Source organism: Microcoleus sp. Pol11C2 (genome assembly GCF_036701505.1).
Lineage (GTDB): Bacteria > Cyanobacteriota > Cyanobacteriia > Cyanobacteriales > Microcoleaceae > Microcoleus.
Window position 1 is genome coordinate 57,473 of record NZ_JAUBQX010000009.1, and the last position, 57,671, is coordinate 115,143.

A 57,671-nucleotide genomic window follows, 5' to 3' on the forward strand; every position below is an offset into this window, starting at 1 on the left:
TCAGATAGCGATCGCCTGCGGTTCTTGCACAATCAAAGTACCAATAACTTCAATATACTCAAACCCGGTCAGGGTTGCGACACCGTTTTCGTGACTTCCACCGCCCGGACGATCGACCTCGCCACCGCTTACGCTACAGAAGATGCCGTACTGCTTCTAGTTTCAGCCAACCGCCGCCGCCAACTGCTGGAATTGCTCGATCGCTATATTTTCCCAATGGATCGCGTCGAGTTAACAGATTTAACCGATACAACTGTTGCTTTCAGTTTGCTCGGCCCGGAAAGCACTCAACTATTAAAAAAAATCGGAGTTACCGAACTTGAAAATCAACCTTACGCTACTCACAAATTGATAAACTTTGCAGGTATGGACATCCGAGTGGCGGTTGGTAGCGGTTTAGCAACTCCCGGATACACGTTAATTGCCCAAGCTGGCGATGCAGCCAACTTGTGGAAGGAATTAGTCAAAGCTGGGGCCGTACCGATGGGCGATCGAGTTTGGGAACAACTGCGAATCGAACAAGGACGCCCCGCACCCGATTTTGAACTCACAGATGATTATAACCCCTTAGAAGCACGTCTTTTACACACGATTACCTATGACAAAGGCTGCTACATCGGTCAAGAAACAATTGCCCGGTTGAACACCTACAAAGGAGTCAAACAGCAACTTTGGGGCGTGCAGTTGAGCGGTGCGGTTGAACCCGGAACAGCAGTCACCATCGGAGAGGAAAAAGTCGGCAAACTCACCAGTTTTACCGAAACTGAATCCGGCTTTTTTGGTCTTGCTTACATCCGCACAAAAGCGGGCGGCCAAGGACTGAAAGTGCAAGTCGGATCGGCGTCAGGGGAAGTAGTAAATGTACCTTTTTTGAGTTCGTAGTTGCGATCGATTGCCTCTTGGCGTCGTAGCGCCCAAAACTTTTTTGTTGAGGTTGATTCAGGTGAACGTTAACGCAATAAATTGACACGAAGTCCTATCTTTAGATAGATTTGCAAACAAACAACAGCAATTATTCTGTATTACAGTCTTCACAGAAAAAACTGAGTTTTTCAATGAAAAATTTTACATCGCGCTTCGTTAAAACTTGCCTGCGAGTAGGAATAATCTTTGCTGTAGGAATAGCGCTAATTTTTAGCTCCGAGCTTGAGTTGTCGGGCAACAAAATGCAAGCGATCGCTACACCTTTAACTCCTGAAGCTAAGTCTTACGACGTGGCCCGTCCCGATCGGCCGGTAACAACAGATATCGAGAAGGGGGGAAATGATGCCGTTGACAATATCCGAGAAAAGCTGAATCTCGACCAACCCATTGCCCCCAGTACCAAAAGATTTATAGAATCAGTAAAAAGTAACGTGGGCGAAGCAGTTACGCCTGCACGGGAAGCAGTAGAAAAAGCTACAGATCCAGGTAGTAGCGATCGAGCCAACTAATTCAATCGCATCCAATTTTCAAATATCATATTCTTAGTCCGCCTGCGCGGACTTTGTTTGTTTAGTAGCGATTTCCCGATCCGAATCATGGAAGGGATGATGAACAAGGGCAACCTATTCCCATTGATGACCCATTAGCAGAGCTCCTCACTCAACGCGCCAGTTTGAGTGAATTAGATCCCAGACCATTACTCAGCCTATCTGAAATTTTTGGAGATTTAGTACAGTCGCCACGTTTCGTTGAGGCTATTGCTGACCAGTTGCGTAGTCTGCATGAGTTTGGTGCTAAAGGAACGCTAGCCCGATTGTCGTAGGCACCATCCGCATCCTTGAGGAAACTTATTTGACACTGCTACGGCTGCACTACGTTAAAGCCCTGGGATTATCCCGTCTAGCCCAACTCTATGTCTACGAGTGCAAAGGGAAATTCAGCAGCCTGTACAGCGCAATATTATTTATTGAGGTCATTCTTTCCTATCTTCCCTCTGACGAAAGCATCTATCTTAAGGCAGATTCTCCTCAGTGAGTAACTCAGGTTCAATGGAGAAGACCGTGTATGCCTACGGATGGATATTCATGAAACGCGACGCCACAGGCAAGTTTGTTAGCAATTGGAACTCGGAGACGAAACAACGAGTTAGCGTATCTCTTACCAATACAGCATGGCGATCGCTCGATAAAGAGGCATATAGGCGAGGAATTTCTCGCTCTGAAGTCATTGAACGCTTTGCCCGCACTCTTGAAGGCGAACAGTTGTTCTGTACCCAAGAAACTGAGGGCAAGGTAGCAACGATTCTTGAAAGCATTACGGATGCTTTTGTCGCCTTCGATCGCGACTGGCGCTACACCTACGTGAATCGGGCGGCCGCTAAAATCCTGCACAAAACGCCAGAAGAGTTACTGGGCAAGCACGTTTGGAATGAGGTTTTTCCTGAGTTGGTCGGTGGAATTGCCTATCGGGAACTACATCGGGCAGTGGCACAACAGGTTCCTGTTTCCTGGGAAGAATTTGGGGAACCTATCGAGTGTTGGTTAGAGGCGAATGCCTATCCGTCTCCAACAGGGGTAGCCGTTTATTTTCGAGATGTGACCGATCGCAAGCAAGCGGAGGCAGAACGAGAACGGTTGTTGCATCAGCTTGAAATTGAACGCGCCCGATTAGAAGCCGTTTTGCGACAAATGCCTGCTGGAGTAATGATTGCCGATGCGGCATCTGGTAAATTAGTTCTGGCGAACGAACAAACCAAGCAAATTATTGGGTATGGCTACGAACAGTTGCTTGAGCTTGAGGAATATCCACCCATTATTCCATCTGAAATATTTCGCTTAGATGGTCAGCTCTATGCCCCTCATGAGTATCCATTGGTGCGATCGCTAAAAACAGGTGAGGTTGTTACCAACGAAGAGATAGAAATCCATCGAAATGATGGTAGCCGCATTTTTATTAACGTCAACTCAGCACCAATTTTAGATAACCAGGGGCAGATTGTTGCAGCCGTTGCTATCTTCCAAGACGTGAGCGAACGCAAACGTGTAGAGCAAGCCTTACGCGAGAGTGAATCGCAGCTACGAGGTTTATTTGATGCAAATCTCATTGGCATTATTATTGGCGATTTTCAAGGCAATATTCTGGAAGTCAACGAGGCTTGGCTTGCCACTTTAGGCTACACGCGAGAAGAAGTTTTATCGGGAGAGGTAAACTTCCTTGAGATTACTCCACCGGAGTTTCGGCATTTAGACGAGCAAGCAATGGCACAGATGAAACAAGTTGGTCGCCATGCGCCGTTTGAGAAAGAATACATTCGTAAAGACGGTACTCGCGTTCCCGTCTTGGTGGGAACTGCCTATCTAGGAGAACCCGATGATTTGGGACTAGGATTTGTAATCGACTTAACAGAGCGCAAACGCTTGGAATTAGAACTGTGGCAGCGAGAACAACAGTTCAAAATGCTGGCTGAAAATGCCCCGGATATTATTACCCGAATTGATGCAGAGTTTCGCCATCTTTATGTCAGCCCTTCTGTAGAACGGGCCACAGGTATTCCATCAGAGCAATTTGTTGGCAAGACTAATGCCGAGCTAGGAATCGCAGAAGACATCTATCGTGTTTGGCATGACAGTTGGCGGCAAGTCTTTGCAACAGGCTCCGAACAGACGATTGAATTTAAGTTTCCGACTTCTTATGGTATTCGATGGTATCAGTCGCGTATTGTCCCTGAATTTGCTCCTGATGGCTCCGTAGAAACGGTACTGGGGATTACTCGTGATGTGACCGATTACAAACAAGTTGAACAGGCTTTACGAGACAGCGAAGAACGCCTGCGGTTAGCAGTTGCAGCAGCGCAGATGTTTGTCTGGGATATGGATTTGCAGACCAATCAGATCGTGTGTTCTACCAATGCTCTAGACGTTTGGGGTGTTTACAAAGGCACAGGAGAAGAGTTTTTTGCGCTCATTCATCCAGATGATCGACAACGGATGATGCAAGCGGCCCAAGGGGCAATTCCTGGAGAACAGTCCTACGTGCAGGAGTATCGGGTCATTAGTCCAGACGGCGTTGTGCGCTGGCTCAACAGTCAGGGGCGAGTCTATCTGGATGACACGGGGCGAGGAGTTCGTATGATTGGCGTTTCGGTTGACATCACCCCACGCAAACAAATAGAAGCAGAGCGCGATCGCCTTTTAAAACGAGAACAAACTGCCCGACGGTCAGCAGAAACCGAACGCAAGCGGTTGCATGACATCCTGATGCAATTGCCTGCCATGATTGGCATTGTTAAAGGTGCCGATCTTATATATGAATTTGCCAATCCAACTTATCTGCAAGTAGCTGGGCGCACTTCAGACATTATCGGTAAATCAATGCGGGAGCTTTTCCCGGAGCTAGAGGGACAAATTTACTTTGAAGCCCTCGATCGCGTTTACCGGACGGGAGAACCGTTCATTGGGAATGAGTCGCCTGCTTACTGGGATCGGAACGGCGATGGTGTGTTGGAAGACGGATTTTTCAACTACATCTTTGCGCCTTGGCGGGATGCTGAGGGAACCATTCAGGGCGTGTTGATTTATAACATGGAAGTAACAGCCCAGGTACAGGCAAGGCAACAAATTGAATCACTGCTGGCAGAGCTACAGGAAAAAGAACGACAGCAGCAGTTTTTGATTGAACTGAATGATGCGATTCGTGCCATTCAAGACTCGAAAGAAATTATGTGGCGAGTGGTTAGCTCCGCAGGAGAGCACTTCAATGTCACCCGCTGTACCTACGGTGAAATTGATTCTACTCAGGAATATGTCATCGTCGATCGCGATTATTGCAATGGTGTAATCAGCATAGTGGGTAGACATCAAATGGATTCGTTTGGCCCTGAACTCATTGCTGAATTAAAGCAGGGCAAAACTATTGTCGTAGATGATGTCGATCGCGATCCTCGGACTGCCGGATCGGGGACTGCTACCTTTGACGCAATTCAAACCAAATCTCTCCTATGTGTTCCATTGGTGAAAGAAGGGCGATTTGTTGCATTATTGGTGTTGCACCATGTCTCTGTTCGCCACTGGACGGAGGAAGATGTGGTGCTGATGGAGCGAATTGCTCAAAAAACCTGGCTCGCCGTGGAGCGATCGCGAGCAGAAGAGAAATTGCGCGAAAGTGAAGCCCATCTGCAACTAGCAGTAAAAATTGGACGCATGGGAACGTGGGACTGGGATATGCAGACCGGTGCATTGCTTTGGTCAGAAGGACACTTCACCATCCTGGGTCTACAACCGAATGAGTGCGAACCGGGCTATGAAGTTTGGGCAAGTCGGGTTCATCCGAATGATTTAGCAGAAGTTGAGGCGAAACTTCAGCGAGCCATAGCTCAGAAAAAAGAGTATCACCATGAATATCGCCTGTATAGGTCAGATGGCTCGATTCACTGGGTCGAAGCGAGAGGACAGTTTACTTATGATTCTCAGGGAAATGCCAAGCACTCGATCGGCGTCGTCATCGATATCACACAACGCAAGCAAGCAGAAGAGGCGTTGCGTCAAGCTCTACAAAAGCTCAACTTCCATGTTGAAAACTCTCCAATGGCAGTCGTTGAATGGGATCGAGAATTTCAAATCATTCGGTGGTCTGCTGGTGCAGAGCGCATTTTGGGCTGGAAAGCCGAAGAAATCATGGGCAAATCTTTAACACAGATACCTTTTGTCTTTGAGGAAGACTTGGAAACGGTGGCTGAAGTCTGCCAACGGCTGGTCTATGGTGAAGAACCCCATATTTTTTCATACAACCGCAATTACACCAAAGATCGCAACCTTGTGCATTGCGAGTGGTATAACTCCAGTCTCAGGGACGAATCGGGACGGATGGTTTCGGTGTTATCGCTGGTGCTGGATGTGACGGAGCGCAAGTATGCAGAACAAGAACGAGAACAACTGTTAGAGCGCGAACGCATTTCCCGTTCTCAGGCAGAAGCCGCACAGCGCCAACTGGCAACTATTTTTGACACGTCTCCGGTTGGACTTGCCCTGTTAGATGCCGAGCAGAGATTTATTGCCATTAACGAAGCATTAGCAGAAATTAATGGATTAACCCGCGAGCAACACTTAGGCTATTCAATTCCAGATCTTTTTGGTCAGTCCGATCCAAAATTAGTTGAACTCTTCCATCAGATTTACACCACAGGAAATCCTTTCATTTCACCCAACTTTGCAGTGAATGTTCCCGGACGCAGCGATCGCCGTCCCGGTTACTACAACGTTTACTATCTTCCGAACCTTAACTCCAATAACCAGGTTGAAGGCGTTTTAGTTTATGTAGTAGATGTGACTGAGCGCGTCATATTAGAGCTTGCTCAACATTTTCTCTCTGAGGCAAGTGCAGTGCTGGCTTCCTCACTCGATTATCAAACCACTCTAGAGCGAGTCGCGCAGCTTACAGTGCCGGAATTAGCGGACTGGTGTACGGTTCACATGATAGAAGAGGATGGTTCTATCGAGCAGATTGCAGTTGCTCACATTGACCCTGCCAAACTGCAATGGGCATATGAGATTAGAGACAAGTATCCACTAAACCCGGATGACCCTCGCGGTGCTGCCTTTACACTGCGAACCGGGCAACCTGATTTGCTGGCGGATATTCCCGATGAACTGTTGGTACAGGCAGCGCGTGATTCAGAGCATTTAGAGATGCTGCGGCAGGTTGGATTCAGCTCTGTAATGACGGTGCCACTACGAACTCAGGCACGAATTCTAGGGGCCATTTCCTTTATCTCAGCCGAATCTGGACGACGGTATACCTCAGCAGATTTGCAACTGGCAGAGGAACTGGCTCGTCGTGCTTCTTTGGCGATCGACAATGCTCAGTTATATCGGTTAGCTCAACGCGATCGCGAAAAAGCAGAAGCTGCTAACCGGATTAAAGACGAATTTTTAGCCGTATTATCCCACGAGTTGCGATCGCCCCTCAATCCGATTCTGGGCTGGACAAAATTGCTACGAACTGGGCGATTAGATGGCACAAAAACGCAGCAAGCCCTGGAAACGATCGAACGCAACGCCAAGCTGCAAGCCCAATTAATTGAGGACTTGTTGGATGTCTCGCGCATTCTGCAAGGAAAAATGACGTTAAACGTCGCTCCTGTGCATCTAGCGGCAATGATTGAGGCTGCACGGGAAACGGTACGACTGGCAGCCGAAGCCAAACACATTCAAATCCAGACCACATTTAATCCTATTTCAGGAACGGTTTCAGGCGATACCAATCGCCTCCAACAAGTAGTCTGGAACCTCCTCTCCAATGCTGTGAAGTTCACCCCAACCGGAGGACGAGTCGAGGTGCAACTAGAGCAGGTTGGTATGTATGCTCAGATTCAAGTCAAAGATACTGGAAAAGGCATCAAACGAGACTTCTTACCCCATGTGTTTGACTACTTCCGTCAAGAAGATGGTACAATAACCCGACAATTCGGCGGATTGGGATTAGGGCTGGCGATCGTCCGTCATTTTACCGAACTGCATGGAGGAACCGTTCAAGCAGACAGCTTAGGACAGAACTTAGGGGCTACATTTACCATCCGGCTACCGTTAAACATCGTAGAGCCGGAACCCTCTTCTGATGACAGGCACCCAGAAAGTGCGACAGACTTAGCAGGTGTTCGGGTCTTGGTTGTGGACGACGATGCAGATATGCGGGAGTTGGCAGCATTCACCCTGATGCAATCTGGCGCACAAGTTGCCACAGCCGCTTCGGGGGTACAGGCGTTGGCCCTCCTGAATAAATCTGTCCCCGATCTGCTGTTATGCGACATTGGGATGCCAGATATGGATGGCTATGCCCTGATTCGGCAAATTAGAAAGTGGTCACCTGAACAGGGAGGTACGATTCCTGCGATCGCACTTACTGCCTATGCTGGAGAGATCAATCAGCAGCAAGCCTTAGCTGCCGGATTTCAGATACATATCTCCAAGCCTGTTGAACCTGAAGAATTGGTAAAAGCGATCGCCCGTTTGCTGAGACACTGAATGATTTGAGGATTAGCTATCATGCTGCTTGGTATAGATTTAGGAACAGGCTCTGCTAAGGCATTGCTCCTAGCGACAGACGGAACCACTATAGGTGAAGCATCAAGCTCTTATCCCGTTCATTCACCCCACCCTGGATGGGCTGAGTCGGAACCAGAAGATTGGTGGTTAGCTGTTGCCTCGGCTGTTAGGAAGGCAGTGGGAGATCGCGCTGATGGGGTACAGGCGATCGCACTTTCAGGACAAATGCACGGCGTTGTCCTAGCTTCGGAGTCGGGTCAGCCCCTGCGCCCTGCTATCCTCTGGGCAGATACTCGCTCTAGTGCCACGCTTAACACTTATCATTCGCTCGATGCCGCTATTCTAGAGCGCTTAGGCAACCCGATTACGGCTGGAATGGCGGGTCCAACTTTGTTGTGGCTACGAGAACACGAGGCTACTGTCTACACCGAAGCGCGTTGGGCACTCCAGCCAAAAGATTGGCTGCGGTTACGGATGACTGGAGAAGTTGCCACCGAACCATCTGATGCTAGCGGTACTTTGCTTTACGATGTTGTGTCGGACAACTGGGCTGGGGATGCAATCGGGGCGCTGAATCTACGTGGTGATTGGTTACCAAAAATTATCCCCTCTAGTGCGATCGCAGGCTACCTAACAACTATTGGTTCAGAGCATCTTGGCTTACCTGTTGGCTTACCCGTTATCGCTGGTGCTGCGGATACCGCAGCGGCAGCGCTTGGTAACGGACTACTAGAGCCTGGATTGGTTCAACTAACGATCGGTACAGGCGCTCAAATCATTACACCTCGATCGCAACCAATTATCGATCGTCATGGTCGTACACATCTCTATCGAACCGCCCTACCTAACCAGTGGTACACCCTTGCAGCAATGCAAAATGCCGGGTTAGCGCTGGAGTGGGTGCGAGGTATCCTCGGCTTGAGCTGGCAGGAAGTCTATACTAAAGCGTTTTCTGTTCCCCCAGGATGTGAAGGGTTGACATTTTTGCCATACCTCACGGGTGAGCGCACTCCACACCTTGACCCTCATGTACGTGGGGCATGGGTGGGGCTTGGACTTCATCACACACAAGCGCACCTGATGCGGGCGGCTTTAGAGGGAGTTGCTTTTGCCTTGCGACAAGGTTTTGAGGCTCTTGAGGCAACAGGTTTTAAAGCGACAGAACTGCGTTTAGCAGGCGGTGGAACTGCAGAAATGCCTTGGAAACAATTACTGACTGATGTATTGAGAATACCCCTCTATGCAACTACATTTGCTGCTGCTTCCGCGCGTGGTGCTGCTCTACTGGCGGGTATAGGAATTGGCATCTACGCAGATGCTAATGACACGAGCAAACTGGCAGCCACACCAACGCTTGCTGCAAGTCCGCAATCAGTTGATCCCACCCTAGAAGAGGCTTGGATGCGATATCAAGCGCTTTATCCACGACTTAAAAACATCTGATCAGCATTTTATAAAAGTAATACTTGAGTCTTTATCAAGATTTAATTCTCATCCTTTATAAAGGGTCACAAAAATTATTGAATACTATATAAAAGACCTGAATTTTATTAAAAATCCTCAACTCTAAGTCTGGAAGTTAAACATTTTAAAGCTTAGTAAAAACTATAATAACCAAATGATATATAAGACTGATTAGCTGGTATTAACCTTTTGACGAAGTGGTTTAAAGTTGCTGCTGAAAGTAGTGTTGAATAGTCATCCGTAAGTAGAGAATGGAAAAGTGCTTCAAAGGATAGGACATCTACTATATTTTGACAGCAATACCTTGCAATAAAGAACTACCATTGAAAGCCTCCACTGGTTGATGGTTGACAGCTTCGACCGCCAGCAACTCAACGATTCACAACAAAAGCGCCTTGGGATTAATTGTGGTAGTTGACACTCCCCCGTCACAGCGTAGCTTGACGGGGAATGCTTCCTTCACAGCTTGATGCCAAGTAAAAGCAGTGCCTTTACTTGGTCTTACTCTAGCTCCAGAAGCTAGGGAGGTATGCCCTACGTCTCAAATCCGTAAACCTTGATCTCTAATGTTTTTAGCTGCATTGATGTTTCTATCATGGTGAGACCCGCATTAAGGCATTCCCACTTTCTGATATCCAATGAAAGCCAATTTACAGCAGATTGCAAGCTTATAGATGACAACAGCAGCATTTAGAAAACCAGTTTTTTAGGTGTTGAGGATTAATTAAATCAAGTACGAAGTGCGACCCGGATTTAGTATCAGATGGAAGCAACTTGAGTTAAATGATGACATAATCTTCGCCCACAACAGCTTCAGTGACCTGCGGTTCCGGCTCTATTGGGTCGCTGTAATGAGTGTCAATGTATTTCATGTAACTTTCCCGATAAGCTTTGAGATGCGAATTAAGTGCTTCGAGATCCTGCTCTCCTGTCGCGAAACCTTTCTCTCTTCTGAAGTGACCGGATTCCTTCACAAAAGCCATGTCAACTTGCCACAAAGCCTTATCAATCGGGCGATATGACAAATCAACAATATCGTAAGCTGCGAATCCTTGGGACTTCATAAAACTCATTACATCATACATCTGACCGAACAAAGTAACTTCTACAATTACATATTCAGTCTGCTGCAAAATCTCAGTTGCGCCTGCTAAAACATCTAATTCCTGTCCGTCTACATCAACTTTAATTAAATACGGGCCTGGCAAATTTCTTTCCCCGCATATTCCATCCAGGGTAATTGCTGGTATGTTTCTCAAATAAGGATTGCTGCTATCAGTAACGCGATTTTCAGAAAGTGAAGAATGCACCATACCGGGACTGACGTTGAGGGTGAAAACTCCCGCTTCTTTGCTCGCCGCAGCGATAATGTATTCTGCACTTTTGAGCTTGCGGCAAATTTTGGCCAGATAAGGTTCATTTTCGGCGATTGGCTCAATTAGCAAATGTCGCGAATTGGGGAAAGTTTCGTAAAGGTTAAAAGTTCCCAATGCCGCGCCGACATCAATCACAGTTTTGGGTTCAAAACCTAACTGTTTAGCCAGCAGCAAGCTGCCTGACATCGAGTTTCTGAGAATTCCTGTTTGTTGTTGGTTCACAATTTTTTCCAGATTTCAATGTGGACAAACTTAATATTATGTCTTGCAGCAGAGTTATTGTATGTGCGAATAAAGAAACGAAGCAATGGCAAAACTCGGCGATTGCTTCGTTTCGGCTCGCAATGACAGAAATAGGTTTAAACTCAGATGTGGCACCATTGTCAATAAGCTTTTTATGAACAGGCAAGATGCCTGTTGCGCAATATACATTAAATTTTCTTGTGGAACAGGCATCTTGCCTGTTCTTGAGAATGGTGCAAGATGTGAGTTTAAACCCAACCTGCTACTATTTCGCGGATTTCTGCGCCTTGTTTTCGGGTTCTACAGATTGCAAAGCTTCGTCGAGAATTGCCCGTGCTTCTTCGGCTTTACTTCTAGCTTCTCGATAGCGGACATTAGCTTGAGCGAAGTTTTTGAGAACCTTGAAACCATCTTTCAAACGACCAATTTCCTCGGCAGTCACAGCCTCATCTGTAAACAAAATGTCGATCGCCGCCCGGATTTTGAGTGCTTCTTCGCGGGATTCCATGACTTTCAATTTGAGACTTGCCAAATTGCTCAAAATCTGGACGGCTTCAGTAATCGCGTCCTCGCCTTCAGACGCAGCATCTTCGATATCCTTAACTTCAACAAACTGCTTGGGCCCAAATCCCTCCACGAGTTCCGTAGGCAGCTTGCCCTCATCCATGAGATCCATCAGCCGATCCATCGCTTCTTCCCGGGCTTTGGCTGAATCTTTCCCCTTGACAGTTAAAATAATTTCGGGGCTTTGAGGAAGTGTATAGCGAACCATATTTTGACAGCCTGTGCGCGAAAACAATTGAATGATATTTTATCTTTATTCGATCGCCAGTTGCAGCTATCAATCTGCTCCATTACCAACCGCTTGCCAAAACTGGACACATATACACTCAAAAGGAACCCTCGACAATGAAAGATAAATTTCTTAACTTGCTTAACTTGATTTTAGTAGCTGATGTGTTTTTCGTCTTTGCCATTTTTGGGTGGTTTGTGATCGCAGTAGCAGGTCGATCGACTGGGGTGAATCTCGGTTTTGATTTGTGGTACAGTCTCTGGCAGCCCGTATTTAATCCCGCCCTAGGAATTCTTATGGGCGGTGCTATTCTCAGCGGTATAATTAACCAAGTTTCTAAACGTCTCAATCCGAAGTAAAATTGATGTTTTGTTGGAGACGGTGATTGGCGATGCTACTTAGTTGGCGATCGAACTTGTGGGATGCGTCAGAGATGAGGCACTCCATTAGGTCGATGAAGCTTGAAAATACATAAGTAGTCAAAAGTGAGTGAAAAGCTCCCTGAATGAGCGATATCTTATGAAAGCAATCACAAAAGTTATGATAGCTTTACATTCTGTTACAGAGTAAAGTTTATTTTCGCCTACCTATTTACGTCGAAAATCAGGATTGGGCGATCGGGATCTAAAAATATCAACTCATATTCGGAGTAACAAAAGTCGGGCATTAATTATGGGAGAACAAAAATGTATCGGTATCCTCACCAGCGGGGGTGACTGTGCAGGCTTAAACGCAGTTATCCGAGCCGTTGTCCACCGCGCAACGGGAACTTACAATTGGAAAGTGATGGGCATTCGTCAAGCCACCAAGGGATTGATGAGTCGTCCGCCTCAAGCAATTCCCTTGGATATTGAGAAAGTAGACTCGTGGCTCACCATTGGCGGTACGATGCTAGGCACGACAAATGAGGGCAACCCTTTTGCCTTCCCGATGTCTGATGGGAGTCTACGCGATCGTTCTGAGGACATTATCGAAGGCTATCATCAACTAGGTTTGGATGCCTTAATCGGCATTGGTGGCGATGGCAGTCTCGCCATTCTCAGGAAGATTGCTCTACAAGGCAATTTGAATTTAGTTGCTATTCCTAAAACTATTGATAATGATGTCGGAATTACTGAGCGTTCTATCGGTTTTGATACGGCTGTCAATATTGCTACAGAAGCACTAGATCGCTTGCATTTTACTGCGGCTAGTCACAGTCGCGTTATGATTGTTGAAGTCATGGGACGCGACGCTGGACATATTGCGATCAGTGCCGGAATTTCTGGGGGAGCTGATATAATTCTGATTCCCGAAATCCCTTACAAAATTTCCCAAATCTGTGCCCAAATTCAAGAACGCCAAGACCGGGGAAAAAACTACTGTTTAATTATAGTAGCGGAGGCAGTTCGTACAGAAGCAGGCGAGTTAGTAATGCACACAAATCGCTTAGGTCAAAGTCGATTAGGGGGAATTGGTCAGTATTTAGCTGATACAATTTCTGACTGTAGCGGTGCAGAAACTCGCGTCACCGTTTTGGGACATACTCAACGCGGGGGAACTCCTTCACCGCTAGAAAGATTAATTGCTTCGGCTTTTGGCGTGGCAGCAGTTGATTTAGTTGCCGAAGAGAAATACGACTGCATGGTATCTTGGCAAAAACGGGAAGTGGTGAGCGTTCCTCTGGAAGATGCGATCGCCAAATACAGACCTGTAGAGTTCAATGGTACTCTGGTTAAAACGGCCCGCGGTTTAGGGATTTGTCTGGGAGACTAAACAATTACCCGTCCGATTTCTCAAAGATTTAGTCCGGGACGCACTCAGAACCAAGAAACCGGGTTTTTCAACCAAGACTTAGGGTTTTAAGCCAGTGTATTGTCATAAAAAAACCCAGGTGATGACCGTCTGTGCTTCCAGGACTAAGATTAACCTGGAAGCAGTGACGTTTCAACTATTGAGTGTAACTTGCAATCAGTTCCGAGCGAGTATCGACCCAGAGTGCGATCGCACTCGGAACTACAAAATACCGCAACAAGTGGAAAGGTGAGAAATTGACACCATTTACTACAGAAATTAGAGTGCGACATTATGAAATGGACGCCCTCGGTCACGTAAATAATGCTGTTTACCAGCATTATTTAGAACACGCTGCGATCGAACATTTAGAACACTTGGGATTTACACTCGATCGCTACCGGGAACTGGGCGGCGTCTTTGTAATGCGGCGGATAGAGATTGACTATTTGCGATCGGCAGCCTCGGGCGATCGATTGGAGATATCTACTTGGATCGAACAAATGCGCGGCCCGCGCGCTGTCCGCCGCTACGAAATTCGCTTAGCTGGAAGTGACGAAATCTTGTTAAAAGCAGAGGCGCTTTGGGTTTGGGTAGAAGTTACCACCATGCGACCGCGAGCAATTCCCAAACAAATAATTGATATTTTTGAAGCGCAGTTTCAAGCATTATCAAAATAAAGCAAAAATTAACTATTCTGTTGGCAACATCCTGTAAAAATCTATGGGTTTCTAATGAGGGCTTCAGCCCTTCATTCCCTCTTTGTAGAAGTACAAAAAGTTGATTGTCGCCCGGGCCGCAAATCCTGATCGCAAAAAGTCGGATCGCCCGCCTGCCAGTTTGGATGCCACAGAGGTACGATGGAATAGAGGGAGGGAGGCCAAGCCCGGTAAGGTTAAGCTTGGCGACAATACCCACAGGAAGGGAAAAATGACACTTAACTTGCGGCGACCGATTTTGATAGGCGGAATAGGACTTTCAGCAGCACTGTGGCTGCTGGAAACTCTACAGCATTCGGGTTCAGAAATGGGCGAAACGGCACTCATCGGCTTGGCGGCTGCCGGTGCGGGGTATTGGTGGTGGAAGCAACAATCCCCCAAACTAGAACTCGCACTCCCGCAACCCTTGGCCAACAGGGAAGCAGCCGAAAAAGGGATCGCGGCTTCAGAAACCGCAATTAAATTGCTGGCTTCAGAAGCTCCAAACTCTGCCGATCCTGCTAATCTAACAGCAAAGCTCGATCGGCTCAGAGCCGAATTAGACAGAGAAGATTTACGGATTACCGTAACTGGCGGCAAAGCTGTCGGCAAAACAGCCTTAATTCAAGTTTTAAATTCTAATTGGGCATCTCAACACCCGCAAAAGCTTAGTTTACAAGAAACCGCAGCGCTGTTTGCTAATACAAATGCCGATGCCAAAATCGGCGGTGATTTAGTGCTGTTTGTGACAGCCGGCGACATCACAGATTCCGAATTTAAAACATTATCTCAGCTAGCGTCCGCCGGTCAGCGCGTGCTGCTAGTCTGGAACAAACAAGACCAATATTTACCAGAACAGCAGTCGCAGGTTTTGCACTCTTTGCAGCAGAAAATGCAAGGAATATTGGGGACAGAAGAGATAATTGCGATCGCAGCTTCTCCCAATTCTATTAAAGTGCGCCGCCACCAAGCGGACGGCACAGTTCAAGAACGGATCGAAAATCAAGTTTCTCAACTCGACGGGCTGACGGAAAGATTGACTAAAATCTTAACTGAAGAACGGCAACAGTTGGTCTGGGCGAGTGCAGTGCGCGAGGCTGCAAGTATCAAGCTAGAGGCAAAAGCCTTATTAAATGCAGTCAGGCGCGATCGGGCAATTCCCATTATTGAACAATATCAGTACATCGCCGCCGCCACCGTGTTTGCTAATCCGGTTCCCGCTTTAGACTTGCTAGCAACAACCGCCATCAGCACCCAACTCGTAATCGATCTCGGCGCTATTTATCAGCAACAGTTTTCCTTAGACCAAGCTAAGACAGTAGCGGGTACTTTAGCTAATCAAATGTTTAAATTGGGATTAGTAGAACTGTCTACCCAAACTATTACTGGACTGCTGAAAAGCAATGCCGTCACCTATGTAGCAGGAGGCGCGGTGCAGGGAATTAGTGCTGCCTATTTTACCAGAATAGCAGGACTGAGTTTAATTGAATATTTCCAAAGTCAAGAACTGGAAAATGCTCCCAAAGGCATTTTCAATCTCGAACAGTTGACTAAAACTTTGCAAGCAGTCTTTACGCAAAATCAGCAAGTTTCCTTCTTGCAATCTTTCGTCAACCAAGTGGCGAGTCGCCTTTCATCTCAGGTATCTGGGCCCGAAACCGTTAAGTCGGCGGTCAATTAGAAGTAGTCCAGCATCTGATGTTGTTACATTCGGTCGATCGCCCATGATATCCGTAGGGACACGGCAGTGCCGTGTCCTAGCTGCAGCCCATTAAGAAACGGTTAATTTAGCGGTCAATTACAATTAGTCCAGCATCTGATATTAAATCCGGTCAATCGCCCAGGATATCTGATATTAAATCCGGTCGATTGCCCACGATATGCGTAGGGACACGGCACTGCCGTGTCCCTACCTAATTTCCCAATAAAAAATTATAAATTTATGAAAAATTGTATTAAAATAAGAAATAGGATTTATAATTCGACGATCAATTATACCTGCTTAAAAAAGCCGATCGCCAATGGCTGACAATTCCCTTCAAGAAAATCGCTTATCTCTTGCCCGTGCCAGTTTGCGCGAAGCCCTGGCGCGCTATTCCCACCTGCGCCAAGGGAAAAAAAACTCGAATAATACAGAATTAGAAGCGGCGCTGCAATATCAGTTAGATATCTTAACTTCCACCTCAGAAAAACTAGACCACAACATAATCCGCATTGCTACTTTCGGCTTAGTCAGCCGTGGCAAGTCAGCCGTATTAAACGCGCTTTTAGGTCACAAAATTCTGCAAACAGGCCCTCTCAACGGCGTGACTCAGTGGCCGCGTTCCGTGCGCTGGAGTGTGCCTTTATCCTTCCTGGACAGCGAGGAATCCCCCCAACCCCCCCTTGGGAAAGGAGGGGTGCAAGTAGAATTAATCGATACTCCCGGACTTGATGAAGTTGGCGGCGAAGTGCGGGGCGAAATGGCGAAACAAGTAACTCGCCAAGCTGACTTAATTCTGTTTGTCGTTGCAGGCGATATCACCCGGACTGAATATCAAGCACTGTGCGAATTGCAAACAGCTCAAAAACCGGTAATTTTAGTTTTTAATAAAATAGACCTTTATCCAGAATTAGACAGAAAAGCTATTTTCCAAAGTTTGCAAGCGCTGGCAAATTCTGAAGAGTTAGCAGCCGCTGCGGTAAAAGAGGAAACAGATAGCGAAAATTTGTCCGAACCCCCAAACAACTCCTCAGATAAATCTACTGCAAAATCACCCGCTAAAACTTCCAAATCTTTAGAAATAGTTATGGTAGCTGCCGAACCAGCGCCGGTGCAAGTGCGGGTGGAATGGTCCGACGGAAGAGTCACTTACGAATGGGAGTCGCCGCCCGCGCAGATAGACGAACTAAAAAATAAAATTCTCACCATTCTTAACAGAGAAGGTCGATCGCTCCTCGCTCTAAATGCTTTAGTTGAAGCTAGAGATGCCGAAGCAAACATTGCCCGTCACGTTCTCAAATTGCGACAAACAGAAGCCGAAGATTTAATCTGGCAATTTGCAAAATATAAAGCTTTGGCTGTCGGTTTAAATCCAGTGGCATTCTTGGATGTAATGGGAGCAAGTGTCGCAGATTTAGCCTTAATTCGCTCTTTATCCAGACTTTACGGCTTACCCATGACTGGTTACGAAGCCGGGAAACTTTGGCAGACTATTTTCTCCAGTGCTGGCGGCGTACTTTTGGGAGAATTGGGTAGCAGTTTTCTGTTGGGATTTGGCAAAAGTGCAGCGGCTGCGGCCCCGCACATCGGCTTTTCTACTTTTGCCGGAGTTGCTGTCACTCAAGCTAGTTTAGCAGCTTATGGAACCTACGCTGTCGGTCGCGCCGCCCAAGTTTACTTAGAAAAAGGCTGCACCTGGGGCCCCCTGGGACAAGATACGGTAATTCAAGAAATTCTCGCCACTATCGAGCGTAATACAATTATCGATCGCTTGCAGCAAGAGTTTAAAATTGGCAATTAAAAATTGCCCTAATAGTTGAGTAGGGTACGTCAGCAGATGGTTATTTGTGAATAATCCAAAAGCTAGGATCTGACGCACTCTACTGCTTTTATTCTTATACAATTTTCAAGAACAATGCAACTTTAGGTAAGCTTCCAACCACGATCTTCATCAGTGATTCCCAATTATTTAATCGAAAATCGAAAATCGTATTACCGTCTCGCGATTCTAACACCTTCCCTAAAATGGGCGATCGTCGCAATTACCGCTATAGAAAAGTAAAATATTCTAATCAGCCAAAAACAAACCCGCATTGACCAAGAAACAATAGTCGGAGCAATACCTGTGAACTGTACAAATCTGGAATTAACTTTTTTTTCAAAGCTGTCGAGGTCTTTCATCTCCGATTGTTTCGTCGGAATAACGGGAAACTGACCCGTATATACGTAATAACCGATAAAACCAGGCAATCCTACTTTTCTATTCAAAAATGAGTTAGTTAAGGTTGCAGTTTGCGGAGGCGATAATTTATCCGATTCTTCCACTTTGTCCAGCCAAGAATTATATCGAATGGCTGGCGTAATCATGAAAACTAAGGGAACTATAACTATCAACAAAGCAGCACTAATTTTGCGACCGTATTGAGGGTGTAGAAGCCTTGTCGCCACACCCACTCCCATACCGATAAAAGCAAATACCAATATATTTAATAGTTCAATAATTTCGATACCCCTCAACAAATCGCCGATAATCAGAATTGTATATAATAATTTGTCTGCCAGTAGCAAAGCGGCCCACTTGATGAGAATTGAAACGCCTACAATAGTAGCTACAATCGCCACATACCCGATGCCACCTAGAACGTAAAGTAAAATTGAACCGGCTTGTTTGAATGATTGCATGGAATTATTCACTAAGTGAAAGTTTAGGAGTCTGATTGACAAAAATTATTTAAAATTTAGAGCAATCTGGAGTTCCAAATTTGATTTTTAAAATAGATTAGCTTGACATCTTGAAATCAATCTAAAATCTACAATCTACACTCGATCGACAAGTTCCCGCGCGGCTGCTTTGGTGACTTGTGCGATCCGTTCCTTCACAACATCCTCTTCGATCGCCCTCGGCTCTGGCTCCTGTTCGCGATCGATCCCCAACCATAAAAGATACTCGATATTACCTGCCGGGCCAAGTAAAGGCGACCACGTTAAGCCACGTTCCTGCCATCCTAAAGCTGTGGCTGCCTTCCACACTTGAAAAATCGCATCAGCTTGAGTTGCTGAGTCTCGCACTACGCCTTTTTTCCCGACTCTCTCGCGCCCTACCTCAAACTGCGGTTTTACCAGCAACACCGCTTCTCGCGGTGGTACCAACAATTCCCACAGCGCGGGTAAAATCTTATCCAGGGAAATAAACGACACATCTACTACCGCCAAATCTGCTGGCGCAGAGTCGGCGTAAAGCTCAGTAGCAGTCATGTACCGCAAATTGGTGCGTTCTTTCAAAATTACCCTCGGATCGTTACGCAAGCCCCAATCTGCTTGACCGTAGCCAACATCTACGCCATACACTAGCGCGGCCCCGGCTTGCAGCAGACAGTCGGTAAAACCGCCTGTGGAGATCCCGCCGTCGAGACAAATTCTGCCTGCAACGGGAATCGCAAAAACTTCTAAAGCTTTGGCTAATTTGTCGCCGCCTCTGGAAACATAGCGCGATCGCTCTTTAATCTGAATTTTTGCTGCAGTATCGACCTCAGTGCCCGGTTTGTCAACTACCTGTTGGTTGATGGAGACTTTCCCAGTGCGAATCAAGGCCTGAGCTTGCTGTCTCGAACTGCACAAATCTAGGCTGACCAATAAAGTGTCTAGTCGCTGTTTAGCCAAGGTTTTTAATCTGTACGGATAGGGTTAAGAACAGTACCAGATTAGCACTTACGCACAAGCCCGACTGCTAATTTTTGCCGATTATTTTGGTTTTGAGATCATCACGGGGCGATCGCCTCACCTCACATTATGTGACTGAGATCGCTCTGAGTGTGTAGTTTTATCACAGATCTACAGTCATAGAATCACACAAAAATTTTGGCTGCTAGCAGATGATTTATCTGGAGCTAAAAGCGCTACAAATACCATCAGGGCGATCGACCATGAAAACAATTAACTTTCCTATCAGAAATCCGGGCAATTGTCAAGAAAATCCCCTCGCCTTCCTGAGCGGTGACATCATCCACATTCTTTACCCCAATGGCGAAGTAGAAGCAACAACCACCGCACAAATCGCTCTGCGCCAAACCAAAAATCCCCTTGACAAATGCCTCGTCTGGGGATGTGTTGACGATTTTTAGCACCAGTTTCAAACAAGAATGCAATTATAGGGAAGATCCAAACCCTTAATTCATAAGTCATTCCCAATTATTCAAATTTTAATCTATAATTTTTAATCGGAAATCTTTAATCTAAAATTGTATAACCCATAAAAAAAGATCGCTTGGAGGCTGTGAGGCCAAAAAAAGCGATCAATCTAACTGCTGCTAACTGCCAGCCATAAGTGCAATTTGCTGCTAAAAGAACTAGCAAATTGACTTAAATATCTTGTTCGCTCAATTCGCGAATCATGTAATCAAAAGGCTGATCCAAAAAAGGCCCCACAGACAAGCCAGCAGCTTCCACCTGAGCCTTAACCATCTCCTTCATAATGCTAATCCCCATCACCGTCGGGCCAATGGGAACGCTTAGAGAATTGTAAGTTTCTCGCAAACCTTGCAGCACGCGCTCGTCGAGCACGTCGGTACTTCCAGCCACTAGGGCGTAAGTAGCATAGCGCAAGTAGTAGTCCATATCCCGCAGACAAGCCGCGTAGCGACGAGTCGTGTAGGCATTTCCCCCGGGACGGATCAGTTCCGGCTGTTCAGCAAATAGCTGGATACCAGCTTGCTTGACAATTGCCGCAGCATTGCTGTTAATCGCAGCCGCCGCCTGTACCCGTGCCGTGCCCGTTGCAAAATAAGATTTCAACCGATCGATACCATCTCGGTCTAAATACCTACCAGCAACATCATAGTTTTCAATCAGGCTCGTCACTGCATCGCGCATAAGTTTCTCTCCCAAAAATCTTTATCAATACTTTGCTATCTGAGACAGACCGCCTATTGTAGACTACTACAAATCGGCGTTTGATTAAGATTTGAGATAGGATTTTCACGAAGGGTAGTCTATCCGTGGCAAACTGTCGTAAAATTTAGCCGTTTGCCTGGTATCTTCAGCCGAAAAATAACCCACAGGGCAAGAATCTCAAACTGCCCGGCCGCAGTGGGCCCCTATTTCAAAATTTTGTAGCCATAGATACAAAATAGTGGATACTGAAGGCCTACGATCGCCCAAACAGTCTGAAATCGGCCGATCGCCAAGACACAACCAATATCAGGAGTAAGTCATGTTCCAGACACCCCAAGAAGCCTTAAACTACATAAAAGAAAATCAAATCCAGATCGTTGACCTAAAGTTCATCGATATGCCGGGGATCTGGCAACACCTTTCCCTGTACCACGACCAAATCGACGAAACCGCATTCACAGACGGCGTACCCTTCGACGGTTCCAGCATTCGGGGCTGGAAAGCCATCAACGAATCAGACATGACGATGGTCATCGATCCGACCACCGCTTGGATGGACCCGTTCATGGCAGAACCGACCATCAGCTTCATTTGCAGCATCAAAGAACCCCGCACGGGCGAACCGTACAGTCGCTGTCCCCGCACCATTGCCCAAAAAGCCATAGACTACTTGCTTTCCACGGGTCTCGGCGATACAGCATTCTTTGGCCCGGAAGCAGAATTCTTTATTTTTGACGACGTTCGCTTCGACCAAACCCAAAATTCCGGCTACTATTACGTAGATTCGATCGAAGGTCGCTGGAATTCCGGCAAAGAAGAAGCAGGCGGCAACCTCGGCTACAAACCGCGTTACAAAGAAGGTTATTTCCCAGTAGCACCAACCGATACCTCTCAAGACATGAGAACGGAAATGCTGCTGACAATGGCAAAATGCGGCGTACCCATCGAAAAACACCACCACGAAGTCGCCACCGGCGGTCAATGCGAACTAGGTTTCCGCTTTGCCACTTTAGTACAAGCCGCCGACTACTTGCTGACTTACAAATACGTAATCAAAAACGTCGGAAAAAAATACGGCAAAACCATCACCTTCATGCCCAAACCGCTGTTTAACGACAACGGTTCCGGGATGCACGTTCACCAGTCGATTTGGAAAGACGGCCAACCTCTATTTGCAGGCGATCAATATGCTGGTTTCAGTCAAATGGGACTGCATTACATCGGCGGCATTCTCAAGCACGCACCGGCACTTTTGGCAATCACCAACCCCACGACAAATTCCTACAAGCGTTTAGTTCCGGGCTTTGAAGCGCCTGTAAACTTAGCTTACTCTCAAGGGAATCGATCGGCATCAGTGCGGATTCCGTTGTCGGGAACCAACCCCAAAGCCAAGCGGTTAGAATTCCGCTGTCCCGATGCCACATCCAACCCCTATTTAGCATTTGCAGCCATGCTGTGCGCCGGCATAGACGGCATCAAGAATCAAATCGATCCGGGCGAACCTTTGGACGTAGATATCTACGACCTTTCCCCTGAAGAATTGAGCAAGATTCCTTCGACTCCCGGTTCTTTGGAAGGCGCTTTAGAAGCTTTAGAAAAAGACCACAGTTTCTTAACTGAAAGTGGCGTATTTACCGAAGACTTCATCCAAACCTGGATTTCCTACAAACTCGACAATGAAGTCAACCCCATGCGGCTGCGTCCTCACCCCTACGAGTTTGCTCTATACTACGACTGTTAGAAAATTAAGAATTAAAAATTAAAAGTTAAAACTGGTAATTTTATCATTTTTAACCGGTGATTTTTAATTAATAAGAACGTCGCCCTTAAAAGCGGCGTTTTTTTTAAATTTAGAACTTCTGGATCAGCGCCCTAACTCTCCCGTTACCCGACACTATCTGAGCAACGCTGTGAGTAGTAGCACCCCTTGTAGCCTCAGAGACATCCTCTACAGCCCATTTAGTTGCTTTCTCATCAACAATAAATAAATCGTCAGCGGCAGTGCCTTCCTGAACCCGATATATCTTATTTAGAATGAAACGTGTCCTCGCCTCAGCTTTTGGTAGGCCCGTAACTTCATCAGGATCGATAGAGATGGCACTGCCTTCTTTTAATGTACCTTTTGAGTTGCTTAAATTGCGATCGTCCCTTTGACCAACCCGCACGCCGTGAAGCTGTAAATAAGGCTCTGTCTCAGAGATATCCCAGACAGCAGCAAGCGCCCCACTTTTTTCCAAACCGAGAACCGCTGCAAAAGCAGTCCAAATTAGCAAAAATTTGAAAGAATTCACCGTATTTATGCTCTTTTGTTTGTGAGATTCTGCACTCATTCTAAATTAGCCATTAGCAATTAACAATGACCAAACGATGTCCGATATTTTTGTGATGATCCGCAATCAAAGTAACGTCGCCATGACTTCAGTTGACGGCATTGCGTTTGTCACTTTACTGACTCAAGAAGGACGAGTGCTGGCTGAGGAGAGAGTTGACCTGTTTGAGGCAGATGTAAATTTTGATAACCTGAAGCAGGGAAAATATAATGTAGTTGTCAGGCACGAAGGCGTTGAACCTCGATCGGCAACCTGTAGTGTTACAATCACCGATGAAGATAAAGTAATCATGCTGACCTTTGTTTACTTGGAGCTAGAACGGGTGCTGCTCCGCATTCAAACTTCAACAGAAGAAAGACTATGACCGTGAAAGTTACTCCGCCAAATTCAATTAAAATGTTTCGCTATCGAGTACATTTCTTGGCAAAAGACCTCTGGAGGGAAAAAAACCCGGTTTGTCGGATGAATCTGGCTTTACAGTTAGCCGATGTGGCGACAACTCTGGCTAGGTTGGAAGTAGAAGAGGCGCGAAAATTTCAACAAGAGTCTGCTATTGTTGAGGCAAAAGACTCGACGGAACCTGAAGAGTTTTGAGTGCGTGAGATTGCTTTCTGCGATACTCGCAACGCTTGCGTGATATGAGTTTACAAAAAAATAATGTAATTGTCAGCCCGTGTTCCCAACCCTGATAGCCATCAGTCATTTTTAATCTAAAATCTAAAATCTAAAATCTGAAATTGTATGACTCGCAACTCAAAACTATTGTCATTGGTTGAGCTAGTAAAAAAATTGTCTGTATAAAATTGACTCTCCGTGCTAAACAATAACTTTCTGCCTTGCGAGGTAATTTGTTGTCGAAAAAACTGCGTTACACTTATATAAGTATCTTTACAAAACAACATAAAAGCATGACTGTTGCCTATCCCCGCAAGCTTCGCAACGCTATGGGAGCGCGCGAAATTTTAGCTAATGTAGTGCGCGATCGCGAAATTCACCTGATCACCCTCAACCGCTACCGCTTTAGCGAACAGCGCAGTTGCAAAGACCTCACCGACGTGATCGAACAGCTAAACGGGGAACCAGCCGAACTCGTGCGCGACCTTTCTCGGCACATTTCCGACGAAGCGCGGCACGCCATGTGGCTCACCGACTTGCTGGTAGACCTCGGCCAAAATGTGGGAACGCCGCCAGGAGTCTCCTACATTGACGAATTTGAAAGGTTGTATGACAGCGAACAACAAGACCCTACCAAAAACCGCGAAGACTTTGTAATTTCTTCCCTCGCCGCGATTAACGTCACCGAGAAGCGAGGATGCGAGTATTTCGGCGCGCACATCCACGCCCTCAAACAGGCTCCCCAAACCGCAGAAAACATCAAAATCCGCGAAACAATCGAAAAGATTTTTCCAGAAGAAGCTGGTCACGTCCGCTGGGGCAACCGCTGGCTGGCCCAAATCGCCGACAAAAGCCCGGAACACCGCCAAAAGGTTGAACAGGCAAAGCGCAAGTATGTGGCGATCGAACAAGCAGCTTTTGAATCGGGAATGGATATCATGCTGGGGGCAGAACTGCGCCGCGTCACCCGCCTGGTAGACATTGCCAACACCATGCCGATGTGGGAACGCCCGCAATACCTGATGGAACGCTTGCCCAGAACCCTGCTGGCCCCGGATCTGCAAATGACCAGAGTTGATGTAGCTCAGCGGGCCTGGAACCGCGACCCGCAGGCATTTATGGAGAAATTGGTGCCCATGTTCCTCAACGGCTTGAATACCATTGAGAAGAAGCCGGCGGCGACTAAGCCCAAGGCTTAAAAACGATCGCGAACCCGGTTGAAACCCTTCTGCAAGTCAAACTTGCGTCTGCCTCCGCAAACAAGCGAGATATACTGGTTCCCAGGCATAGCCTCGGAACCAGTTATTTAAAGTCATAATTTTAAGCTTTAGCAAGTAAACTGATTATTGGAATAGTTTTCCATCTAAATATAATCATGACTACCAGCGAGCCGAACATACAAACAGCTTCCGCAGAAAGCCTCTCAAGTGAAAGTGCGATCGCCTCCGAGCAGGTCGAAAAAGCCACAGCCGTCACCTATGCAGAAGAAATTGAAACTGTCATCGCCAGCATGGCTGTAGACCAAAAAGTGATGGTCGGTCAAAGTGAAGCTGGCGGACATCTTTGGAAGTTCAAGTACGGCAGTGTCGAAGTGTTCGTGCAACTTACGGGCGAAACCGAAGAGGATACTTTGACAGTTTGGGCTTTTGTACTGCAGTTGCCAGCCAAGAATGAAGCTCAATTAATGCGGAAAATTCTAGAAATGAATTGGCTGTCTACTTTAGAATCTCATTTTGCCATTGTTGATAATCAAGTTGCCGTAGTATCGACTCGGACGATGGCGGAAATCTCGGCCGGGGAAATTTCTCGGGTTATTACTATTGTCGCCACGATCGCCGATGACAATGACGATATTTTGCAAGCAGAATTCGGTCAGTAGTGATTAGTTAACAGTTAACAGTCAACAACTAACAGTTAACAGTTAACAGTTAACTAATATGCAGGCCCTGCGATCCAAGCAATAGTGATTCCCAGCCCCAAACCTACAAGCACTTGAAAAGGAGTGTGTCCCAGCAACTCTTTCAGGCGAGCCTCATTAAGGTTGTGATCTTCCTCAAAAAACTCGTCAATAATTTGGTTGAGGATGCGAGCTTGTTTGCCTGCTGCTTGGCGGACGCCTGCTGCGTCATACATCACGATAATTGCAAAGATCGCAGCGATCGCAAAATCCGGGCTTTCCCATCCCATCGTTTGTCCGACTCCAGCAGCCAAAGCGCCCACAAAAGACGAGTGAGCGCTGGGCATTCCCCCCGTTGTTACCAAATACTGAAGATTAAACTTGCGATTTTTGACCAACTCGATCGGCAGCTTCATGATCTGAGCCGCCAGACAAGCGAGCAAAGCAACCACCAGTACATGATTGTTGAATATGCTGCTGCAAATTTCCTGCATAGTGTTTGGTATTTCTAGTTACTGCGGCTGGTAATAAAATCGGCGATTGCCAGCAGCGGTAGAGCTTTGCTCCCAAACACTGCCAATTGAGCCTTAGCATCAGCAACAAGCTGCGAAGCCTGGCGCCGAGACTCGTCAATTCCCCACAAACTGGGAAAAGTGACTTTTCCTGCTTGAACATCTTTGCCAGCAGTTTTGCCCAGTTCTTCTTGAGTAGCAGTAATATCCAGAATGTCGTCAATTATCTGGAAAGCTAGCCCAATATTTTGAGCGAAACGAGACAGCCGCTGCAAATCCGCAGCCGAGGCCCCGGCCAAAATTGCCCCACAGACTACGCAGGCCTCTAACAGCGCCCCTGTTTTGTGAGCGTGAATGTAATTCAAAGTTTCCACAGAAACATCTGTCTTTCCTTCCGATTCCAAATCAACCACCTGACCGCCTACGAGTCCAGCAGCACCCGATGCCCGCGCTAAATGGGCGATCGTCTGCAACACCTGCTGGGGGGGTACGTTCTCAGTTTTAGTGGCGATAAATTCAAAAGCATAGGTCAGCAAACCATCGCCAGCCAAAATGGCGATATCCTCGCCGTAGACTTTGTGGTTCGTCAGTTTGCCGCGCCGGTAGTCGTCATTGTCCATTGCCGGCAAATCGTCGTGAATCAGCGACATCGTGTGGATCATTTCCAAAGCGCAAGCTGTCGGAATTGCCATAGATGTAGTGCCACCGGCCAATTCGCAGCTAGCCAGACACAGGATCGGACGCAGGCGCTTGCCCCCCGCTAGCAGCGAGTAGCGCATTGCTTCGTAAATTTTCTCTGGGTAGATGACCGGGAGTGCACTGTCGAGAGCTACCTCGATCGCCTCTTTTCGATTGACTAGATAAGTAGATAGGTCGAAAGAGGATTCCGGTTGGGACGAACCCATTTCTGTTGCCAATACCATCCCTTGCTCTCTTGTACTGAATAGTTATGTGGGATATTGTGAGCCGTTCAGGTCGCATCGTGCCGACTTTTACGGCAGTAGTTGCTCGAACTCCGAGCATCAATTAATCATTCTACGGGTGTTGTTGCACAGAAAATCTTTGAGTTTTGATAACTTTGTCAAATTGCCAGTCAATCTAAAATTTACAATCTCAAATCTCAAATCCGCTGATGTGTCTGGCAACTTCCAAAAACCGCTGCACCGCCGCTGTTGGATCGCTGCGCCAAATCAGAGCGATCGCGACAATGCAGGTTGATTCTGGCAGCGCTTTGTAAACAACCCCGCTGCGCTGGAAATTTTGCATCGACTCAGGGACGATCGCCACTCCCATCTCGGCGGCTACCAGACTCACAATCGTTTGCATTTGAATTGCTTCTTGAGCGGCGATCGGGCTAAAACCTGCTTGTTGACAAAGACTGACGATCGCATCGTACAATCCCGGAGCCTGGGAACGCGGAAATAAAATGAACGGTTCGGTGGAAAGTTCGCGTAATTCAAGATGCGTGCGATCGGCCGCCGGATGCGTTTGTGGAAGTGCCACGATCAGCGGTTCTCGAAAAACGATTTCAGAATTTATCCCATCTTCCTCAACCGGAGGGCGCACGAAGCCGATATCAATTTGCCCGAACCGCAGCCGCTGCAACTGTTCGTTTGTCGTCAGTTCGTGCAGTTCCAGCGTGACGGCGGGACACCGAGTGCGAAAGGTCTGCAAAATCGCTGGAACCACGTTGTGTGCTGCAGAACTCACAAAGCCGATCGTCAGTTGGCCGAGTTCGCCCCGACTGGTTTGTCGGCCGAGTTGAATTGCTCGATCGACTTGCTGCAGAATTTTCCCGGCCTCCTCGAAAAAAACCTGTCCCGCTGCCGTTAAATGCACCGTCCGCTTGGTGCGGCGAAACAGTTGAAACCCCAACTCTGCCTCCAAATGCTGGATTTGTTGGCTCAGCGGAGGTTGGGCAATGTGCAGTTTTTCCGCTGCGCGAGTGAAATTCAATTCCTCTGCAACTGCAATGAAATAACGCAAATGCCGAAGTTCCATAGCTCCCCAATCATTGATATTTTAAAAGTATAAGTGGTTAGTTAAACATATATTGGACATTTATGAAGACATTTCATACAGTGATTAATAGGCGAAGTTGAGAATAAAACAATGGCTAATTTGGATATCAAAATTAGAGAAGCAGAGCTGGCAGATTTGGAATTAATCGTAGATTTTATTTCGCAAAAAAGCGAGTTTGATGGATGTAAAAATTTGTTAGCAGCAACAGCAGATAAATTGCAGCAAACGTTGTTTTGCCAGCCTCCGCTAGTGCGGGTTTTGTTGGCTGAAGTTGCCGGAAAAGCGGTAGGATTTGCTCTTTTCTATTCCTCCTATTCAAGTTTATTGACCCAGCCGTGCCTTTGGCTTGATGATTTATTTGTGCAAACTCCTATGCGCGGTATGGGAATCGGTACAGCGCTGTTAAAGTATTTGGCACAAATTGCTGAGTCCACAAATTGCGGGCGTATGGAATGGACTGTTAATACTGGGAATGCGCCGGGAATTGCTTTTTATGAAAAGCAGGGAGCGCGCATTTTGGAAAATATTAGGGTTTGCCATATTGATGGGGATGGAATTAATTTGCTTGCTGGCAAATAATTTCATAAAGAACCGCGAAGAGGCGCAAAACGCGAAGAGATGAGAAAAGAAGAGAAAGGAAGAGAAGAGATGTCACAATATTTTTGGAATTCTGCTCTTTATGAGAAAAATCATGCTTTTGTTTGGGAGTACGGTGAATCAATTGTGGAATTACTCGCTCCGAAGGCTGGTGAACAAATTCTGGATTTGGGCTGCGGTACGGGGCAGTTAACTGAAAAGATTGCTCAAAGTGGTGCTTTTGTGCAAGGTATTGATTCATCTTTGTCGATGATTTCCACGGCAAAAGTTAACTATCCTCACATTAACTTCTCTGCCGCAGATGCGAGGATTTTTCAAGTAGAAGAGCCGTTAGATGCTGTGTTTTCTAATGCGGCTTTGCATTGGATTAAACAGCCGGATGCTGTGATTAATTGTGTGGAAAAAGCGCTGAAGCCGGGAGGGCGTTTTGTGGCTGAGTTTGGCGGTAAAGGGAACGTGGGGGCGATCGTCCGAGCCCTTTTGAGTGTTTTGTCGGAAATTGGCTGCCAGGAGCCTGAAGCGCTTAATCCTTGGTATTTTCCGAGTATTGGCGAGTATGCTGGGCTTTTGGAAAAGCAGGGATTTGAGGTGGGTTATGCGGTTTTGTTCGATCGCCCGACTCCCCTAGAAGGTGGCAGCGCGGGTATGGTAAATTGGATTGAGATGTTTGCGGGCGGGTTTTTGTCGGGGTTATCTGATGATGTGCGATCGCACGTAATTAACTCCGTTGAAGAGCGTTTGCGGCCGACGCTGTACCGCGATGGTAATTGGATTGCAGATTATCGCCGAATTCGCGTTGTTGCTGTCAAAAATTCCTATTGACAAATATAAGGCTTCAAATCGGGGAGATTTGTAGCCTTCGTCCACTCAGTATCCCCATCGCGCCGCACGCTAGTCCCAGCAGTTATTTTCTTTTCCTATTGTAACTGCGCTTTTGTGTATATCCCCATCAATGCTCCCCTGCCAAAAACTTACTAATCAGGCTTTTTGGATGTTGAATTTTACAGTCATATTTGTACGGGTAAGCCGAGCCCATAAAAAATATTGTTGGCATGATACTTAGCCTCAACCAAAATAGACTTTTCCTTAATAAATAATAATCTAATCTGGCGCTTCCATAGGGAGCAGGAAGCAAAAACGAACTCACACTTAAAAACATAGCAAATGCTACAAAAGTTACGCTCAAAGCGTTTAGCCCTTCTCGCCAGTGCGACCAATTTCCCGCAGCAAGGTGCCCCGCTAGCCATTTGTAAATTTGCTGATAGCGAAAAACTCGATCGGGAAAATGTGCGATCGTAAATTCGTATCCGCAAACACCGCAACAACTCGGTTTCGTGGATAAACCGGGTTGCTAAACACAGACCTTAGTTTAAATCTGTTCTTCCCCTTGATTAAAACGCTGAATTTCGTGATTTTCCTCGACTTGCAAAATAGCATCATTGGGAATAGTGAGGATGCCTGTAAATGAATTTTGGCTTATTTTCAAAGCTTGTTCCTTATTTTTGTGTTCGGCAAGTTCTCGCTGTAAATTGTCAATAGTCTGTTGGAACCGAGCGGCTTTTCTCAGCATTTCTTGTTCTGAAAAGTCCAGCAATTGCATCAGGGTAGCCACTTGATATTCCAGTAATTGGGTTTCGCAATTATTGTTATTTGTAACAAAGGTTGTAGGATTTTCTGAATATTCAAAAACACTCTTTTCGTCGGGGAGGGACAATGCTGTTTTGACACTAAGTGCCAAATCTTTAAACATTTCAGCCCTGCTTTGGGAAATTTTAACTTTCAGGAACATCACTACCGCAAACAAACTTCCTGACGGCAGAAGTCCCCCAAATCCCAAGACAGACTTGACCTGGTAGGGGATAATTAAAGAATTTTGCTCAGGAATAAGGGGGCTGCCTTTTGCCTCTGATACATAAAAAATATTTAATACTGCGGGCTCTAATTGCAGGAACCTTTCTCGCTCAATTCCGAGGAATGTAGGAATGTCTAAACCGAACTGCCGGATTATTTCCGAAATCGCCGGCATTTGAGCCACTAATTTTGGGCTAACTAATGGAATAGCTGTATTTTCTGCTGCTGTGTGCCGAGAATTCCACTGCGGTTCTGTGCCTGCGGCTGCTAGCAGAGTCCAACATTTCATGTCGGTGGCGGGGGAATTGCCCTTCATCAAGCGGCGGGCGGATTGTTGCAATGAGTCTTCTAATTCCCCGTAGGGATGAGTTTTGAACAAACGCACTAAGGCACAGCTATTTTCTCCTGTTTGCGAATCGCAAAAATGTTGGTAAATATAGTTAACAATCTTCTGGCTGGTGGCTTCCATACTAGCAGTATTTCTACCTAAGTGGCGCAGGACTAAGCTGCATTTAGCCATGTCTTGCGGGGTAAATAAGGTAATATCGTACATTAAAAAATGCTCTCCAAGAGCTCAAACACTCTTGTTCATTTATCGTTAAGTCCGCTACGGCATCCGGAATCCTACTGAGAGTTTTGAACAAAGTGTTAGTTAAAATATGTAGAAAATTAGCCCGCCAAATGCAGCGCTTGTATTGCAGGATACAGAAATTAAAATTAAAGCAAAAAAAATCTATTTCCTAGGGTAGGCGACAAGGACAGAAAAGCCGATGTACAATTATTAAAATGATTTTTAATGACAACTCTCCCAAAAAAATTAAAAAAACGGAGTTTTTCACCGGATATGCCTCGCGTTTTACAGGGCAATTTCGTAGATAAAAGTCGGTTTCTGGGTAAGCCATATTCACCGAACTCCTAAAAACTCAAGCTGCAATTTTTGTGGCGGGCGATCGCACGCCGATTAATCAAAAATTGGTACAATTTCCTCCGTATTGGGCACAGAAACCGGGTTTTGTTACAGAGAAAAAACCCGGTTTTTGAGGTATTGGTAAATAGATGCTGTCTCCAAAACTTTTAACAACCCCAAAGAACTCTACTCAGCAGGTTGAGACTTTGCTTCCACGGCATCTTTAGCAGACAATCCCTGATCTTGAACGCCAAAATACCACAAACTAGCAGCAGCTTCGGCACGAGTCACTGATTTCTTAGGCTGAAACAGAGTAGTAAAACCAAAAACGCGGCGAATATTCGCTAAGTCTCCATTGTTAAAATCAGCTAAAACTGCCCGCGATGCCTGGGAATCAATCTTAGAAGCATCTTGAAAACCCCACTTTTCTTTCACTCCGTCAATGTTAGCTGTCGGTAAAACTTGACGACTATCTAAAGGCACTTTCCAGAGAATCATTGTTTCGCGAGTTAAAGGTGCATCCGGGCGAAATTTCACATCTTTAGTTTCTCCAGAAAGCGAACTCGGAATTACACCCGCTTCTGCTAAACCTTGAATTGCTGAAAAATCCGGGTCTGTTTTGGGTACGTCAGAAAAGGCTGGTTCGCTAGAGTCTACTGCTAATCTAATTTGTTTGGCTTGACGACTAGCATAAATCTGATTGTTAGCTGCTACTAACCAGCGGGCGTATTCGCGGCGAGTGATAATTTTGTTGGGTTTGGACAAAGTGCTAGCTGTTTCTAAATTAGCACTTTCTGCCGATCGCACTTTCAGCACTTCCAACTGAGTCAAATCTGCCACATACTGCCGCAACTGTTGAGGAATTTGGGCGTCTAATTGGCTAACTTTTGCTGATGTTGGCGAGGCGGATGGTGTTGGAGTAGTTTTCTCGGAATTAGATGGAGTTGGTGAAGCGGTTGGAGATGCGCTAGACTCGGAATTATTAGGTTGGGGACTGGCGACAATTTCTGGGCTTTCGTTGCTGTAGTCGATCGCAAATTCTGTAGAACCTCCTACTTTCTGAGTAGGAGAAAGCGACACTGTTACCCGTAAATTATCTCGCGTCGCTACCAAAGAACCTTGTCCCTCCGCGGTGGGGCGGCTGACTATTTCCCAGTTGCGACGCCCAAACTCGGTGGAGTAAAAGTTCTGAACCGAATTAACCGGATCAGTGCTCTCCCAGCGCAGCCGCACATTTTTTTGCGACGGATCGGTTTGCCCACCAACTTCGATTAAGTCAGCATTAGGATAGAGTGGAATCTCTGTCGGGAAATCGGGAGGAAGTTTGGCGGTAGAGTTTGTCTCAATTGCTGTCGCTGGTGGGGGGGAAGAGAAAACTACTGGATTTTGTTTTAATTTCGGATCGGCGGCTAAAGATTCTTCGAGTGCCTTGCTGTTGGGGCTGTTTGCACAACCTGTTACAGCAGCAAGCAGACACACAGCCAGCCAAGTATTTACAGTAGCGAGTATATTGGTTTTATTGGTTTTATTGGTTTTAGATCGTCCTTGAGAGTTGCCTCGCCGTTGAGTAAATATAATATTCAGCATAAATCCCCCCTTTGCGGATATATTTCTAGGCTAGCGCAGATCGCTCAGGCAAATATATTTTTTACCCAAATGAAATTTTTGTATTTACTTCTAGTTACTGCTACATTACTTGTCTGGCCTGTCAAGTTGGCCCGTCCCGCAAAAGCTCAACCAGCCCCGCTGCAGACAGCCATTCAGACGCCAGAGTGGCAGCCATTTTGCTCAGCGATGGGTCAGTTTGCGATCGATATGCCGGGAAATCCCAAAATTAATTCCGAAATTTTTTCCAATCAAATTATTGCTCATACATACAGATCGAACTTAAAAAACAAAGAAACTTATTTGCTTCAATACTTTGACCTAGATTTTCGTCTGACGAACAATAATATCAATAATATCAGAATAACTTTAAATAATGCCGTAGATTTTTTCGTCGTGGCAGCGAATGCTAAAGTCTTGCAAGTGCGGGATATTTCCCTCGGAGGCTATCCGGGAAAAGAGTTTGAGTTTCAGCCGCTTTCCCCCACGGAACCTGTAGGTGTGGGCCAAGTTTTTTTGGTAGAAACGCGCGTTTACGGGCTGGTTGCCACTACCCCAGAAGCAGAAAATGCTCAAAAATTTCTCGACTCTTTTCGTTTGTTTTGAAGCCGGAGGTTCGGCAACGAGCAGTGTATGGGATTAACGGATTTAATGGATGGATGTTGAGGGAAGAAGTCCCAGCTTCGAGGAGCAAGGGAAAAATTAGTTGGGAGTGGCATTGAATTTATTAATAAAGCTTACCCTTTTAAACTTGGTTTATAAGAAAATATTGGCTTTGGCAACGAAAAATGGCTCGATCTACCGGGTTTCTGAGGAATAATGCGGTCAGAATTCATTAAGTTAAATGTGACTTAATACCTTATTTTGTTTTTTGTACTCTATCTAACGGCATAGATAAATTTTACACCCGTGGAGCGATGTAGATACTTCCTCAAATTTATATATTTGATATAAGGATTTTTAAATCGCAGAAAGCACAAGTAAAGATGCTGTCTTGCTCCATCTGGCTCCCCTCTGGCTCAACGAAGTCAGGGAAGTCAGGCTCATCGAAAGCTTACCCGGAGGGTATTAACATATTATGAACAAACTAACACCCATTCTCCTCAGCGGCATCCTATTATTTGGAGCTGCTTGCAGCGAGGGGGCTAAAACTAGCGCTGATTCTCCTAATTCTACCACAGAAAATACCAGCCCCCCCCCAGCGGACACAGTTCAAAAAACTCAGGGTGACGCAACGAGCGATATTCGCAAAAACCAAGCAAATTCTGATATCAGGGCCAGAGAACAGCGCAACAATGTGACGGGTGGCGATGCCATAAGAGCCGATGGGGATCTCCAAAGTGAAGTGCGCTCCAAGTTAGAAGTAAACATCACTAAAGGTCAGCTAACTGTTGACGCAAAAGATGGGCTTGTCACCGTAGGTGGCACAGTTCCAAATCAAACTGATTTAGCTAAAATTGAGCCACTAGCTAAAGAGATTAAGGGTGTTAAACAGGTGAATGTTACTGCTGTTGTCGCCCCCGCTGCACCCGCATCGCCTAGCAGCAATCCATAAATTAGCAGAAAGAAGTCCGAGGGAAAGAAGGGAAAAAGATGTAGTTATCTAGGAGAGAAGTTTGAGGGAAGAGGGAAAAGTTTGGCATTGTAAGATTGCTGGCGGATCGGATTGCAAGGCTTAGGTGACTCTCGATGGACAGCGGGGTTTTAAGTGAAAGAGTTTAAATTGAATTTTAAATTGACGCACTCAAAACTCGCGTAATACCTGCAACTTCCCCTTCCCAATTTCCGATTTCCCATCCCCGAGAATTAGTGGGAAACCAACCTGAAGATAGAGGGGGAAGTTATTCCCACCGACCGATGAAAATTGTTGGGAAAAAATGACTAAATGTGATTGATGGCAGAGCATAAATTCTGTGGTTGTGTAAAAGTAGTATATTTTTGAGGAGAAAAAAAATGGCTTTAGGTCAACACAAGCGAGCTGTAGGAGCATTTTCTAATTACCGAGATACGGAACTAGCCCTGCTCGAGCTGCAAAGTACCGGGTTTCCGATGAATAAAGTTTCGGTAGTTGGCGAAAATCTCGATCGCAGCGAAATTGCGGGCGCTAGCACTGGTACTGGTAAGGGTACCGACGACAAAGTGGGCGGCGGCGCAAAAGCAGGCGCGACAGCGGGAGTCGTGACAGGCGGTTTGATTGGGTTACTCGGAAGCATTGGAGCGCTAGCGATTCCGGGAGTTGGCCCGGTGATGGCGGGGGGTGCGATCGCCACTCTGCTAGCAGATACTGTGGTTGGAGGCGCGATTGGCGCGGCAGCCGGCGGTTTGGTAGGCGGTTTGGTCGGTTTGGGAGTTCCCGAAGAAAAAGCTAAAGTTTATAACGATCGCGTCTCGCGCGGAGAATATTTGGTATTCGTAGAAGGAACAGATGCCGAACTTGCCACAGCCGAAGGAATTATGAGCGTGCGGGGCATTCAGGATTGGGGCATTTACGATGTGCCGGCAGATACCGGCCGCAGAGCTTCGGGTCGCCAGAAGCGCGCCGTGGGAGTATTTTCAACCCGCCGCGAGACGGAACACGCACTGGGAGAACTGAGAACTGCCGGTTTCGACATGAATCGGGTTTCGGTCATCGCTAAGGATGCTGACTCGAAAGGAGACATCGCAGGCATTGACGTGCACGACAGCACGGACAACAAATCCGATGAAGGGGCCACAAAAGGCGCTCTCACAGGTGGCACTTTGGGCGGTTTGACAGGCTTGTTGGTAGGTCTGGGCCTAGTGGCAATTCCGGGAATCGGGCCGATTATGCTGGCAGGAGCCTCAGCTACGGCGATCGCCACTACACTCGCCGGTACGGCTTTGGGTGCGGCAGCAGGCGGCTTGATCGGAGCTTTAGTCGGTATGGGAATTCCCGAAGAGGAAGCTAGAGCATACAACGATCGCGTGGCGAGAGGAGATTACTTGGTACTGGTTGACGGCAGCGAAGCAGAAGTCGCTAGAGCTGAAACCATCCTGAGCCGCGGAGGCATTCAGCATTGGAACACCTACGACTATAATCCCAGCGTCGATAGCGCTCGGGCTGATTACGGCGCTCCTGGGACTCCGGGCGTTGATACTACCGCTGATATTTACGACCCCAATCAGGGCGTTACCCACCACCCTCGGGTTTAATACTTCAGACTTTGTTTGGGGATTGTTTCTACTTTCTGCAAAGTAGTCGCACTGGCGCACTCGGATTGTGGAAAGTGCTCCAACCCACAGAGGCGAGCTAGCGGTTTTACGCTTCGTCGGTAAAATTATCTCAAAAGTCGGCTTTTTCTCTGAAAGCCGGCTTTTGTTTTGTTCTGGAAACTTAAAAAAGCTACCTGTCAAAAGTTTAATTTTGATTAGGGGTTAAATCAGTGAGCTGGGCTTTGCGCCCGAGGATCGATCGGCTCCCTGAAATTTTACAGCAGAAATCCGCAGCGGTTTTTTAGTCTGTAACACTCACTACTGCTAGATTTTAAACCTCGCAGTATTATCAAATTTAATGACCTAAATTACCACAGATATTGCCCAGTTAGTCAAAGAGCGACTATCTTTAATTATGGGTAGCTAATTTGAGCAACTTATACAGGTGAAGTAGCCAGTCCCGCGCGCCGAGTATGGCCTGCAGTGGTCGGCAACTATTAGAATAATATTGTCGTCGCCTTCCCGCAAGACTTAGGCTGGTCATTGCTTGGCTGTAGCAGCTCAATTGCTGTTGGCAAGACCTGCGGCATTAATACAGTTTTTCTGGGAATGTCTCAGGGAAGCATTTGAGAAGCCCAGGAACAGCTTTTATGTCCGGGAGCGCGTCTGGTGTCGAGTGTTCTGTAAATTAGAACCGCAAGCGCTCATGGATCGAGAAAACATTAACAGCAAGCACAGCAGCGCGAGAATACGGGAACGACTCGCGATCCATTTTTTCGCGCCATCTCAGGCTCAGCACAGCGTATTGCTTGCTTGGCCGACGACTCGCTTAGCACTCCGAGGGAAACAGCCTTCCTGTTGGTTTTCACTGGCACGGAGCACAGTGGGGGGAGATGACACTAGCTGAGCTGGCCTGGGGCTGCCGTCCGGGTTCCTCGAAGGTAGAAAGCACTTATTTAGAAGGGATTAGGGGTTGAAGCTCCGATATCTTCTTTCTTGATTGCACTCATAAATTCGATCGCCTGTACTGGCAAATTTTCGGGTGAGAAGGCGACGCGGATGCCACCCGCAATACCCCAAATATTCGATCGACCTTGACAAGATCGATCGACAACTTCTCGGTATTTTGGTAAAGAGTTAGTAGGTAATATTTAGTGGTTAGCAGTTAGTATAAATCCAACTAACCATTAACAACTAATATCAACCGCAAACTAATTACTAGCAAAATAATACTTACAGAACTTACATGTGGCGAGAAACGCGGTTTTTTTCCTAACTTCCGCGCTAGCAAACCTCAGATCATACCAGAACCAGGTTTATTTTGGTAAATTATAACTACGTGAGTAGGGTGATGGTAGGAATCAAGCAGTTTTGACAATTGTTAATGTGGCAGTATTAGTTTAAAAAACTGACTGGCAAACACGATAGTACAAACTTTCACACAACATAGAACATCGAGAAATTAAGGAAACTCACTCAATTTTTTTATGAATTTCACTGAAATTTTAAGTGCCGATGAACTTTTAATTAGACATAGAAACGGGGAACGAGATTTTCGAGGGGCTAACCTCATTGCAGCTCATTTGAGTGAAGCTAATCTCAGTCGAACAAATTTGAGCAGCGCTAATTTGAAAGGTGCCAACTTAATTAGAAGCAAACTGATTGGAGCTAATTTAAACGCCGCCGACTTGAGCGGGGCTAATTTGTCTAAGGCGAAATTAATTGAAGCTAACCTCGGGAGTTCTAGTTTAACTGGAACTGTGGCGATATCCGCAGATTTTAGCGGGGCAAATCTCAGCGGAGCAATATTGTCTCAGGCTGACTTGAGCAAAGCTGTGATGACGGGAGCGAGTTTAGTAGGAGCTTGTTTGCTAAGTGGCTCAAAACTAACTGAGGCTAATTTGAGCGGGGCGACGCTGAGCCGAGCAATTATGAGCGGGGTTGACTTAAGCAGAGCAAATCTGACGAGAGCGATTCTCAGCGAGGTAGATTTGACCGGAGCGAACCTGAGCGGAGCAACTTTAACTCGGGCTTATCTCAATCGCGGAAATCTCAGCGGCGTCAATTTGGTTGGGGCCTCTTTGAGCGAAGCAAGTCTGCGGGAGGCTTCTATTAGCGCTGCTAATTTGAGCGGTGCTGACTTGAGCGGTGCTGACTTGCAATCGGCCAATCTAAATGGCTCTAATTTGAGCGGTGCCGACTTGCAGGGAGCTAATTTGAGTAAAGCTAATTTAAATGGTTTGATTCTGCACAATGCGGATTTGAGGGCTGCGAATTTGAACAAAGCTTCTTTGCGGGGAGCTAACTTGAGCGGTGCAAATTTGGCAGGTGCTAGCTTGCTGGAAGCGGATTTGCGGGGGGCGAATTTGAGTCACGCCAATTTGTCGGGAGCGGGTTTGCTCCTAAGTTCTCTGACAGGGGCGAATTTGACAGGAACTAATTTGTCGGAGGCTAATTTGATTGGCGCGAGCTTGAATGTTGATAATTTGAATGAAGCAGCTTTGGGCGGGGCGATTTTGCCGAATGGAGCTACTCACAGCCGGGATTGATAAGTTGATTAAGGGAAAATAGTTTTGAGTTTTAAGTTAAATCATCTTTAATTTAAAACTCAAAACTTTTGACAATTTTGAAAATAAAGAATTCAGGAGTCAGGAGTCAGAAATGTTATCGGTTGTGGGGGGCGGGTTTAATAGATTGTCTGCGATCGACAATCTATTAAAATTCGGACTCAGCGATGCAGTATCAGAGGTAATTGCAGCATTGCTTTGACTAACTCATTCGCTTCGACAGGTTTTGCAACATGATGTTGAAACCCAGCAGCAAGAGCTTGTTTCTGATTAAAGTCTCCAGCATAAGCAGTCAGGGCGATCGCCGGAATTTGCCCGCCCTGCTCTGGTGGTAGAGTTCTAACTTGCCGCAGTAGCATATAGCCATCCATCTCTGGCATTCCGATGTCGCACAGGAGGAGATCGAAGGGTGTGCTTAAGAGCAGTTGCAGCGCCTCGATCGCAGACCCAACGGCAGTCACTTTAGCTCCGGCTTGTTCCGCTACAAACGCCACAAACTCCCGTGAATCGCGTTCATCATCAACAACTAACACGCGCAGATTTGCCAGATGAAGCTCGTCAGATCGAGCTTCAGCCCCAGCGGCAACTTCTTCAACCGGATTCGCGGTATGCAAGAGGGGAAGTTCAACGGTGAAGGTGGTTCCCTGTCCTTCACCCCTACTCTCAACCCAAATTCTGCCGCCATGCAGTTCCACAATTTGACGCGCGATCGCCAGCCCCAATCCTAAACCCCCAAATTTACGAGTTATGGCTCCATCCTCTTGCCGAAAATGCTCAAACACATAAGGCAGAAACTCAGGATTGATGCCTTTTCCTGTATCGGTGACAAGAATCTGGGCATAACTTCCAGTTTGGGTTAACCTAACGGTAATTTGCCCGTCTTGAGGGGTGAATTTCACGGCATTCGATAAAAGATTCCAGACTACTTGCTGCAAACGCCCGGAATCGCCCCTTACCATTCCCAGGGACGGTGAAAAGGTTGTTTTAATTTCCAGTGACTTGGCTTCGGCTGCTAGTCGAACGGTGTCCAAGGCGGCCGAGATCACCATATTCAAGTCAACGGACATCGCATTCAAACTCAGTTTGCCACTCATAATGCGGGAGATGTCGAGCAGGTCATCAATCAGTTGTAACTGGAGTTGGGCGTTGCGTTCGATCGAGGCAAGGGCGCTAGCCGTTTTTGCAGCAGCCAGTTTGTTTTGCTGCAACAGCTTCGACCAGCCGAGAATCGGGTTGAGGGGCGAGCGCAACTCATGGGACAACACTGCCAAAAACTCATCTTTGATGCGGTTGGCGGTTTCGGCGGCTTCTCGTGCGGTTTGCTCCTGCGCCAGCAGTTGTTCCCGTTGAGTTTCAGCTTGTTTTTGCTTCGTGATATCTCGTGAAATTGCAACGAGTTGGGTCACCTGCCCAGAAGTATTTCGCAGTGGCGTGATTACGCAATCCCACCATTTCAGCGAGCCCTTTCGGGTGGGAACATAGCCTTGAAACTGACCTGTATTACCCGCTTTGGCATTTGTGATCGCCGTCAAGGCATTTTCATAATGTTCGCCTTGCCAGAGATCGAGCCAACTGGTGTTCAGAATGAGTGTCGGATCGTCGAGTTCCAAAAGGCACAACCCGCCTGTATTGATATAAACGATTTCGCTATCTAGCGTTAAAACTTTAATGCAGTCATTGCTGCTATCTAAAATGCGTTGCTTTAGCTCTTCACTTTCTCGCAGGGCTTCTACGGTTTGTTTGCGATCGGTGATGTCTGCCAGTGCCCCAGGGAAAGCGCTCGGGCTGCCATCAGCAGCATATTCAACCTGACCGCGTGCAGCCAGCCATCGCTCCTCGCCCGCCGCCGTATAAACACGGTACTCAGTGGCATATTCTTCGCCAGTTTCGATCGCCTGGTTAATGGCTGCAACCACCCGTGGGCGGTCTTCTTCGTGCATCGCCTGCACAAATTGTTCGATCGGTAAGCCGATCGCTGCCACCGCTGGGTCAACGCCAAACAGGTGAGCAAAGGCTGCATTCACGATTATGAGATTCTCAGGAATCTTCCACTGCCAGGTGTAGATGGCTCCTGCTGCTAAAGCGGACTCCAATTGCACATGGGTTTCCCGTAGGTGAGCTTCAGCTTGTTTGCGTTCGGTGATGTCTCGCGTGACGCCTGCCACCGCTTCTACCGCGCCATTCACATCAAAAAGCGGGACGAAAATGTATTCATAGGCGCGCCTGCCAAATGCGATCGTGTACGGCGTTTCGTCCTTGAGCGGTTGGCGCGTCTCGATGACTTGCTGGATCTGATTTTGAAGTCGGGTAGCTAAATCTGTTGGATAATCTAGGTCAAAAAAGTTTTTTCCCAGAGCTTGGGCCGAAGTTTTCTCCAAGAGGTTGAGGAATGCCGGACTGATGTAAGTGAACCGCCCCGACAAATCGAAGGTGTATATAAAATCCGGCACCGAAGCTACGAGCGCGTCGAACTTTCGCAGTTGCCGTTCGAGTTCGGCAGACGTTTGGCGCAGTGCTGTTTCCGCTTGAATTCGATCGGTGACATTCTTAAAATAAACGGTGATTCCATGTGGGGCAGGGTAGGTGCGGACTTCGTACCAACGATCGTGGTCGGGATAAAACGCCGTCAGTGACCCAGCCTGGCGAGCGCCCATGGCGTTCCTATAGATCGGCTCAAACTCGTTACCAATCAGTCCTGGGTATTCTTCCCATAAATTCTTGCCTATCAAATCACCCGGAATGCGATCGAGCAGTTTTTCGGCGAATTGATTGACGTAGGTGAACCGCCACTTCTCATCCAGGGCAAAGAATGCTTCAGCAATGCTCTCTAGAATATTCAGGCTCTGCTCCTCGCTTTCACGCAAGGCTTGTTGGGCCCGTTGGCGCTCGTTTTCGACGCGCACGCGATCGGTGATGTCAACTGCAGCGCCGTAAATCACTTGTTCTTCTGGGTACGGCTGGGCATTCCAGAGGAACCAGCGGTAGGAACCGTCTTTGTGCCGATAACGGTTTTCAAACGTAAAGGTTTTGTTACCGGAGAACAGACTCTCGGCTTCTGAAACCGAGGCGCTGAGGTCTTCTGGGTGGACAAACTCAGTCCAGGGGCGGGATGTCATTTCGCCTGGTGTCCAGCCGAGGGTTCGTTCAAAGGTTGGGCTGACCCAGTGGAAATACCCGTTTATGCCCGTAATCACTTGCAAATCTGAACCGACGGCAAGAAACCGTTCCCGTTCCTGCTCAATTTTTTTGCGATCGTTGATATCCCGAAAGAAAATAGACAGCCCAGTCGGTGAAGGATAAACGTGAACCTCAACCCACAAATCAAACGGGGCATAATATTCCTCAAAGTCCACTGCAACCTGCTCGCTGGACGCTCTGCGATACTGGAATTCAAACTGATTGCCGATCGTCCCGGGGAAGGCTTCCCACATCGTTTTGCCCAGCATTGCTTCTAAGGGAGTTCGCGACACTCGTTGTGCGGCTTCATTAGCATAGGTCAAGCGAAAGTCGAGATCCATTGCCATAAACGCATCGGTTACGCGCCCCAGAAGGGTTCGCTCTCGCACAGTTGCTTCCTGTCGCAGCCGTGCCAGCTTCAAACTTGCTTCTACCCTTGCCAGCAGTTCACGCGCCGAGAATGGTTTAATCAGATAGTCGTCGGCCCCGGCTGCGAGTCCTTCAATACGCGCTTCTTCGCCCGCGCGGGCTGATAAGAGAATGATGGGAATGTCTTGGGTTGAGGGATTAGAACGCAGCGATCGCAACAACTCAAACCCATCTATCCCCGGCATCATCACATCTGTCAATACCAAATCGGGTGGATTCTTCTCAATTGCAGTCAAAGCGGCAACGCCATCGGCGACGGTTTGAACAATATAAGAATCGCTCAGGAGTCGCCGAATATAATCGCGCATATCAGCGTTATCATCGGCCAGGAGAATTTTAGATTTGAGATTTTGGATTTTAGATTGAGCGGGTTGATTGACGAGTTCATGAGTGGATGGAGCCATGTTCCATTCTTCTAATCTCAAATCGCCTTCTGGCAACCAGCGTTGAGCTTCTTCGATATATGGCATCGCGCCTAACGCCGTTGATGCTAACGTGCGACTCGCACCAATGCGCTCCGGCGGCAGATGAGCTGTTCCGGTGGGAATCGTCACCGTAAAGCAACTGCCCTGCCCAAAAGTGCTGCTGACATCGATCGATCCCCCATGTAGTTTGACGAGTTCTTGCACCAGCGATAGCCCAATGCCGGAGCCTTCAAAACTCCGCCCTTGAGAATTTTTGATTCGATGAAATCGCTCAAATAAATGCGGTAGTTCTTCGGAGGGAATACCGACTCCTGTATCTGCAACTGATAATTCAACACAATTTTCGACCCACTGCAATCGAACACTAATTGTTCCCGTCAAGGTAAACTTAAAAGCATTTGATAATAGATTTAGAACGAGTTTTTCCCACATTTCGCGATCGACATAAATCGCTTCTGGCAAGGTTTGACAGTCAACTATCAGCGACATTTGGGCTCGTTCAATCAGCGATCGAAACGTGCTGGCAAGTTCCGCCGTATAGGTGGCCAAATCTACAGGTTCATAAGCTGCTTGGACTCGACCTGCTTCGATGCGCGAGAAATCGAGCAAGCTATTGACGAGTTTGAGCAGTCGCATTCCATTGCGCTGCACCATTAGTAATTGTTCGCGTTCTTGAGGTGGAATTGTTGCATTCAAATTCGCGATCGTGTCTTCTAAGGGAGCCAGCATTAAGCTCAGCGGCGTGCGGAATTCGTGCGAAACATTGCTAAAAAACGTGGTTTTAGCACGGTCTAACTCAGCTAATGCTTCGGCACGTTTACGCTCTTCTTCGTAAGCTTGGGCGTTGGCGATCGCTGTTGTCACCTGCCCTGCCATCAAGTCAAAAAAACCTTTGTAATCATCATCAAACGTTCTAAGCGGACTCACTCCAGCAATCAGGAACCCGAACGTTTCTCCCGATCGAGCTAGTGGTAGAACTACCGCTTGATGAGGAGATTGGGACCACGCACCGCCCGGTAAAAGTCCAAATTGCGCCTCCAAATCTTCAATGATTCTGCTTTCGCCAGTCTCGATGACTTGCTTCAATTGCCACTGGCACTTTTGGGCGGATGTAAGCTCGATCGCCTCACAAGAGGCAAGGGTTCCGGCTGCTAACCTTGTTGTACCGGCGAGTCGTGCGATTGAGTTATCGCCATCGAGTAGATAAAACAGCGCAAACGGGATGTCATAGGCGTTATTGGTCAATACGGTGGCGGAAATCTCGCAAGCTGCTTCTTGCGTCTTGGCAGTGACTGTTTCTGCTGCTAATTCGCGCAACGTTGCCAAGCGGCGATCGCTCAACACGCGCTGAGTGTCCTCGCTACAGGCGCAGAAAACGCCCCCCACTGGGCCATCATCATTCGCCACCGGACTGTAGGAAAAGGTAAAGTAGGTTTCCTCTGTATACCCGTTGCGTTCCATGACCAGAAGCAATTCTTGATTCCACGTCGATTGTCCCTGGTTCAAAACCGCTTCTGCTTGGGGTCCTAGCGTGTCCCAGATTTCAGCCCATACCAGTGAGGCAGGCTGACCTAGTGCTTGCGGATGTCGCTTGCCGAGGACAGGAATGTAAGCATCGTTATAAAACTTGGTCATCTGCTGTCCCCACCAGACGAACATGGGGTAGCGAGAGCCTAAGATGATCCGAATTGTGGTTTTCAAGCTTTGAGGCCAGGTTTCTACAGCCCCCAGGGCCGAAAGCGACCAATCGTGCGATCGCATCAGCATCGCCATCTCGCTATTGCCTGCAAAAATCTGTTCAACGAGTTGATACTGCTCGATCATGCGCTTGTCTTTCCCTTGGGCCCACAAAAACGGGCAACGATCTTCATTATTTCTGCTGGTCGGGCCGGTTTAGCTAGGTGAGGCCAGAAAGCCAGCGGATACCGTTGGTTGCTGGTCAATTTCTCCAGCATAGGCTGCAAGAGGGCTCGCCGGAATCGGCCCTTGGGTGATCGTTTAGGATCTGTCGAATTTTACGCATGAGAGCATAGCCACCCATCTGTGGCATTTCGATATCATATCAATTCCGCCACAGCCGGAATGATCGAGCTTTGGTTTTTTTAGCCAATGGAAACCAGAGATCGCTTTAATCAAAAAAGGTGGTTTGAGAAGAACAAGGCAGCACTGAAATAATACGAATTCCGTTAGTGGCATCTGGCTGTGAGACAGTTTGACCCCACCATAGAGCCCGCGCTTGGTGGTGGGTATTTCTCCTTATATTCATTATTTCTTTGTGAAACATACTTGCAAAATTTTTGACATCGTGCTAACGTTAAAAGGTTTGAGACTTAACATCAATAGAGGTAAAACCCCGCAGAATGAAACAATTGGGAACCCATCTGGTCGCTGATGCTTGGCAGTCTCCTGGAGACTTGCTTAACGATCCGGAACGTATCCGCCGCGCCATACTCGATGCGATCGAAGCCGGAGGAGCTACTCTCATCGATTTGTGCGTACACCAGTTTAGTCCTCACGGAGTGACGGCTACTGCTACTTTGGCCGAGTCTCATATAGCAATCCATACTTGGCCTGAACACGGTTATTTTGCTGCAGACTTATTTTTCTGCGGAGCCGGCGACCCTCACCGAGCCATGAAGGTGCTACAGACAGCTTTGGAAGCTAAACAGGTAAAACTCACTGAGTTCACGCGCGGTTTCGAGCCAGGGGTGGGTATCGTAGGTTCTGCTTGTGAAGAGCAGTATGCCCCTCGTTCAGTAGAAACGAGTGCCGCCAGAGGATGATGGCCAATTAGCGTAACTTTGAACAATTTATGCTAGGTTTTGTTTAAAATCCCACGGCTGGAGTCGTGGGATTCTTGTTGGAATTTACTTTTTCATTAATAAAGGGCGGACAACTAAATAACCTGCACCGAAAGCTGCAATCACAATCAGAAAAATTGCGATCGCCAACCACAATCCGCTTAAGTCTGAGGTTTTTTTGAGTTGAGGTCGGACACGGTAAGGAGTTTCCGGCACCTCTGTAAATAATTTTTCGGGAAGTGGCTGCGGTATCGAGGCGGGTGTTGACTCCGGTTCCGGTAGTGGGAAAGGGAAAGCCACTGTCTGAGGTGGTTGAGGTACGGCAGAATTAGTCTGCGAGGTTGCAGGTTGTGGGGGCGGAGGTTGAACGCTGAAATTGAATTTGACTGACGGCATTTGAGGCATCCCTGTCTGGGTAACGCTCTGAACCGAGTTGACTACTTGCTGTAACTGTTGGGATACTTGAACTACTGTTTCTACTTCTCGCCGCAGTTGTTGATTTTGTTGGACTAATTGCTGATTGTGGGTTTTGAGGGAGTCCACCATCGCTTGGGCTGCTTGCAGCTCTGCCGTGACTTCTCGATAGAGGGAAATCGGTACCGATGGAGAGTAACTATTTGAGTTTTCAGGGGAAGTATTGTCAGATAAGGTAGTATTTTGCATAATTGTAGATGGCGAGGGTGAACTTGTTTTAGTTTAGCCTGAGAGTATTTACAATTAGATCGATCGCAACACAATTCGTCAAGATATTTGTTACAAATATTGAACGTAAATTTAATTTAATGTTACAAGTTATTAGTCAATCGCTATGAACAACTACGCCGCCGAACAAAGTATGTCGCAAAAGTCAAGCACCGAGGAAATGAAATACGGCGAACGCCAGATATTGGAAGGGGAGTTAATTACTTTCCCGAATCCGCGAGTCGGGCGGCGCTACTCAATTAACATTACTTTGCCGGAGTTTACTTGCAAGTGTCCGTTTTCTGGCTATCCAGATTTTGCGACAATTCACGTTACTTATGTGCCCGACGAGCGGGTGGTAGAGTTAAAGGCGCTGAAACTGTACGTTAACAGTTATCGCGATCGCTACATTTCTCACGAAGAATCGATCAATCAAATTTTAGACGATTTTGTGGCGGCTTGCGCGCCGCTGGAAGCGACGATTAAGGGCGATTTTTCGCCACGGGGGAACGTCCACACCGTGATTGAGGTGTCGCACCAGAAATAGGGCGGGTATTAAGCTGTTGTGGCATTGAGATTTAATTGTGGGGTGGCGTCGAAGCGCACCCCACAATAGTTTTAAGAAATAGGATTGTTAATAAAATTAGTAAGTAATTGTAGGGTGCGTCAGGCCAGCCCTCTCAAGCGAGTCAAAAAGTCGTTCAAACGCTTAAACTCTCGTAGTTTATAGGGTGTACACGGGGCATCGGTTGAGTTTGTCGCCCACCCGAGAGGACCGATTGACCGGCGTTTCAGGATTTTGATTTTTAAACCAAAACTCCGTATAGCAATTTTCATTACTTGAAATTTGAAAAATCCGAACGTGAAATAGCGGTTTTATGGTTTTTCTCAGCTTCACATTAACCACCTCGAAAAATCTGGCAAGGCGCACCCTACAAACTCAACTAATCTTTTTGATATTTATCGTTGGTGTAAGGTGCGCCTAGCGCAGCCTACGGTTAGCTTTGACTTGCAACAGAAGTCGGGGCGATCGCACTTTTTTCATCTGCTGTTTTCGATTCGGCTAACTTGTCCAAAATCTCCACAACTTCTCTTTCAAAAGTCACCTGAGCGCGATTTGTGCGCCCGCCGACGTAGAGTTTGCCGTTTTTTTCCAAAGCCCAAATCTGCGAGTGAGACAGATAGCTCATCAGCACGCTTAGCATCAGCAACCCGAAGCCAGTATAAACGATAGGAATGCCCGGATCGGCTTTAATTTGCAATCCCGTACTGCCTACAACTTCGTCAATTGTCAGCATGACTCCATTAACTTCTACCGCCGTGCCGGCGCGAACTGTAGTTAACAATTTGCCATCCGTACCGTACACTAACATCGTTCCTTGCAAGTCTTTTGCTAGCAAAGAAACTCCCGCACTCAAATCTGGTTTTGTCGGAATCCAAGCACCCCAAATCCGGCCTTTACCTTGAGTGTCTAACTGAGCCATTGGCAATTGTAAAACCGGGCTTTTGTTGAGGCGAACTCGCACGGCGGCTATTGCCCAATCTGCTTGATAAAATGTTACTCCCCGGTATCTGAGGGGCTCGTTAACGTGAATGATTTTGCGATCGACCTCTTGGCCTGATTTGTCCAAAACTGACAGGTCAGAGTAAAATTGGTCGATTCCGCCCTCGGGAGTATAATCAATCCAGAACCGATTAACTCGCATCGACCAATCCTTCGGTATTTGCGGCCCGGCCCAAGGCCCCGCATCCAGGATATTCTGCACCTGAAATGTTTCGCCGCTGGGAACAATTTCTTGACCGAGAAATCCCGTCATTGCGCCCCATATCGACCCCGCTAAAATAATTAGCATACTGGCGTGAACAATAATCGGGCCGACTTTGCCAATTATTCCCTTGCGAGCATAAAGTTTTTCGCCTTCTCGAAATATGCGGTAGTTTTTTTGCTGCAAAAGTGGTTCTAATGAAGTTAAAACAACTGTTTCTAATTCGGCACTCAGAGCTAATTTTTCAAACTGCTTTGGTTCTTCATAAAATTTCCAGCGGCGGGCGGCTTTTAATGCGGGAAATTGTCGGGTAAATGTACAAGCTGTTAAGCTGCTGCCGAACAAAATTAGAATTGACAAAAACCACCAAGTGCGGTATACGTGGTCAAGTCCTGCAATTAGCACAACTTTCCAAGTTAGGAAGCCGAACAAAGCGGGGTGTTCTGGATAGTTAGATTGGTAAAAGGGTACGGATTGACCTTGTTCGATGACGGTGCCGGAAATGCTGAAAAATGCGATCGTCAGCAGCAAGATAATTGCTAGCCGCAAATCTGCTAGCACTGGCAAGATTTCTCGCTTGAAAAACCTTTGAGGGGCAGTCGCCCAGTTTGATAGTTTAGATAGAAATACTTCTTTTGATGTCATTGGTAATTATGAAGAAAGTTCGGCAACGGATTTTGTAACGGATGTAACGGATGTCAGGAAGTTCGCCAACCAGCAGTGTACGGGATGTAACGGATGAAAGGAAGAAGGAAGAAAGAGGAAGGAAAAACAAAACATGAATAAAATATTATTATTTTTATCGAGCAAGTCTCAATCAATTTTGAATTTTTTCTGTTTTCTTTCTTCCTTCGTGTTATTCGCGTCTTCGCGGTTCCTTAAAAAAACTTAATTCACGCATTCAGTAGAGCTTGCTATATCTTTAAATAAAGACTGAAGTCCTTACTACTAAACTTAAGCGGGAAGGATGCGGGAAAGCAGAGAGAACACGCCAAATCCTACTAGCAAAACGCCGCTAACAGGCGTAATCCAACTCGACCACCGACGTAATTCTAACAACTTTTTAATGCTAGCAGTAAAAGTACCTGCTATAATCAGCGGAGCGACGTAGCCAGCAGCGTAAAACAGCAGCAACACACCCCCTAAAACTGTATCCCCCGTTTTGGAAACCCAAGCTAAGAGTGTAGCTAAAACTGGCGTGCTGCAGGGAGACGCTACCAAACCAAAAGTTAAGCCCAATAAGTACGATCGCACGCCTGCAGGCAAATCTTTCGGCACCCACCCCACAGCGTCGAAAGACGGCATTTGTAAGGGTAAAGCTTCGAGTAAATTCAGCCCCATTAGAATAGCAATAATGCTGACAAGAATCGGCAAACCCAGGCCAATTTTACCGTAAACTTGTCCGGCAAATGATGCTACAATACCTAAACCCGCAAGGGTGGTGGCTAATCCCAGGGAAAACCACGCAGACTGGGCTGCAGCTTGCAGGCGACTTTTTGCTTCGTATCCACCGATGTAGCCGATCGTGATCGGCAACATTGAAAGCATACAGGGCGTTAAGCTCGTTAGCAACCCTGCCAGAAAGATGACTCCGACGCTGACTAAACTGAGGTTTGTCAGTTGAGTATTTACTAAATTATTAGCAAATTGTGCGAGTTCGTAAAGTTGAGTTTGCAGGGTTTCCATCAGTAGATTTTAGATTTTAGATTTTAGATTTTAGATTGACTCCACAGCCGCTCGATTTTAGATTTTAGATTTTAGATTTTAGATTTTAGATTGACTCCACAGCCGCTCGATTTTAGATTTTAGAGAGGCTCTACAGATGAATCTGGGAGTTTAAACTAAATATCTAATATTTTTGCTCTTCACGACTCCTGTCGGGGGCTGGTATCCCTAGGCAGGTGACTTCAGGTTCGGGGCTGTTCTGGCTTTGTTGAAAATTGTAACAGATGCGCGCAGGTTCGGTTTGAGATTTAAGATTTCAGCGAGATTTACTGGTTCGGAGTTAAAAGGTCGATCGCACCCTGGTTTAAATTGATATCTTGACAGCATCCTCAACAAGCTGTTGGCAACGGGCGCAGCTTGGGAGTTAAAAGGTCGATCGCACCCTGGTTTAAATTGATATCTTGACAGCATCTTCAACAAGCTGTTGGCAACGGGCGCAGCTACACCGGATAATTCATTGACTGCGAAATCGGCCCTAAAGCCTGTTGTGGAAATTATTAAAACAGACTTTAATTTTACTCTACTTTAAATTAAAGCCACTTTCTTCATTAATAGACCCGTCCGGCATTATTGCCCCTGCCAGCACCGCACCTCTGAGATTTGCGCCAGTTAAAATAGCGCCTTCTAAATTAGCATTGCTCAAATTGGTGACTTGTTTGGAACCTCGGAAAAAGAAGCTGTGCAAGTCAGCACCTGTTAAATTAGTGTCGGCCAAATTAGCATATTGCAAGTCAGCACCGTGCAGCGTCGCATCCGTTAAATTAGCTTGGGTAAGATTGCTTCCCCAAAGTCGAGAATCTAAGACATTAGCATCTTGTAAATTGGCGCGGCTCAGATTTGCCAAAGTCAGATTAGCATCCCACAAATTCGTGGAGTTGAAATTAGCTTCGGTCAAATTGGCTCGACTGAGATCCGTGCCTAAAATATCAGCATTTGCTAAATTAGCGCCGGTGAGGTCTGCGTCAGAAAGATCCGCATTTTTTAAGTTAGCACCGGACAAATTAGCGCCGCTCAAATTAGCGCCGGACAAATTCGCTTCTTGGAGATTAGCTCCACGCAAATCGACAGCGCTCAAATCGCATTGCTTCCACAGAAAGCTGACGCACCAATTATCTTTTAATAGGTGACTCAAATCCTCCCCATTCGCGGCCATCACAGGAGGAGTTAAGTAGAGAGTGAACAGGACGATCGCCAACACCGCAGCGAAGAAAGTTTTCAGCCTCATAACTCTTTTCATTGACACTAATTTGCGCCATTAATTATTGATGTCTAATCAAAGCATAGCAAATAATCTGCAACTTTCCTCAGCCAGATTACTCTAAAATATTAGTGTAGTGAAAGGTTAATCACGGCTGACGCAGGTACAAACTTAACTTAGTCAGTCTTAGACGCGCTTTGAGGTAGAAACCTGGTTGCTTCACAAATGCCTCGCTGCCAAACTAATATTTTTCCTACAAACCTGGTATAAGATAACCGCAAGTTCGATCGAGGTTTGCCAGTGCAATATCGCTACAAAGTAATACTTGCAGCAGGCAGTTGCGCTCGCTCTCCCAGGGGCATACCTGCAAACAATCCCGTCAATATGGGAAGAAAGAAACCGCAAAGCTAGCCCGAAAACCTTATATTTAAAGGGTTGTAGACGCATTTTTTCTCAATTGCGATCGTCATCACTAACTAAGCCCAACTTTCATCACACAAGTCAATGCCCCAGCATCACCAAATCTCATCAAACTAATCACGTTCCTGACACTACGGATATCACTGTCAGTAGCTGAAGTATGGAGGAAAATGATAGCATACAGTTGAACACCACTCCTCCCATGCCTACTATCCCCCTTCTCCCAAGCCAATTAGTTGTCACAACTATTTTCAATTCGATCGAATCTTTGGGATTCACTAATATTGCAGGCGTATTTTCGGGGGAGCAAGCTGAATCCCGACAAGATGCAAATTTAAAAGTTAGTACCAAAAAGTTTTACACTCAGGGTTTAAAAAATCTCGAACAACAAGACTTGCACGGCGCTATTAAAAATTTTACTTCCACAATTAACATTAATCCGCAATTCGCCTCAGCTTACAACGATCGCGGTGTGGCCCGCTACAAATTAGGCTACAAGCAATCTGCGCTCGAAGATTTAACTACCGCCATCGAGCTCAATCCTTACCGAGCCAAGTATTACAGCAATCGGGGGTTTATGCTGACTCGTTTAAAAGATTATAGTGCGGCGATCGCAGATTACAACTCGGCACTGCTGCTCAACCCCAATTTAACCCAAGCTTACTTTAACCGAGGTGCTATCCACCTGCAAATGGAAAATTCCCTCGCAGCACTAGCTGATTTTGAGTCAGCAATTCGCCTCGATCGCGATTTTGGTAAAGCCTACTTTAACCGAGGAGTGACTAGATATAAATTGAGAGAGGTTCAGGGAGCATTTGAGGATTTTCAGAAGGCGGCAGGGCTTTTTAAGCAGCAGGGGAGAATGGATTCTTATCAAGAGGCCGTTTCTCAAATTACAAAGCTATGGTGTTAGTTGAATTTGGCAATTGGGAATAGGGAATAGGGAATTGGCCATTGATAATCAGGTAAGGTGCACCGAAGAGCACCCTACCCTTATATTTATTGCGTGAGTCTTGTTAAAGTTAGCCAACTCTCAAGGCGGCGTCTCCGGGGGGCAAGTTATCCACAACGAAAGGACTAAGAGAGTTAATTGCAAAAGTAGCATTTTGAACTGCTGCAGGAGTGGCATTTTGAACCACAGCCAAAGTAGCTCCTCCAAATTGAATGAGTGTGTTGCTGCCTGATTGGGTGAATGAGGTGTTGGATAAAGGGCTGGTCAAGCCAATACGATCGCCATCTCCCGGCCTAAAATCAAGAATTATATCGCTCGTCCCATCCAACTCCAGAATTTCACCCGTAACCCGAACAAAAGTATCTGCACCTGCGCCGCCGGTGAGAGTATCGCTGTCACTATCGCCGATTAAAACATCGTCACCATCGCCGCCGATTAAAATATCGTTTCCTCGGCCGCCTCGCAAAAAGTCGTTACCAGCATCACCATTGACATTATCGTCGCCGAGATTTCCGTTGATAATATCGTTGTCAACACCGCCGCTAATGGAGTCGTTACCTTTGCCGCCTCTGAGAAAGTCGTCGCCTTCTTCGCCCGTGAGGGTATCGTTGCCTTGGCTGCCGTTAATTCCATCACCACCCGTGGGTTCACCGACGATGCGATCGTTTGCGCTACCTCCCACTACACCGCCGGGATTTTGCTGATAGTCTTGGGAAGTGACTTGATAGTTGTTCGGGGTGTTGGCCAATCTGAGGGGTCGCAAAGGCAGATTTGCCAAATTGGTAAGGTTAATGGAATCGTTGAGGAAATCAACATCGGTAATGATGCTAGAAACCCGACTGGGGACGATTCCGTCAACGACTTTTGCACTCGAAATGCGATCGCCCTGCTGCACCGCATTCACCGTTTCAAAACCTCCAATAACGTTGCCAAAAACAGCATAATTACCATCCAAAAATGGCAAATCATCCAAAGCAAAATAAAACTGCGAAGAAGCAGAATTCAAAGCATTAGAACGAGCCATGGCCACAGCCCCGCGAGTGTGCTGCAACTGTGGCGTCTGGGTTACAACTTGGTTGTAAACAGGTTGCGCGGCCCCTTGCGGCGTAATTTCCAAAGGAATAAAACGCGGCTGATTGGTATCCGGGTCAATAAAACTACCCGTTCCCAATTGACTGGCTGGAATTGTAGTATCTCTGCTGCGCGGATCGCCTCCTTGCACCACAAAAGGATCGGGATCGCGCACAACTCGGTGAAACATCACCCCGTCGTAAATACCGCGTTCAACTAAGTCTACAAAGTTTCCCCCAGTAATCGGGGCATTAGTGCCGTCTACTTCGATCCCAACGGGTTGACCGTTAATTACCTGGACTACTATAGCTTTGCCTGTTAACGGGAGTGCAGCGCTCATGGGTAAATTGCTATTTGAGTGAGTGATATTGGGGTTTTAGAAGCAATCCGCGAATTGCCCCTACTCATTTAATCAGAAAACTGTAAACTTGTGTTAAGTACAGTTCTACTTCTAAATTTATGATGTCTCGCCGCAAGTTTTTTACCACTTTATTTGCAATTTGTCTAGTTTTTCTAAGTTTCAATTTTGCCACACCTGCATTTGCCCTCGGTGGCAAGCTTCCGACGGTAAATCAACCAGCGCCGGATTTTAGTTTGCCGACAAACAGCGGCGACGGACAAGTGTCCCTCTCCGATTATCGCGGTAAGTGGCTGGTAGTCTATTTTTATCCGAAAGACTTTACATCCGGTTGTACGATCGAAGCACGGAGATTTCAGGAAGACTTGCCGAAATACTTGGCAAAGAATACTCAAATTATCGGCATTAGCGCTGATGATGTCGATTCTCATGCGGAATTTTGCGATTCCGAGGGTTTGAAGTTTCCGCTGTTAGCTGATACGGATGGTAACGTGAGTAAAGCTTACGGTTCTTGGATGAGTTTTATCTCGGCGCGCCACAGTTTTATTATTGACCCTGAAGGAATTTTGCGCGAAACTTTTGTGAAGATTAATCCGGCGATTCACTCAAAAGAAGTGTTAGCTCGTTTGGGGGAATTGCAGGCTAACGGGTAATACCATTTTAGATTTTAGATTTTAGATTTTAGATTTGAATAACTGGCAATGACTGATGAAGCTTTTGTTTGTAGTGAAGAGTAAAATCGTCTGAACTTTAAGATAATTTTAGTCCTCACTACAAACGTTATCAGGTTGATTTGAACTCACATCTTGCACCATTCTCAATAATCATTTTTTGGGCGGGTTCTCCTGCCCACCCCACAAGAAAATCTACTGTGTTGTGGAACGGGCCGGAGAAGCCGTTCTTGACAATGGTGCAACATCTCAGTTTTACTGGAAATGATGGCTGGTAACGTGACAAGCAAGATCAGAGTAAATCTAAAATCTAAAATCGCCTGTCCCGCCATACTCAATGAGAATTAAACTTGCTATTGATTGCAACAGAATCGGAAGAAGATTCCTGCTCGTAAATTTTTCTATTTCTGCTAGCAAGGCGGCGTTCCGGGTCAATTCCCTCGAAGGTTGGCGGCAACCAAACTCGGACTACCAACAACACTCCCAAAACCAGCAAAAATGCGCCTGTTGATAATATTTGAACCCAGGGAGTTTCTAGCACTCCCCGCACTATCACTTCTCGCAAAACTGATACAATACAAACTTCCACAGCCACACCTATCGAAACCCGCTGCTCTTGCAAGTAAATAATTAGCAACCGAAATAATTCCACTAAAACCAATAAAAATAGAATGTCGGCAGTGACTTCCTGGAAATTCAAAGGAGGTAGCAGCGAGAAGAACATTTCTCGCAGTTCTAGCACCATGAAACAAAACAAACCAATACATAGGGAAATTACAATTAAGTCTTGGACTGTTTCCAAAGCGGTGACGATTAATTGCAGATTCAACCATTGAGCGGGGTTACTGGACGAGTTGTTTAAACGCTTTTCCATTGACAGCTCCTGCAACTTGTTTGACTTTCTTACAGCTTAATTGAACTTAGGTTAATCTTTGACAATTTACAGGTTTAATCTATTTATCAGTCTCATAAAATTTCGATTGGTTGAAAATTTCACACACACTTTTATTTGTCTCCCAGGTAGCTTGACATTTAGTGATGCTTTATGCTAGTTGAAGTCGGCAATAAGTAGCTTTGATCTCTAAAAAATAGAAGTCTGAATCCTAAAATGCTGCAACTGCTATAAAATAGGAAAATTGTAAAGAATTATTTACCACAGCTTGATAAACTCAAGCTAGTGACTCTCGGCTTTAATCATACAAAAGCCACCAAGTCAACCGAAAAACCCAAAGTAATCCAGAGAGGATTGAACACCATGGCATTTGAACTCGCACCATTACCCTTCGCCGCTGACGCCCTAGAACCAGCTCATATGTCGGCCAACACGTTTTCGTTCCACCACGACAAGCACCACGCTGCTTACGTCACCAATCTGAATAAACTGATTGAAGGAACGGAAATGGCGAGCAAATCCCTTGAAGAAATTGTCAAGGAATCTGCTAAAGACCCATCCAAAGCCGGCATTTTTAACAATGCAGGTCAAGTTTGGAACCACAATTTTTTCTGGAATTCCCTCAAACCGGGCGGTGGCGGCACTCCGACAGGAGCTTTAGCTGACAAAATTAACGCTGACTTCGGCAGCTTCGACAAATTCAAAGAAGAATTTAAGACTGCTGCGACAACTCAGTTCGGTAGTGGCTGGGCTTGGCTAGTTTTAGACAACGGCACTTTGAAAGTTACCAAAACTGCTAACGCTGACACCCCGGTAGCACACGGCCAAACTCCGTTGCTGACTTTGGATGTGTGGGAACACGCTTATTATTTGGATTTCCAAAACCGCCGTCCCGACTACATTACTAATTTCTTGGATAATTTGGCTAACTGGGATTTCGCAGCAGCAAATTTGGCTGCGGCTTAGTAGCATCTGAGTTTGAGGACTAAAGTCCTCACTACAAACTTTATAGGTTTGTAGTGAGGACTTTAGTTGTGATGAATGAGAATTATTTAACAAAACTTGCTATTAGCAGACAAAAACAGCTTTCAACATTCCTTCGCCTCGGTCTGGTTGGAGTTCAAATCCTAGTTTTTTACAGAGGCTCTGCATCTTGTAGTTGCTATTGAGAATGTAGCCAACGATCGCCTCTAATTTTTCTTCCTGACCAATTTGCAGCAGCCGCCTCAATAATTCTGTTCCCAAACCGTGCTGCTGATAGCTATCGCTAACGATCAGGGCAAATTCGGCTTCGTTTTTGCCGTGGAGTTTGCTCAGACGCGCTACTCCCAAAATCCGGTGTTCTGAGGTTTCCGGGTCTTGACGATCGGCTACTAACAGCATTTCGCGATCGTAGTCAATAAAACAAATCCGGGTCAAACGTTCGTGAGCGATGCGGTGCTTTAACTTTACCATGTGAGCGTAGCGCAAATACACGCTCTCTTCCGAAAGTTCTTCATGGAACAGCACCATCAGCGGCTCATCTTCTGGACGAATCGGACGGATGGTGATGGGACGATCGCCATTAGTTGACCATGTTTGAACGTATTGCGTAGGATAGGGGCGAATCGCGGGTGAAATGGGGTTTTCCGTTGTTTGCAGAACAACGCGGGCATCAAGAGCGATCGTACCTTGAGGAGAAACCAACAGTGGATTAATATCAATCTCGGCAATTTGAGGTTGCTCTACAATCAGTTGACTGAAACGAACTAATAACTGTTCGAGTTGTACCAGGTCAATTGCCGATCGACCGCGCACTCCTTGCAAAGCTTTATAGATGCGCGTTTGCTCCATCATCCGCCGCGCTAGGGTGGTATTTAAAGGCGGAAGTGCCAGCGATCGATCTTGAAATACTTCCACTAATTGTCCGCCGGAACCAAACAGCATCACCGGCCCAAATTGTGGGTCAATACTGCTACCTAAAATTAGTTCATAGCCTTCCAAATGCACCATCGGCTGCACGGTTACGCCGAGAAACGCTGCAGGATCGATCGCCCTTACCCGCTGGGCGATCGCCTCAAAGGCACTAATTACAGCCTTAGCATCGCCTAAATTTAGTTTTACGCCCCCCACATCGGTTTTGTGAGTA

Annotated in this window: 46 protein-coding genes and 3 pseudogenes (2 of these 49 running past the window's edge); 29 read left to right on the top strand and 20 right to left on the bottom strand. The window is 46.7% G+C overall.

Annotated features, from left to right (window positions below; translation table 11 throughout):
• The 6 genes and pseudogenes from ygfZ to xylB form a co-directional block, all read left to right on the top strand.
• A protein-coding gene (ygfZ, locus tag QUA42_RS08195; RefSeq protein ID WP_333136716.1) for a CAF17-like 4Fe-4S cluster assembly/insertion protein YgfZ crosses the window boundary here: on the top strand, window positions 1–882 show its 3' portion. 168 nt of this gene lie to the left of the window's left edge; the window shows 882 of its 1,050 coding nt (coding positions 169–1,050); the start codon falls outside the window, past its left edge; its stop codon occupies window positions 880–882.
• Window positions 883–1,055: 173 nt separating this feature from the next.
• Window positions 1,056–1,433: a hypothetical protein gene (locus tag QUA42_RS08200; protein WP_333136717.1), complete on the top strand. Its 378-nt coding sequence runs from the start codon at window positions 1,056–1,058 to the stop codon at window positions 1,431–1,433.
• Between the two features lie 104 nt (window positions 1,434–1,537).
• Window positions 1,538–1,747: pseudogene (locus tag QUA42_RS27660) on the top strand (mannitol dehydrogenase family protein); the annotation flags it as partial.
• 262 nt (window positions 1,748–2,009) lie between these two features.
• Window positions 2,010–5,834: pseudogene (locus QUA42_RS27665) on the top strand (PAS domain S-box protein); the annotation flags it as partial.
• 78 nt (window positions 5,835–5,912) lie between these two features.
• Window positions 5,913–7,943, top strand: a pseudogene (locus QUA42_RS27670) (ATP-binding protein); the annotation flags it as partial.
• A 21-nt stretch (window positions 7,944–7,964) separates the two neighbouring features.
• The gene (gene xylB / locus QUA42_RS08210) at window positions 7,965–9,407 is read left to right on the top strand and encodes a xylulokinase (RefSeq protein ID WP_333136721.1); all 1,443 of its coding nucleotides are present in this window, start codon (window positions 7,965–7,967) and stop codon (window positions 9,405–9,407) included.
• Window positions 9,408–10,207: 800 nt separating this feature from the next.
• Here the strand turns inward: xylB and QUA42_RS08215 are convergent.
• Together QUA42_RS08215 and QUA42_RS08220 are read right to left on the bottom strand one after the other, a co-directional pair.
• Entirely contained in the window at window positions 10,208–11,026 is an 819-nt protein-coding gene (locus QUA42_RS08215; protein WP_333136723.1) for an FkbM family methyltransferase, read from the bottom strand.
• Between the two features lie 286 nt (window positions 11,027–11,312).
• On the bottom strand, window positions 11,313–11,819 hold the full coding sequence (locus tag QUA42_RS08220; protein WP_006634121.1) for a hypothetical protein: 507 nt from the start codon (window positions 11,817–11,819) through the stop codon (window positions 11,313–11,315).
• A 137-nt stretch (window positions 11,820–11,956) separates the two neighbouring features.
• Between QUA42_RS08220 and QUA42_RS08225 the strand changes: the two genes are divergently transcribed.
• The 5 genes from QUA42_RS08225 to QUA42_RS08245 all read left to right on the top strand — a co-directional run bounded on the left by QUA42_RS08225 (window position 11,957) and on the right by QUA42_RS08245 (window position 17,814).
• Window positions 11,957–12,199 (top strand): hypothetical protein, encoded by a 243-nt coding sequence (locus QUA42_RS08225; protein ID WP_333036071.1) that lies wholly within the window; start codon window positions 11,957–11,959, stop codon window positions 12,197–12,199.
• 313 nt (window positions 12,200–12,512) lie between these two features.
• Window positions 12,513–13,595 (top strand): ATP-dependent 6-phosphofructokinase, encoded by a 1,083-nt coding sequence (locus QUA42_RS08230; protein ID WP_333136726.1) that lies wholly within the window; start codon window positions 12,513–12,515, stop codon window positions 13,593–13,595.
• 275 nt (window positions 13,596–13,870) lie between these two features.
• On the top strand, window positions 13,871–14,293 hold the full coding sequence (locus QUA42_RS08235) for a thioesterase family protein (protein ID WP_333136728.1): 423 nt from the start codon (window positions 13,871–13,873) through the stop codon (window positions 14,291–14,293).
• A 250-nt stretch (window positions 14,294–14,543) separates the two neighbouring features.
• Entirely contained in the window at window positions 14,544–15,992 is a 1,449-nt protein-coding gene (locus tag QUA42_RS08240; protein ID WP_333136730.1) for a slr1306 family protein, read from the top strand.
• A 340-nt stretch (window positions 15,993–16,332) separates the two neighbouring features.
• Window positions 16,333–17,814, top strand: a complete 1,482-nt coding sequence (locus tag QUA42_RS08245; protein ID WP_333136732.1) for a DUF697 domain-containing protein — start codon at window positions 16,333–16,335, stop codon at window positions 17,812–17,814.
• 191 nt (window positions 17,815–18,005) lie between these two features.
• Here QUA42_RS08245 and QUA42_RS08250 read toward each other — a convergent pair whose 3' ends face one another.
• Window positions 18,006–18,695, bottom strand: a complete 690-nt coding sequence (locus tag QUA42_RS08250) for a hypothetical protein (RefSeq protein WP_333136734.1) — start codon at window positions 18,693–18,695, stop codon at window positions 18,006–18,008.
• Between the two features lie 135 nt (window positions 18,696–18,830).
• Window positions 18,831–19,673 carry a TlyA family RNA methyltransferase gene (locus tag QUA42_RS08255; RefSeq protein ID WP_333136736.1) on the bottom strand — a complete coding sequence of 281 codons (843 nt, stop codon included), beginning with the start codon at window positions 19,671–19,673 and terminating at the stop codon, window positions 18,831–18,833.
• 263 nt (window positions 19,674–19,936) lie between these two features.
• On the opposite strand from QUA42_RS08255, the gene QUA42_RS08260 reads away from it, so the two are divergent.
• Window positions 19,937–20,134: a hypothetical protein gene (locus QUA42_RS08260; protein ID WP_333136738.1), complete on the top strand. Its 198-nt coding sequence runs from the start codon at window positions 19,937–19,939 to the stop codon at window positions 20,132–20,134.
• 238 nt (window positions 20,135–20,372) lie between these two features.
• On the opposite strand, the gene apcB is transcribed toward QUA42_RS08260, so the two are convergent.
• The gene (gene apcB, locus QUA42_RS08265; RefSeq protein ID WP_293258696.1) at window positions 20,373–20,882 is read right to left on the bottom strand and encodes an allophycocyanin subunit beta; all 510 of its coding nucleotides are present in this window, start codon (window positions 20,880–20,882) and stop codon (window positions 20,373–20,375) included.
• A 340-nt stretch (window positions 20,883–21,222) separates the two neighbouring features.
• Between apcB and glnA the strand changes: the two genes are divergently transcribed.
• A complete protein-coding gene (gene glnA, locus QUA42_RS08270) occupies window positions 21,223–22,644 on the top strand; it encodes a type I glutamate--ammonia ligase (protein WP_333136740.1) in 1,422 nt (473 codons plus the stop codon).
• A 109-nt stretch (window positions 22,645–22,753) separates the two neighbouring features.
• Here glnA and QUA42_RS08275 read toward each other — a convergent pair whose 3' ends face one another.
• Entirely contained in the window at window positions 22,754–23,233 is a 480-nt protein-coding gene (locus tag QUA42_RS08275; RefSeq protein ID WP_333136742.1) for a hypothetical protein, read from the bottom strand.
• A 37-nt stretch (window positions 23,234–23,270) separates the two neighbouring features.
• Here QUA42_RS08275 and QUA42_RS08280 point away from each other — a divergent pair, with 37 nt between their 5' ends.
• The 4 genes from QUA42_RS08280 to QUA42_RS08295 all read left to right on the top strand — a co-directional run bounded on the left by QUA42_RS08280 (window position 23,271) and on the right by QUA42_RS08295 (window position 25,727).
• The gene (locus QUA42_RS08280) at window positions 23,271–23,597 is read left to right on the top strand and encodes a hypothetical protein (protein WP_333136744.1); all 327 of its coding nucleotides are present in this window, start codon (window positions 23,271–23,273) and stop codon (window positions 23,595–23,597) included.
• Window positions 23,594–23,827: a hypothetical protein gene (locus QUA42_RS08285; protein WP_333136746.1), complete on the top strand. Its 234-nt coding sequence runs from the start codon at window positions 23,594–23,596 to the stop codon at window positions 23,825–23,827. The genes QUA42_RS08280 and QUA42_RS08285 overlap by 4 nt, the downstream gene beginning before the upstream one ends.
• A 314-nt stretch (window positions 23,828–24,141) precedes the next feature.
• Window positions 24,142–25,047, top strand: coding sequence for a ferritin-like domain-containing protein (locus tag QUA42_RS08290; RefSeq protein ID WP_333136748.1), 906 nt, complete (start codon window positions 24,142–24,144; stop codon window positions 25,045–25,047).
• Between the two features lie 176 nt (window positions 25,048–25,223).
• Window positions 25,224–25,727 (top strand): YbjN domain-containing protein, encoded by a 504-nt coding sequence (locus QUA42_RS08295; RefSeq protein ID WP_333136750.1) that lies wholly within the window; start codon window positions 25,224–25,226, stop codon window positions 25,725–25,727.
• Window positions 25,728–25,780: 53 nt separating this feature from the next.
• Here the strand turns inward: QUA42_RS08295 and QUA42_RS08300 are convergent, their stop codons facing one another.
• The 3 genes from QUA42_RS08300 to QUA42_RS08310 all read right to left on the bottom strand — a co-directional run bounded on the left by QUA42_RS08300 (window position 25,781) and on the right by QUA42_RS08310 (window position 28,258).
• Window positions 25,781–26,239, bottom strand: a complete 459-nt coding sequence (locus tag QUA42_RS08300) for a divergent PAP2 family protein (RefSeq protein ID WP_333136752.1) — start codon at window positions 26,237–26,239, stop codon at window positions 25,781–25,783.
• Window positions 26,240–26,253: 14 nt separating this feature from the next.
• On the bottom strand, window positions 26,254–27,180 hold the full coding sequence (gene crtE / locus QUA42_RS08305) for a geranylgeranyl diphosphate synthase CrtE (RefSeq protein ID WP_333136754.1): 927 nt from the start codon (window positions 27,178–27,180) through the stop codon (window positions 26,254–26,256).
• Between the two features lie 190 nt (window positions 27,181–27,370).
• Window positions 27,371–28,258 (bottom strand): LysR family transcriptional regulator, encoded by an 888-nt coding sequence (locus QUA42_RS08310; RefSeq protein WP_333136756.1) that lies wholly within the window; start codon window positions 28,256–28,258, stop codon window positions 27,371–27,373.
• A 111-nt stretch (window positions 28,259–28,369) separates the two neighbouring features.
• Here QUA42_RS08310 and QUA42_RS08315 point away from each other — a divergent pair, with 111 nt between their 5' ends.
• The 3 genes from QUA42_RS08315 (at window position 28,370) to QUA42_RS08325 (ending at window position 30,175) form a co-directional block, all read left to right on the top strand.
• Entirely contained in the window at window positions 28,370–28,858 is a 489-nt protein-coding gene (locus tag QUA42_RS08315) for a GNAT family N-acetyltransferase (protein WP_333136758.1), read from the top strand.
• A gap of 69 nt (window positions 28,859–28,927) precedes the next feature.
• Window positions 28,928–29,698, top strand: a complete 771-nt coding sequence (locus QUA42_RS08320) for a methyltransferase domain-containing protein (protein WP_333136760.1) — start codon at window positions 28,928–28,930, stop codon at window positions 29,696–29,698.
• A gap of 342 nt (window positions 29,699–30,040) precedes the next feature.
• The gene (locus tag QUA42_RS08325; protein ID WP_333069232.1) at window positions 30,041–30,175 is read left to right on the top strand and encodes a hypothetical protein; all 135 of its coding nucleotides are present in this window, start codon (window positions 30,041–30,043) and stop codon (window positions 30,173–30,175) included.
• Between the two features lie 70 nt (window positions 30,176–30,245).
• On the opposite strand, the gene QUA42_RS08330 is transcribed toward QUA42_RS08325, so the two are convergent.
• Both QUA42_RS08330 and QUA42_RS08335 read right to left on the bottom strand, forming a co-directional pair.
• Window positions 30,246–31,280 (bottom strand): histidine kinase, encoded by a 1,035-nt coding sequence (locus QUA42_RS08330; protein ID WP_333136762.1) that lies wholly within the window; start codon window positions 31,278–31,280, stop codon window positions 30,246–30,248.
• Between the two features lie 540 nt (window positions 31,281–31,820).
• Entirely contained in the window at window positions 31,821–33,221 is a 1,401-nt protein-coding gene (locus QUA42_RS08335) for an S-layer homology domain-containing protein (protein ID WP_333136764.1), read from the bottom strand.
• Between the two features lie 69 nt (window positions 33,222–33,290).
• On the opposite strand from QUA42_RS08335, the gene QUA42_RS08340 reads away from it, so the two are divergent.
• The 4 genes from QUA42_RS08340 to QUA42_RS08355 all read left to right on the top strand — a co-directional run bounded on the left by QUA42_RS08340 (window position 33,291) and on the right by QUA42_RS08355 (window position 38,959).
• Window positions 33,291–33,845, top strand: a complete 555-nt coding sequence (locus QUA42_RS08340) for a hypothetical protein (RefSeq protein WP_333136765.1) — start codon at window positions 33,291–33,293, stop codon at window positions 33,843–33,845.
• A gap of 472 nt (window positions 33,846–34,317) precedes the next feature.
• Window positions 34,318–34,794: a BON domain-containing protein gene (locus tag QUA42_RS08345; protein WP_333136767.1), complete on the top strand. Its 477-nt coding sequence runs from the start codon at window positions 34,318–34,320 to the stop codon at window positions 34,792–34,794.
• A gap of 398 nt (window positions 34,795–35,192) precedes the next feature.
• Window positions 35,193–36,410, top strand: coding sequence for a histidine kinase (locus QUA42_RS08350; protein ID WP_333136769.1), 1,218 nt, complete (start codon window positions 35,193–35,195; stop codon window positions 36,408–36,410).
• A gap of 1,487 nt (window positions 36,411–37,897) precedes the next feature.
• A complete protein-coding gene (locus tag QUA42_RS08355) occupies window positions 37,898–38,959 on the top strand; it encodes a pentapeptide repeat-containing protein (protein WP_333136771.1) in 1,062 nt (353 codons plus the stop codon).
• 179 nt (window positions 38,960–39,138) lie between these two features.
• Here QUA42_RS08355 and QUA42_RS08360 read toward each other — a convergent pair whose 3' ends face one another.
• Complete coding sequence (locus QUA42_RS08360; protein ID WP_333136773.1) at window positions 39,139–44,832, bottom strand: PAS domain-containing protein; 5,694 nt, start codon at window positions 44,830–44,832, stop codon at window positions 39,139–39,141.
• Window positions 44,833–45,368: 536 nt separating this feature from the next.
• On the opposite strand from QUA42_RS08360, the gene speD reads away from it, so the two are divergent.
• Window positions 45,369–45,791, top strand: a complete 423-nt coding sequence (speD, locus tag QUA42_RS08365; protein ID WP_006633984.1) for an adenosylmethionine decarboxylase — start codon at window positions 45,369–45,371, stop codon at window positions 45,789–45,791.
• Between the two features lie 84 nt (window positions 45,792–45,875).
• On the opposite strand, the gene QUA42_RS08370 is transcribed toward speD, so the two are convergent.
• Complete coding sequence (locus QUA42_RS08370) at window positions 45,876–46,472, bottom strand: hypothetical protein (RefSeq protein WP_333136775.1); 597 nt, start codon at window positions 46,470–46,472, stop codon at window positions 45,876–45,878.
• Window positions 46,473–46,617: 145 nt separating this feature from the next.
• On the opposite strand from QUA42_RS08370, the gene queF reads away from it, so the two are divergent.
• Complete coding sequence (gene queF, locus QUA42_RS08375) at window positions 46,618–47,037, top strand: preQ(1) synthase (protein ID WP_190743417.1); 420 nt, start codon at window positions 46,618–46,620, stop codon at window positions 47,035–47,037.
• 451 nt (window positions 47,038–47,488) lie between these two features.
• Here the strand turns inward: queF and QUA42_RS08380 are convergent, their stop codons facing one another.
• From QUA42_RS08380 to QUA42_RS08395, 4 genes are all read right to left on the bottom strand, one after another.
• A complete protein-coding gene (locus QUA42_RS08380; RefSeq protein ID WP_333136777.1) occupies window positions 47,489–48,901 on the bottom strand; it encodes a cytochrome c biogenesis protein in 1,413 nt (470 codons plus the stop codon).
• A 309-nt stretch (window positions 48,902–49,210) separates the two neighbouring features.
• Window positions 49,211–49,942, bottom strand: coding sequence for a cytochrome c biogenesis protein CcdA (locus tag QUA42_RS08385; RefSeq protein ID WP_333233091.1), 732 nt, complete (start codon window positions 49,940–49,942; stop codon window positions 49,211–49,213).
• Between the two features lie 207 nt (window positions 49,943–50,149).
• Complete coding sequence (locus QUA42_RS08390) at window positions 50,150–50,392, bottom strand: hypothetical protein (protein WP_333136779.1); 243 nt, start codon at window positions 50,390–50,392, stop codon at window positions 50,150–50,152.
• A gap of 109 nt (window positions 50,393–50,501) precedes the next feature.
• Window positions 50,502–51,218, bottom strand: a complete 717-nt coding sequence (locus QUA42_RS08395) for a pentapeptide repeat-containing protein (RefSeq protein WP_333136781.1) — start codon at window positions 51,216–51,218, stop codon at window positions 50,502–50,504.
• A 583-nt stretch (window positions 51,219–51,801) separates the two neighbouring features.
• Here QUA42_RS08395 and QUA42_RS08400 point away from each other — a divergent pair.
• Window positions 51,802–52,512 carry a tetratricopeptide repeat protein gene (locus QUA42_RS08400; protein WP_333136783.1) on the top strand — a complete coding sequence of 237 codons (711 nt, stop codon included), beginning with the start codon at window positions 51,802–51,804 and terminating at the stop codon, window positions 52,510–52,512.
• Window positions 52,513–52,621: 109 nt separating this feature from the next.
• Here the strand turns inward: QUA42_RS08400 and QUA42_RS08405 are convergent, their stop codons facing one another.
• Window positions 52,622–53,962 carry a peptidylprolyl isomerase gene (locus tag QUA42_RS08405; RefSeq protein ID WP_333136785.1) on the bottom strand — a complete coding sequence of 447 codons (1,341 nt, stop codon included), beginning with the start codon at window positions 53,960–53,962 and terminating at the stop codon, window positions 52,622–52,624.
• A 119-nt stretch (window positions 53,963–54,081) separates the two neighbouring features.
• Here QUA42_RS08405 and QUA42_RS08410 point away from each other — a divergent pair, with 119 nt between their 5' ends.
• On the top strand, window positions 54,082–54,633 hold the full coding sequence (locus QUA42_RS08410) for a peroxiredoxin (protein ID WP_333136787.1): 552 nt from the start codon (window positions 54,082–54,084) through the stop codon (window positions 54,631–54,633).
• A gap of 352 nt (window positions 54,634–54,985) precedes the next feature.
• Here the strand turns inward: QUA42_RS08410 and QUA42_RS08415 are convergent, their stop codons facing one another.
• Entirely contained in the window at window positions 54,986–55,525 is a 540-nt protein-coding gene (locus QUA42_RS08415; protein WP_333136789.1) for a phosphate-starvation-inducible PsiE family protein, read from the bottom strand.
• Window positions 55,526–55,906: 381 nt separating this feature from the next.
• On the opposite strand from QUA42_RS08415, the gene QUA42_RS08420 reads away from it, so the two are divergent.
• The gene (locus tag QUA42_RS08420; protein ID WP_015178829.1) at window positions 55,907–56,509 is read left to right on the top strand and encodes a superoxide dismutase; all 603 of its coding nucleotides are present in this window, start codon (window positions 55,907–55,909) and stop codon (window positions 56,507–56,509) included.
• Window positions 56,510–56,611: 102 nt separating this feature from the next.
• Here the strand turns inward: QUA42_RS08420 and QUA42_RS08425 are convergent, their stop codons facing one another.
• Window positions 56,612–57,671, bottom strand: partial view of a bifunctional acetate--CoA ligase family protein/GNAT family N-acetyltransferase gene (locus QUA42_RS08425; protein ID WP_333136792.1) — the 3' end only. 1,676 nt of this gene lie beyond the right edge of the window; only the last 1,060 of its 2,736 coding nucleotides appear in the window; its start codon lies off the right edge, out of view; the stop codon is at window positions 56,612–56,614.

Bases quoted from the DNA above. Each gene is read 5' to 3' on its own strand.
- QUA42_RS08295 (WP_333136750.1), top strand. From the start codon at position 25,224: ATGACTACCAGCGAGCCGAACATACAAACAGCTTCCGCAGAAAGCCTC.
- QUA42_RS08220 (WP_006634121.1), bottom strand. From the start codon at position 11,819: ATGGTTCGCTATACACTTCCTCAAAGCCCCGAAATTATTTTAACTGTC.
- QUA42_RS08300 (WP_333136752.1), bottom strand. From the start codon at position 26,239: ATGCAGGAAATTTGCAGCAGCATATTCAACAATCATGTACTGGTGGTT.
- QUA42_RS08250 (WP_333136734.1), bottom strand. From the start codon at position 18,695: ATGCAATCATTCAAACAAGCCGGTTCAATTTTACTTTACGTTCTAGGT.
- QUA42_RS08355 (WP_333136771.1), top strand. From the start codon at position 37,898: ATGAATTTCACTGAAATTTTAAGTGCCGATGAACTTTTAATTAGACAT.
- QUA42_RS08240 (WP_333136730.1), top strand. From the start codon at position 14,544: ATGACACTTAACTTGCGGCGACCGATTTTGATAGGCGGAATAGGACTT.
- speD (WP_006633984.1), top strand. From the start codon at position 45,369: ATGAAACAATTGGGAACCCATCTGGTCGCTGATGCTTGGCAGTCTCCT.
- QUA42_RS08275 (WP_333136742.1), bottom strand. From the start codon at position 23,233: ATGAGTGCAGAATCTCACAAACAAAAGAGCATAAATACGGTGAATTCT.
- QUA42_RS08230 (WP_333136726.1), top strand. From the start codon at position 12,513: ATGGGAGAACAAAAATGTATCGGTATCCTCACCAGCGGGGGTGACTGT.
- crtE (WP_333136754.1), bottom strand. From the start codon at position 27,180: ATGGTATTGGCAACAGAAATGGGTTCGTCCCAACCGGAATCCTCTTTC.
- queF (WP_190743417.1), top strand. From the start codon at position 46,618: ATGAACAACTACGCCGCCGAACAAAGTATGTCGCAAAAGTCAAGCACC.
- QUA42_RS08200 (WP_333136717.1), top strand. From the start codon at position 1,056: ATGAAAAATTTTACATCGCGCTTCGTTAAAACTTGCCTGCGAGTAGGA.
- QUA42_RS08405 (WP_333136785.1), bottom strand. From the start codon at position 53,962: ATGAGCGCTGCACTCCCGTTAACAGGCAAAGCTATAGTAGTCCAGGTA.
- QUA42_RS08350 (WP_333136769.1), top strand. From the start codon at position 35,193: ATGGCTTTAGGTCAACACAAGCGAGCTGTAGGAGCATTTTCTAATTAC.
- QUA42_RS08390 (WP_333136779.1), bottom strand. From the start codon at position 50,392: ATGCTGTCAAGATATCAATTTAAACCAGGGTGCGATCGACCTTTTAAC.
- QUA42_RS08335 (WP_333136764.1), bottom strand. From the start codon at position 33,221: ATGCTGAATATTATATTTACTCAACGGCGAGGCAACTCTCAAGGACGA.
- QUA42_RS08400 (WP_333136783.1), top strand. From the start codon at position 51,802: ATGCCTACTATCCCCCTTCTCCCAAGCCAATTAGTTGTCACAACTATT.
- QUA42_RS08285 (WP_333136746.1), top strand. From the start codon at position 23,594: ATGACCGTGAAAGTTACTCCGCCAAATTCAATTAAAATGTTTCGCTAT.
- QUA42_RS08260 (WP_333136738.1), top strand. From the start codon at position 19,937: ATGAAAACAATTAACTTTCCTATCAGAAATCCGGGCAATTGTCAAGAA.
- QUA42_RS08345 (WP_333136767.1), top strand. From the start codon at position 34,318: ATGAACAAACTAACACCCATTCTCCTCAGCGGCATCCTATTATTTGGA.
- QUA42_RS08245 (WP_333136732.1), top strand. From the start codon at position 16,333: ATGGCTGACAATTCCCTTCAAGAAAATCGCTTATCTCTTGCCCGTGCC.
- QUA42_RS08330 (WP_333136762.1), bottom strand. From the start codon at position 31,280: ATGTACGATATTACCTTATTTACCCCGCAAGACATGGCTAAATGCAGC.
- apcB (WP_293258696.1), bottom strand. From the start codon at position 20,882: ATGCGCGATGCAGTGACGAGCCTGATTGAAAACTATGATGTTGCTGGT.
- QUA42_RS08360 (WP_333136773.1), bottom strand. From the start codon at position 44,832: ATGATCGAGCAGTATCAACTCGTTGAACAGATTTTTGCAGGCAATAGC.
- QUA42_RS08385 (WP_333233091.1), bottom strand. From the start codon at position 49,942: ATGGAAACCCTGCAAACTCAACTTTACGAACTCGCACAATTTGCTAAT.
- QUA42_RS08225 (WP_333036071.1), top strand. From the start codon at position 11,957: ATGAAAGATAAATTTCTTAACTTGCTTAACTTGATTTTAGTAGCTGAT.
- QUA42_RS08395 (WP_333136781.1), bottom strand. From the start codon at position 51,218: ATGAAAAGAGTTATGAGGCTGAAAACTTTCTTCGCTGCGGTGTTGGCG.
- QUA42_RS08340 (WP_333136765.1), top strand. From the start codon at position 33,291: ATGAAATTTTTGTATTTACTTCTAGTTACTGCTACATTACTTGTCTGG.
- xylB (WP_333136721.1), top strand. From the start codon at position 7,965: ATGCTGCTTGGTATAGATTTAGGAACAGGCTCTGCTAAGGCATTGCTC.
- QUA42_RS08315 (WP_333136758.1), top strand. From the start codon at position 28,370: ATGGCTAATTTGGATATCAAAATTAGAGAAGCAGAGCTGGCAGATTTG.
- QUA42_RS08320 (WP_333136760.1), top strand. From the start codon at position 28,928: ATGTCACAATATTTTTGGAATTCTGCTCTTTATGAGAAAAATCATGCT.
- QUA42_RS08325 (WP_333069232.1), top strand. From the start codon at position 30,041: ATGCTACAAAAGTTACGCTCAAAGCGTTTAGCCCTTCTCGCCAGTGCG.
- QUA42_RS08420 (WP_015178829.1), top strand. From the start codon at position 55,907: ATGGCATTTGAACTCGCACCATTACCCTTCGCCGCTGACGCCCTAGAA.
- QUA42_RS08370 (WP_333136775.1), bottom strand. From the start codon at position 46,472: ATGCAAAATACTACCTTATCTGACAATACTTCCCCTGAAAACTCAAAT.
- QUA42_RS08310 (WP_333136756.1), bottom strand. From the start codon at position 28,258: ATGGAACTTCGGCATTTGCGTTATTTCATTGCAGTTGCAGAGGAATTG.
- QUA42_RS08290 (WP_333136748.1), top strand. From the start codon at position 24,142: ATGACTGTTGCCTATCCCCGCAAGCTTCGCAACGCTATGGGAGCGCGC.
- QUA42_RS08280 (WP_333136744.1), top strand. From the start codon at position 23,271: ATGTCCGATATTTTTGTGATGATCCGCAATCAAAGTAACGTCGCCATG.
- QUA42_RS08415 (WP_333136789.1), bottom strand. From the start codon at position 55,525: ATGGAAAAGCGTTTAAACAACTCGTCCAGTAACCCCGCTCAATGGTTG.
- glnA (WP_333136740.1), top strand. From the start codon at position 21,223: ATGTTCCAGACACCCCAAGAAGCCTTAAACTACATAAAAGAAAATCAA.
- QUA42_RS08410 (WP_333136787.1), top strand. From the start codon at position 54,082: ATGATGTCTCGCCGCAAGTTTTTTACCACTTTATTTGCAATTTGTCTA.
- QUA42_RS08380 (WP_333136777.1), bottom strand. From the start codon at position 48,901: ATGACATCAAAAGAAGTATTTCTATCTAAACTATCAAACTGGGCGACT.